The sequence below is a fragment of the Streptomyces sp. NPDC087906 genome (assembly GCF_055584925.1).
In genome coordinates this window covers 453,899-509,610 of record NZ_JBVJLC010000002.1, presented here as the reverse complement: position 1 = coordinate 509,610, position 55,712 = coordinate 453,899, and the positions used below count along the sequence as shown (strand labels likewise).

The 55,712-nt window shown below is 72.3% G+C and carries 52 protein-coding genes (2 of these 52 running past the window's edge); 37 read left to right on the top strand and 15 right to left on the bottom strand.

Going from position 1 to position 55,712, the window contains the following annotated elements; genetic code table 11:
* A protein-coding gene (locus ACZ63I_RS07590; protein ID WP_469336338.1) for an LAETG motif-containing sortase-dependent surface protein crosses the window boundary here: on the bottom strand, positions 1-532 show its 5' portion. Its footprint begins 95 nt before the window's first position; only the first 532 of its 627 coding nucleotides appear in the window; the start codon lies at positions 530-532; the stop codon falls past the left edge of the window.
* A 268-nt stretch (positions 533-800) separates the two neighbouring features.
* Positions 801-2,024 carry an FUSC family protein gene (locus ACZ63I_RS07585; protein WP_469337037.1) on the bottom strand — a complete coding sequence of 408 codons (1,224 nt, stop codon included), beginning with the start codon at positions 2,022-2,024 and terminating at the stop codon, positions 801-803.
* A 165-nt stretch (positions 2,025-2,189) separates the two neighbouring features.
* Here ACZ63I_RS07585 and ACZ63I_RS07580 point away from each other — a divergent pair, with 165 nt between their 5' ends.
* Positions 2,190-2,978: a uracil-DNA glycosylase gene (locus tag ACZ63I_RS07580; protein WP_469336337.1), complete on the top strand. Its 789-nt coding sequence runs from the start codon at positions 2,190-2,192 to the stop codon at positions 2,976-2,978.
* Here the strand turns inward: ACZ63I_RS07580 and ACZ63I_RS07575 are convergent.
* Positions 2,941-3,783, bottom strand: coding sequence for an SDR family NAD(P)-dependent oxidoreductase (locus ACZ63I_RS07575; RefSeq protein ID WP_469336335.1), 843 nt, complete (start codon positions 3,781-3,783; stop codon positions 2,941-2,943). The genes ACZ63I_RS07580 and ACZ63I_RS07575 overlap by 38 nt on opposite strands.
* A gap of 201 nt (positions 3,784-3,984) precedes the next feature.
* Between ACZ63I_RS07575 and ACZ63I_RS07570 the strand changes: the two genes are divergently transcribed.
* The 9 genes from ACZ63I_RS07570 (at position 3,985) to ACZ63I_RS07530 (ending at position 10,119) form a co-directional block, all read left to right on the top strand.
* The gene (locus ACZ63I_RS07570; protein WP_469336334.1) at positions 3,985-4,536 is read left to right on the top strand and encodes a ferritin-like domain-containing protein; all 552 of its coding nucleotides are present in this window, start codon (positions 3,985-3,987) and stop codon (positions 4,534-4,536) included.
* Between the two features lie 355 nt (positions 4,537-4,891).
* Entirely contained in the window at positions 4,892-5,767 is an 876-nt protein-coding gene (locus tag ACZ63I_RS07565; protein WP_469337035.1) for a cation diffusion facilitator family transporter, read from the top strand.
* Between the two features lie 100 nt (positions 5,768-5,867).
* Positions 5,868-6,047: a hypothetical protein gene (locus tag ACZ63I_RS07560; RefSeq protein ID WP_469336332.1), complete on the top strand. Its 180-nt coding sequence runs from the start codon at positions 5,868-5,870 to the stop codon at positions 6,045-6,047.
* Positions 6,044-6,544, top strand: coding sequence for an MrpF/PhaF family protein (locus tag ACZ63I_RS07555; RefSeq protein WP_469336331.1), 501 nt, complete (start codon positions 6,044-6,046; stop codon positions 6,542-6,544). Before ACZ63I_RS07560 ends, ACZ63I_RS07555 begins: the two co-directional genes overlap by 4 nt.
* Positions 6,541-6,813 carry a Na(+)/H(+) antiporter subunit B gene (locus ACZ63I_RS07550; protein WP_469336329.1) on the top strand — a complete coding sequence of 91 codons (273 nt, stop codon included), beginning with the start codon at positions 6,541-6,543 and terminating at the stop codon, positions 6,811-6,813. The genes ACZ63I_RS07555 and ACZ63I_RS07550 overlap by 4 nt, the downstream gene beginning before the upstream one ends.
* Complete coding sequence (locus tag ACZ63I_RS07545; protein WP_469336327.1) at positions 6,810-7,547, top strand: MnhB domain-containing protein; 738 nt, start codon at positions 6,810-6,812, stop codon at positions 7,545-7,547. The genes ACZ63I_RS07550 and ACZ63I_RS07545 overlap by 4 nt, the downstream gene beginning before the upstream one ends.
* 25 nt (positions 7,548-7,572) lie before the next feature.
* A complete protein-coding gene (locus tag ACZ63I_RS07540; protein ID WP_469336326.1) occupies positions 7,573-7,920 on the top strand; it encodes a sodium:proton antiporter in 348 nt (115 codons plus the stop codon).
* Complete coding sequence (locus tag ACZ63I_RS07535; protein ID WP_469336324.1) at positions 7,917-9,680, top strand: complex I subunit 5 family protein; 1,764 nt, start codon at positions 7,917-7,919, stop codon at positions 9,678-9,680. The genes ACZ63I_RS07540 and ACZ63I_RS07535 overlap by 4 nt, the downstream gene beginning before the upstream one ends.
* Positions 9,681-9,939: 259 nt before the next feature.
* A complete protein-coding gene (locus ACZ63I_RS07530) occupies positions 9,940-10,119 on the top strand; it encodes a hypothetical protein (RefSeq protein WP_469336322.1) in 180 nt (59 codons plus the stop codon).
* Between the two features lie 43 nt (positions 10,120-10,162).
* Here the strand turns inward: ACZ63I_RS07530 and ACZ63I_RS07525 are convergent, their stop codons facing one another.
* Both ACZ63I_RS07525 and ACZ63I_RS07520 read right to left on the bottom strand, forming a co-directional pair.
* On the bottom strand, positions 10,163-10,684 hold the full coding sequence (locus ACZ63I_RS07525; protein ID WP_469336321.1) for a GNAT family N-acetyltransferase: 522 nt from the start codon (positions 10,682-10,684) through the stop codon (positions 10,163-10,165).
* Between the two features lie 62 nt (positions 10,685-10,746).
* Positions 10,747-11,616 (bottom strand): aldo/keto reductase, encoded by an 870-nt coding sequence (locus ACZ63I_RS07520; protein WP_469336319.1) that lies wholly within the window; start codon positions 11,614-11,616, stop codon positions 10,747-10,749.
* 220 nt (positions 11,617-11,836) lie between these two features.
* Here ACZ63I_RS07520 and manD point away from each other — a divergent pair, with 220 nt between their 5' ends.
* The 11 genes from manD (at position 11,837) to ACZ63I_RS07465 (ending at position 24,660) form a co-directional block, all read left to right on the top strand.
* Positions 11,837-13,075, top strand: a complete 1,239-nt coding sequence (gene manD / locus ACZ63I_RS07515; protein ID WP_469336317.1) for a D-mannonate dehydratase ManD — start codon at positions 11,837-11,839, stop codon at positions 13,073-13,075.
* 302 nt (positions 13,076-13,377) lie between these two features.
* Positions 13,378-14,010: a TetR/AcrR family transcriptional regulator gene (locus ACZ63I_RS07510; protein ID WP_469336315.1), complete on the top strand. Its 633-nt coding sequence runs from the start codon at positions 13,378-13,380 to the stop codon at positions 14,008-14,010.
* A gap of 3 nt (positions 14,011-14,013) precedes the next feature.
* Positions 14,014-14,265, top strand: coding sequence for a hypothetical protein (locus tag ACZ63I_RS07505; protein WP_469336314.1), 252 nt, complete (start codon positions 14,014-14,016; stop codon positions 14,263-14,265).
* 47 nt (positions 14,266-14,312) lie between these two features.
* The gene (locus tag ACZ63I_RS07500) at positions 14,313-15,518 is read left to right on the top strand and encodes a methyltransferase (protein WP_469336312.1); all 1,206 of its coding nucleotides are present in this window, start codon (positions 14,313-14,315) and stop codon (positions 15,516-15,518) included.
* A 113-nt stretch (positions 15,519-15,631) separates the two neighbouring features.
* The gene (locus ACZ63I_RS07495) at positions 15,632-16,027 is read left to right on the top strand and encodes a TOBE domain-containing protein (protein ID WP_469336311.1); all 396 of its coding nucleotides are present in this window, start codon (positions 15,632-15,634) and stop codon (positions 16,025-16,027) included.
* A gap of 122 nt (positions 16,028-16,149) precedes the next feature.
* Positions 16,150-16,974 carry a molybdate ABC transporter substrate-binding protein gene (modA, locus tag ACZ63I_RS07490; protein ID WP_469336309.1) on the top strand — a complete coding sequence of 275 codons (825 nt, stop codon included), beginning with the start codon at positions 16,150-16,152 and terminating at the stop codon, positions 16,972-16,974.
* A gap of 177 nt (positions 16,975-17,151) precedes the next feature.
* Positions 17,152-19,086: an ABC transporter permease gene (locus ACZ63I_RS07485; RefSeq protein WP_469336307.1), complete on the top strand. Its 1,935-nt coding sequence runs from the start codon at positions 17,152-17,154 to the stop codon at positions 19,084-19,086.
* A 70-nt stretch (positions 19,087-19,156) separates the two neighbouring features.
* On the top strand, positions 19,157-20,098 hold the full coding sequence (locus ACZ63I_RS07480) for a LysR family transcriptional regulator (protein ID WP_469337033.1): 942 nt from the start codon (positions 19,157-19,159) through the stop codon (positions 20,096-20,098).
* Between the two features lie 101 nt (positions 20,099-20,199).
* Complete coding sequence (locus tag ACZ63I_RS07475; protein ID WP_469336305.1) at positions 20,200-21,363, top strand: NAD-dependent formate dehydrogenase; 1,164 nt, start codon at positions 20,200-20,202, stop codon at positions 21,361-21,363.
* Between the two features lie 198 nt (positions 21,364-21,561).
* Positions 21,562-23,517 carry a potassium channel family protein gene (locus tag ACZ63I_RS07470; RefSeq protein WP_469337031.1) on the top strand — a complete coding sequence of 652 codons (1,956 nt, stop codon included), beginning with the start codon at positions 21,562-21,564 and terminating at the stop codon, positions 23,515-23,517.
* A 102-nt stretch (positions 23,518-23,619) separates the two neighbouring features.
* Positions 23,620-24,660 (top strand): phosphatidylinositol-specific phospholipase C domain-containing protein, encoded by a 1,041-nt coding sequence (locus tag ACZ63I_RS07465; RefSeq protein ID WP_469336304.1) that lies wholly within the window; start codon positions 23,620-23,622, stop codon positions 24,658-24,660.
* 67 nt (positions 24,661-24,727) lie between these two features.
* Here the strand turns inward: ACZ63I_RS07465 and ACZ63I_RS07460 are convergent, their stop codons facing one another.
* The gene (locus ACZ63I_RS07460; RefSeq protein WP_469336302.1) at positions 24,728-26,263 is read right to left on the bottom strand and encodes an ATP-dependent DNA ligase; all 1,536 of its coding nucleotides are present in this window, start codon (positions 26,261-26,263) and stop codon (positions 24,728-24,730) included.
* A gap of 130 nt (positions 26,264-26,393) precedes the next feature.
* On the opposite strand from ACZ63I_RS07460, the gene ACZ63I_RS07455 reads away from it, so the two are divergent.
* The 3 genes from ACZ63I_RS07455 (at position 26,394) to ACZ63I_RS07445 (ending at position 31,232) form a co-directional block, all read left to right on the top strand.
* A complete protein-coding gene (locus tag ACZ63I_RS07455) occupies positions 26,394-27,332 on the top strand; it encodes an oxygenase MpaB family protein (RefSeq protein ID WP_469336300.1) in 939 nt (312 codons plus the stop codon).
* Positions 27,311-29,587, top strand: coding sequence for a serine/threonine-protein kinase (locus ACZ63I_RS07450; protein ID WP_469336298.1), 2,277 nt, complete (start codon positions 27,311-27,313; stop codon positions 29,585-29,587). Before ACZ63I_RS07455 ends, ACZ63I_RS07450 begins: the two co-directional genes overlap by 22 nt.
* Positions 29,588-29,666: 79 nt before the next feature.
* Complete coding sequence (locus ACZ63I_RS07445) at positions 29,667-31,232, top strand: phytoene desaturase family protein (RefSeq protein WP_469336296.1); 1,566 nt, start codon at positions 29,667-29,669, stop codon at positions 31,230-31,232.
* Between the two features lie 33 nt (positions 31,233-31,265).
* Here ACZ63I_RS07445 and ACZ63I_RS07440 read toward each other — a convergent pair whose 3' ends face one another.
* On the bottom strand, positions 31,266-33,095 hold the full coding sequence (locus ACZ63I_RS07440; protein WP_469336295.1) for a serine hydrolase domain-containing protein: 1,830 nt from the start codon (positions 33,093-33,095) through the stop codon (positions 31,266-31,268).
* Between the two features lie 120 nt (positions 33,096-33,215).
* Between ACZ63I_RS07440 and ACZ63I_RS07435 the strand changes: the two genes are divergently transcribed.
* Positions 33,216-34,514, top strand: coding sequence for an MFS transporter (locus ACZ63I_RS07435; RefSeq protein ID WP_469336293.1), 1,299 nt, complete (start codon positions 33,216-33,218; stop codon positions 34,512-34,514).
* An 8-nt stretch (positions 34,515-34,522) separates the two neighbouring features.
* Here ACZ63I_RS07435 and ACZ63I_RS07430 read toward each other — a convergent pair whose 3' ends face one another.
* Positions 34,523-35,377 carry a patatin-like phospholipase family protein gene (locus ACZ63I_RS07430; protein ID WP_469336291.1) on the bottom strand — a complete coding sequence of 285 codons (855 nt, stop codon included), beginning with the start codon at positions 35,375-35,377 and terminating at the stop codon, positions 34,523-34,525.
* A 23-nt stretch (positions 35,378-35,400) separates the two neighbouring features.
* Positions 35,401-35,910: a MarR family winged helix-turn-helix transcriptional regulator gene (locus ACZ63I_RS07425; protein ID WP_469336289.1), complete on the bottom strand. Its 510-nt coding sequence runs from the start codon at positions 35,908-35,910 to the stop codon at positions 35,401-35,403.
* Between the two features lie 149 nt (positions 35,911-36,059).
* Between ACZ63I_RS07425 and ACZ63I_RS07420 the strand changes: the two genes are divergently transcribed.
* Together ACZ63I_RS07420 and ACZ63I_RS07415 are read left to right on the top strand one after the other, a co-directional pair.
* Positions 36,060-36,485 carry a Rid family hydrolase gene (locus tag ACZ63I_RS07420; protein ID WP_469336287.1) on the top strand — a complete coding sequence of 142 codons (426 nt, stop codon included), beginning with the start codon at positions 36,060-36,062 and terminating at the stop codon, positions 36,483-36,485.
* Between the two features lie 84 nt (positions 36,486-36,569).
* The gene (locus ACZ63I_RS07415) at positions 36,570-37,676 is read left to right on the top strand and encodes a calcium:cation antiporter (protein ID WP_469336285.1); all 1,107 of its coding nucleotides are present in this window, start codon (positions 36,570-36,572) and stop codon (positions 37,674-37,676) included.
* A gap of 40 nt (positions 37,677-37,716) precedes the next feature.
* Here ACZ63I_RS07415 and paaK read toward each other — a convergent pair whose 3' ends face one another.
* The gene (gene paaK / locus ACZ63I_RS07410; RefSeq protein WP_469336283.1) at positions 37,717-39,003 is read right to left on the bottom strand and encodes a phenylacetate--CoA ligase PaaK; all 1,287 of its coding nucleotides are present in this window, start codon (positions 39,001-39,003) and stop codon (positions 37,717-37,719) included.
* 177 nt (positions 39,004-39,180) lie between these two features.
* On the opposite strand from paaK, the gene ACZ63I_RS07405 reads away from it, so the two are divergent.
* From ACZ63I_RS07405 to ACZ63I_RS07390, 4 genes are all read left to right on the top strand, one after another.
* Positions 39,181-39,426, top strand: coding sequence for a DUF397 domain-containing protein (locus ACZ63I_RS07405; protein WP_041998481.1), 246 nt, complete (start codon positions 39,181-39,183; stop codon positions 39,424-39,426).
* Between the two features lie 320 nt (positions 39,427-39,746).
* Positions 39,747-40,391 carry a CGNR zinc finger domain-containing protein gene (locus ACZ63I_RS07400; protein ID WP_469336282.1) on the top strand — a complete coding sequence of 215 codons (645 nt, stop codon included), beginning with the start codon at positions 39,747-39,749 and terminating at the stop codon, positions 40,389-40,391.
* Positions 40,392-40,462: 71 nt separating this feature from the next.
* Positions 40,463-40,963, top strand: coding sequence for a hypothetical protein (locus ACZ63I_RS07395; protein ID WP_469336280.1), 501 nt, complete (start codon positions 40,463-40,465; stop codon positions 40,961-40,963).
* 89 nt (positions 40,964-41,052) lie between these two features.
* On the top strand, positions 41,053-42,165 hold the full coding sequence (locus tag ACZ63I_RS07390; RefSeq protein ID WP_469336278.1) for a baeRF3 domain-containing protein: 1,113 nt from the start codon (positions 41,053-41,055) through the stop codon (positions 42,163-42,165).
* A gap of 65 nt (positions 42,166-42,230) precedes the next feature.
* Here the strand turns inward: ACZ63I_RS07390 and ACZ63I_RS07385 are convergent, their stop codons facing one another.
* Together ACZ63I_RS07385 and ACZ63I_RS07380 are read right to left on the bottom strand one after the other, a co-directional pair.
* Positions 42,231-44,153 (bottom strand): N-acetylmuramoyl-L-alanine amidase, encoded by a 1,923-nt coding sequence (locus ACZ63I_RS07385; RefSeq protein ID WP_469336276.1) that lies wholly within the window; start codon positions 44,151-44,153, stop codon positions 42,231-42,233.
* Positions 44,154-44,510: 357 nt separating this feature from the next.
* Positions 44,511-45,620: an aminoglycoside phosphotransferase family protein gene (locus tag ACZ63I_RS07380; RefSeq protein ID WP_469336274.1), complete on the bottom strand. Its 1,110-nt coding sequence runs from the start codon at positions 45,618-45,620 to the stop codon at positions 44,511-44,513.
* A 233-nt stretch (positions 45,621-45,853) separates the two neighbouring features.
* Between ACZ63I_RS07380 and ACZ63I_RS07375 the strand changes: the two genes are divergently transcribed.
* The gene (locus ACZ63I_RS07375) at positions 45,854-47,347 is read left to right on the top strand and encodes a DNA-binding protein NsdB (protein ID WP_469336272.1); all 1,494 of its coding nucleotides are present in this window, start codon (positions 45,854-45,856) and stop codon (positions 47,345-47,347) included.
* A 96-nt stretch (positions 47,348-47,443) separates the two neighbouring features.
* Here the strand turns inward: ACZ63I_RS07375 and ACZ63I_RS07370 are convergent, their stop codons facing one another.
* Complete coding sequence (locus tag ACZ63I_RS07370; RefSeq protein WP_469336271.1) at positions 47,444-48,883, bottom strand: PP2C family protein-serine/threonine phosphatase; 1,440 nt, start codon at positions 48,881-48,883, stop codon at positions 47,444-47,446.
* A gap of 164 nt (positions 48,884-49,047) precedes the next feature.
* A complete protein-coding gene (locus ACZ63I_RS07365; RefSeq protein WP_469336269.1) occupies positions 49,048-49,560 on the bottom strand; it encodes an SRPBCC family protein in 513 nt (170 codons plus the stop codon).
* A gap of 164 nt (positions 49,561-49,724) precedes the next feature.
* Between ACZ63I_RS07365 and ACZ63I_RS07360 the strand changes: the two genes are divergently transcribed.
* The gene (locus ACZ63I_RS07360) at positions 49,725-50,993 is read left to right on the top strand and encodes a family 16 glycosylhydrolase (RefSeq protein WP_469336267.1); all 1,269 of its coding nucleotides are present in this window, start codon (positions 49,725-49,727) and stop codon (positions 50,991-50,993) included.
* 111 nt (positions 50,994-51,104) lie between these two features.
* Here ACZ63I_RS07360 and ACZ63I_RS07355 read toward each other — a convergent pair whose 3' ends face one another.
* On the bottom strand, positions 51,105-51,524 hold the full coding sequence (locus ACZ63I_RS07355; protein WP_469336265.1) for a hypothetical protein: 420 nt from the start codon (positions 51,522-51,524) through the stop codon (positions 51,105-51,107).
* Positions 51,525-51,635: 111 nt separating this feature from the next.
* Between ACZ63I_RS07355 and ACZ63I_RS07350 the strand changes: the two genes are divergently transcribed.
* From ACZ63I_RS07350 to ACZ63I_RS07335, 4 genes are all read left to right on the top strand, one after another.
* Entirely contained in the window at positions 51,636-52,655 is a 1,020-nt protein-coding gene (locus tag ACZ63I_RS07350; protein WP_469336263.1) for a LacI family DNA-binding transcriptional regulator, read from the top strand.
* A 245-nt stretch (positions 52,656-52,900) separates the two neighbouring features.
* The gene (locus tag ACZ63I_RS07345; RefSeq protein WP_469336261.1) at positions 52,901-54,262 is read left to right on the top strand and encodes an extracellular solute-binding protein; all 1,362 of its coding nucleotides are present in this window, start codon (positions 52,901-52,903) and stop codon (positions 54,260-54,262) included.
* A 12-nt stretch (positions 54,263-54,274) separates the two neighbouring features.
* Positions 54,275-55,249, top strand: coding sequence for a carbohydrate ABC transporter permease (locus ACZ63I_RS07340; protein WP_469336259.1), 975 nt, complete (start codon positions 54,275-54,277; stop codon positions 55,247-55,249).
* An 8-nt stretch (positions 55,250-55,257) separates the two neighbouring features.
* Positions 55,258-55,712, top strand: partial view of a carbohydrate ABC transporter permease gene (locus ACZ63I_RS07335; RefSeq protein WP_469336258.1) — the 5' portion only. Its footprint extends 433 nt past the window's final position; 455 of the gene's 888 nt are visible here — the first part of the coding sequence; it begins with the start codon at positions 55,258-55,260; the stop codon falls past the right edge of the window.

Sequence of the window (55,712 nt, the reverse complement as noted above, 5' to 3'; positions counted from 1 at the left end):
AGCTGGAGGAACCCGTCTCAGCGAGGTCGTCACCGGCCGGGCTGGGCTGCGAGGAGGGCAGCACGGCGGCGGGGGAGGTGCTCGACTCGCTGGGCGCGGGAGACTCGACGGCGGGCGACGAGGTCTCAGGCGCCGGGGTCGACTCGGACGGGGCCGGCGACGAGGACTCCTGGCCGGGGCACGCCGGGGCGGTCTTGTCTTCCTCGATGGCGCCCTGGCCGTCGGCCGACTTCACCGAGAGGTGCAGCTTGAGTTCGCCCTGGTGGCTCTCCAGGTTGAACGTCTTCTGGAACTCCCGCTCGAAGGAGGAGTCCAGCAGCGGCTTGCTGTCCGTCACGTCCGTGACGGTGACGGTGTTGCCCGCCTTGTTGTCGTAGTTCTTCAACGTGACGGTGACCGACGAGCAGTCCACCGTCCACGCCGGGGTGTGCGCGGCGGCCGGGACGGCCGACAGGCCGACCCCCAGCATCCCTGCCGCGGCGACCGTTATGAGGGCGCCGGGGCGCCTCCACGATCCTCTGAATACAGTCACAGAATTCCTCCGCGATAAACGGCGCCGCCCACATTGACGGCGCGGGCGCACAGTATCGCCCTCGCCTCTGGCGTCCTCACTCACCCCTCCCAACTCACGCTTCCCACGTGCGCGATGGCCCGAAAACAGTGGCCGAACGCCCGGAATTCGTCGTACGGGAGCGGCAGGATAGGTAAGTTTGCGCACCTCAGCCGGTATTCATCACAGGTAACAGAATATTCGGCAAAGTTTTCGTCAACACGCCTTCGGCGAACCGGTGTTGGTCCGGTTAGCGGCGTTTTGTTCGCCGGCCCCCGCGCGGCAGCGCACCCACGGTCCACTGCCGGAACGCCGCCAGCCGGGGGTGCTTCTCGCGCTGTTCGCGCGACGCCCTGTCCAGCTCCTCCAGGAGCCGCTGCGAGCGGTTCTCCATGTCCAGCTCGTCCAGCATCCGGTCGATCTCGGTGAGGACCGCACCGTACAACTGCCACTGCCGGGGCCGTTCCTGAACCCGGAGCAGCAGCATGTGCGCCACCTCTTCCCTGCTCGCCGTCGCCGCCGCCAGATCCGCGGCCAGCCGGCCCTCCGCCATCTCCGCGCTCGCGCTGACATCGCTGGTGACCAGCACGGCGAAGCTCACCACCGCGTCCGCGAGATGGCCGAGCAGCTCCTCCAGCGCCGCACCGATCTCGTGCGGGAACAGCGGCTCCTCCCTGCGCGCCTTCGCCAGGTCGGTGAGCGTCCGCGCCAGCACTCGCAGGACCACCGTGCAGATCTCCAGCGTGTCGAGCCCCGTGCGCAGCACCACCCGGTGCAACAGGCCCTCCCTGACCCGCGGATTGAGCCGTACGCTCTCCTCTGCCTGCCGCAGCGAGGCGTCGACCTCGGCGATGTCGTTGTCCAGCCGGCGCGCCTCGTGCAGTCGCGCGGCGGCGAGATCGACCGGTTTGGGGGCGCCCAGGTCCTCGCTCACCCGCAGGATGAGCTGGCGCATCCGGCGGGCCAGCCCCTCGATGGACTCGCCGGCCGTGCTCACCCACACCGGCGGCACGAACAGCACGTTGAACAGCAGCCCCACCACAGCGCCGATCAGGGTGTCCAGCACCCGGTCCCAGGCGGTGTTCGCGACCTGGCTCACGCCGAGGACCAGCATGGCGCTGATCCCCACCTCGACCACGAACTCACCCGCGCGCACGAACCGTCCGACGACGAGCGCGGCCAGCAGCAGAATGGCCAGACTCCACCAGGTCAGCCCGACCAGCGCGCTGAAGCCGATGGCGATCAGCACGCCGGTCACCACGGAGTTCACCCGGCGGATACCGGTGGTCAGCGTGGAGTAGAGCGTCACCTGCACCACGAGCAGCGCCGTCAGCGGCGCCGTCAGCGGCGCTGCCTCGTTGCTCAGCCGCAGGGCCACCACGTACGAGATGGTCGCCGCCACGACGGAGCGCAGCGTCTGGGCGACGGTCGGGTCACGGCGCAGCCGGACCAGGTCCGCCGGCAGGGCGCTCATTGCTTCTCGGACGTCACGCACCTCGTCACCTTTCCCCCTCCTGGGCGCTCCGGACCGGAACCGCGCACGGAGAGACGCGAATACCCCGGCCGGTCGCGTCCATACGGAGCAGCGGCGCATAACGTCGGGGGCGTACGCACCGCCGTTCCGAATGCGAGGCTCGAAATGAACGCGGGGTTCCCCCTGGAAGAGGCGGCGCGCGCCGGCGATCTCACGGAACTCGACGAGAGGGTGACGCATTGTCGCGCCTGTTCACGTCTGGTTGCCTGGCGGGAACGGAAAGCGGCCGAGGGATTGCCCGCTTATGCCGGGCAGGAATACTGGGCGCGCCCGGTGCCCGGATTCGGTCCCCCGGACGCGGCGATGCTGCTGGTCGGTCTCGCCCCCGCCGCGCACGGCGGCAACCGCACCGGACGGATGTTCACCGGCGACCGGTCGGGCGATGTGCTCTTCGCCGCCCTCCACGAGGTGGGTCTGGCCAGCCGGCCCGACTCGCGGTCGGCCGACGACGGGATGCGGCTGCACGGCGTACGGATGACGGCGCCGGTGCACTGCGCGCCGCCGGAGAACAAGCCGACCCCCGAGGAGCGCGACACCTGCCGGCCCTGGCTCGTCCGCGATCTCACCCTGCTGCGGCCCACGGCGCGTTCGCTCGTGGTGCTCGGGGCGTTCGGCTGGCAGGCGGTCTTTCCGGCGCTGGCCGCCGCCGGCTGGTCGGTGCCCCGGCCGAGGCCGGTCTTCGGGCACGGCGCCCGGATCACGCTGGCGGCGGCCGACGGCGGGGCGGGGCTCGACGTGTTCGGCTGCTACCACGTCAGTCCGCGCAACATGTTCACCGGCAAACTCACCGCGGCGATGCTGCGTGACGTACTGACCGAAGCGGCGGAGGCGGCGGGCCTGCGTGCCCGCGGTCCCGTTACGCCGGACCGGGGAACGGGTCGCCCGCCCCGGTGAGCCGCAGGCTCGCCCGCCACAGCTCGGCGCGCGCCGCCGCGTCGTACGCCTGCGCCGCGGGCCGGGTCTCGCGGGTCCGGTCGAAGAAGCGGCCGGTCGTGCCCGCGAGCGCCGGGTCGGCAACGAGCCGCAGGGTGGCGGCCGTCCCCTCCTCCAGGGTGTCGACGCTGCGGCCGATCTCCGACAGCACCATCTTGGTCGGCATGTAGGTGGCCGGATGCAGGCTGTTGACGGTGACCTCGGCGGCGGGCAGCCGCCCGGCCAGCTCGAAGCCGGACATGATCTGGGCGAGCTTGCTCCGGCCGTAGGCCCGGCCGCCGTCGTAGCCGCGCTCCAGCATGAGGTCGTCGAAGTCGAGCGGACTCTGGCCGAGCGACGCCACATTGACGATGCGGGCGGGCGCCGACGCCCGCAGCAGCGGGAGCAGTTCGACGGTCAGCAGGAATCCGGCGAGATAGTTCACGGCGAAGCGCAGCTCGTAGCCGTCGGCGCTGGTCCTGCGGGTACGCCCGTCCGGCTCGCCCGACCCGATCCCCGCGTTGCTCACGAACACGTCGAGCCGGTCGGTGAGCCCGCGTACGTCGGCGGCCAGCCGGCGCACCTGGGCCAGGTCGGCGAGATCGGCGAGCACGGTGTCGGGACGTACGGCGCCGGCCGCGGCCAGTGCGTCGGCGGTCGCGTCGAGCCGGTCCTGGTCCCGGCCGTGCAGGATCAGCCGGGTGCCGTCACCGGCCAGCCGGCCGGCCAGGGAGCGGCCGAGGCCGTCGGTCGCGCCGGTGATGAGAACGGTTCGGGTGCCACTCACGGGGTTCCTTCCAGGGCGGTCCTGACGGGCGCCGCCAGGATGCCACGCGCGGGGCGCGCGGGCGCCGCGTGGCCGCGCGGCCACGCCTGCCGCGCGAACAGGGGGAACGGGGAGAACGCAGGAGTGGCGGGGAACGGACAGGGCAGTCGAAGGGGCACGAAAGGTATCCGGTTCCGCAGACAGACAAGGATGTGCACGGCCATGGCTGAGTTCCTCACCGACATCGAGACACTCCGGGCGCGGGCGCGCAAGGAGATCGAGAAGGGCCCGGTGACGGATGCCTACGGCGCCGATGTCGAGCGCGTCATCCAGGTGCTGAACGAGGCACTGGCCACGGAGATCGTCTGCACCCTGCGCTACAAGCGGCACTACTACACGGCGTCGGGCCTGTACTCAGAACCGGTGGCCGCCGAGTTCCTCGAACACGCGGCCGAGGAGCAGGAGCACGCCGACAAGCTGGCCAAGCGCATCGTGCAGCTCGGCGGCGAACCCGACTTCGACCCGGACACCCTCACCAGCCGCTCGCACGCGCAGTACGACGCGAGCGCCGGCCTGATCGACATGATCAAGGAGGATCTGGTCGCCGAACGGGTGGCCATCGCCTCGTACACCGAGATCACCCAGTGGCTCGGCGACGGCGACCCCACCACCCGCCGGGTCTTCGAAGACCTGCTCGCCCAGGAGGAGGAGCACGCCGACGACCTGCGCGGCCTGCTGGAACGCCTGCCGGCCGCGCAGAAGCCCACCGCCTGACCACCCCCGCAACACCCCGCGAGCACCCCGGTGCCGGCGCCCCCGCCGGCACCGGGGTGCTCCTTGTCGCAGCCGTCATCCGTTCCGCGCGGTCGCCACGCCGGGGCGGCCGCGCGTTTGGAAATGATTTCAGGTGGCACCCGAAACTGGGTCGAGCGGCCAGCCACCCCGGTTCACCGGCGATGACTTCACGTACTGATCAAGGTGAGACGAGTTGAATCAGAAAGAGTCCGACAGTCCGGCAGAGTCCGAGAGCCAGAAAGAGCCCGAGAGCCAGGGGAAGCCCGGCAGCCAGCCGGAGTCCGACGGCCAGGCGGAGTCCGGGAGTCAGGCGGAGTCCGACAGCAAGACCAAGGTGACCGTCCTGGTGGCGCTCGGCGCGAATCTGCTGATCGCGGTGGCCAAGGCGGTCGGCGGGCTGTTCACCGGGTCGCCCGCGCTGCTGTCCGAGGCCGCGCACTCCGTCGCCGACAGCCTCAACGAGGTCTTCCTGCTCGCCTCGCTGCGCCGCAGCCGGCGGCCCCCGGACGAGCAGCACCCCTTCGGCTACGGCAAGGAACGCTACTTCTGGGCGCTGCTCGCCGCCGTCGGGATCTTCGTCATGGGCGGCTGCTTCTCGTTCTTCCAGGGCTTCGAGGCGCTGGGCGAGAAGTCCCACGAGCACGCGTCGGACTACATCATCGGCCTCGTCGTGCTCGGTGTCGCGCTGCTCGCCGAAGGCACCTCGCTGATAAGGGCGATCGTGCAGGTGCGCGGCGAGAAGGAGGGCGCCGAGGACCCCGCCCTGCGGACCGTCCTCGCCGAGGACTCGACCGCCGTGCTCGGTGTGCTCTTCGCCATGGCGGGTCTGACGCTGCACTGGATCACCGGGAACATCGTCTGGGAGTCCTGCGCGTCCTTCGCCATCGGTGTGCTGCTCGTCTACATCGCCTACCGGCTCGGCGCCGAGGCCCGTACCCAGTTGATCGGCGAGGCCGTCGACCCGGAGATGAGCGGCCGGATCCGCTCGATGCTGTCCGCGCAGCCCGAGATCGACAACGTCGCCTCGCTGCTGACCATGAAGCTCGGCATGGACTCGACGCTCGTCGCCGCCCGGGTCGACCTGATGCCCGGCCTCGACAGCGAGGCCGTGGAGCTGGTCTGCGTACGGATCAAGAAGTCCGTGACCCACACCTGGCCCGAGGCGGACCAGGTCTACCTCGACATCACCGAGGCGCCGTCGGAGGATTGACGGGTCGTTGGACCGCTCCTGGCGCGTCGCAGGAGCGGGGGCCGTGCGGCGGTGCTTTCATGGGCCGGATTCCCGGGGCGTGGCGTGCGGAGGTGAGCGTATGACGCACAGGATCATCAGCCTCGCGGCCGAACTCGCCGCCTGGTGGGCGGCGCTGCTCGTGCTCTGGCTGACGCTGATCAGCGCCGTGACACCACTGGAGTGGGTGGTGGGCTCGGCGGTCGCCCTGCTGGGCGCCGTCGGGGCGTGCGGTGCGCGGCGGGCGGTGACCGTCCGGTGAAGGGCTGGCTGCTCGCTTCGGCCGTGCTGCTGGCCGGCGGCGTGGCACCGGCGCTCTGGGCGGTTGCCACCGGACCGATCAGACGCCGGGTGGTCGCACAGAACATGGCCACCCTGGCGGTCTGCCTCGTCCTCCTGCTGCTGGCGCAGGGCTACGCCAGGACGGCGTACGTCGACGCGGGGCTCGTCCTCGCGCTGCTCGGTCCGGCCGGCACCCTCATCTATGCCCGGCTGTTCGCCGAGGAGTTGCGGGCCGACCCGCCGCGCGGCCGGCTGGCCGACGCGGTGTCGGCCGGAGCCGCCGTCGCCGTCGTCGTACCGTTGTGCGTGGTCGCCGAGCCGGGCAGATCCATGGCCAAACTCGTCGTCATCGGGGCGCTGTTGGTGGCGGGCAACCTGATCTCCTCCCGGGCCCTGCGTGAACAGCCGCCGGGCGAGCGGTCGCCCGGCGAACAGCCCCCGGGCGCACCGGCGTCGGACGGCGGCGGTGTGTCGTGAACGACGCGCTGATCGTCATCTCGCTGCTGCTGGTGGCCGCCGCGGCCACCACGGCCGTCGTCGTACGCGACCCGGCCCGGCAGGCGCTGGTGCTGTCCCTGCTCGGCCTCACGCTGGCCGTGCTGTTCATCGTGCTCCAGGCGCCGGACGTGGCGCTCTCCCAACTCGCCGTCGGCTCGGCGCTCACCCCGCTGTTGCTGCTGCTGTCCGTCCGCAAGATCCGGCGCCGTGCCCGGCCGCCGGTGAGCGAGCGACGGAAACCCGAGTGACCCGCAGGCAGCGGCTGTGGCTGCTGGCCGTCGGCCTCGCCGGCGTCGCCGTGCTGCTCGGCACGGCCTACACCGGCCTGCCGGACTTCGGCGCCGCCTCCCACCCGTACGGCGACCGTGCCCTGCACGCCTCGCTCGCCCGGCGCACCGCCAACGTCATCTCCTCCATCAACTTCGACCAGCGCGGCTACGACACACTCGGTGAGGAGAGCATCCTCTTCGCGGCCGTGCTCGGCACGGTCGTCCTGCTGCGCCAGACCCGCGACGAACGCCAGGTCGACCCCGCACCCGCCGTGGTCCTGCCCGCGGTGCGCAGATACGCGCTGTACCTGCTGCCCGTGAGCCTGGTGGTGGGCCTCTACGTCGTCGCCCACGGCCAACTGAGCCCCGGCGGCGGCTTCCAGGGCGGGGTGGTCACGGCGACGGCGCTGCATCTGCTCTACATCGCCGTCGACTACCGCGCGTTGGAGCGGATCAGGCCGATGGGCCTGTACGAGATCGGTGACGCGGCCGGCGAGAGCGCCTATCTGGTGCTGGGCGCCGCCGGGCTGCTCGGCGGCACGTCGTTCCTCGCCAACTTCCTGCCGCTCGGCACGTTCAACACCCTGTCGTCCGGCGGGACCGTGCCCCTGCTGAACGCCGCCATCGGCATGGAGGTCGCCTGCGCCGTGGTCGTCCTCCTCGCCCGCTTCCTCGACCAGGCCGTCGAGATCGAGGAGCGGGAAGAGAAGTGACCGGGCGAGAAGTGAGGAGGGGTTGATGTCCGTACTGCCGTACCTGGTCGCCGCGTGGATCTTCCTCGTCGGCTGCTACGGGCTCGCCACCAGCCGCAATCTGATCCACGCCGTGGGCTGTCTCGCCGTCTGCCAGTCCTCCACCTACGTCCTGCTGATGGCCGTCGGCTACCGCGACGGCGGCACAGCGCCCGTCTTCTCCGACATCGCACCGGGCTCCCGGCCGGTCGTCGACCCCGTCGTCCAGGCGCTGACCCTCACGGACGTGGTGGTCGGCGCCACCGTCACCGCCCTGCTGCTCGCCCTGGTCATCCAGGTCAACAAGCGGCACGGCACGGTCGATCCGGACGAACTGTCCGAGCTGCGCGGATGAACGAACTGCTGCCGCTCGTCGTCGCACTGCCCCTGCTCGGCGCCGCACTGCTCGTCGCCACCGGACGCGTCGTCCCGCGCCGGGTCGCGGAGACCACGGCCTGCGCGGTGGCGTCCGCCACCGCTGGGCTGACGCTGTGGCTGCTGGCGGCTGCCTCCTCGGCCCCGCTGACCGACTGGGTGGGCGGCTGGCAGCCGCACCGCGGGCAGAGCGTCGGCATCGTGCTGCGGGGCGACCTGATGGCCCTGGGCATCGCCGCCCTCGTCTCGCTGCTCGTCGTCGCCGTACTGGCCTACTCCTGGCGGTACTTCGACGAACCACCGGGCCGGCAGTCCGGCTCGTTCCCCGCGCTCGTGCTGCTCTTCCAGGCGGGCATGTGCGGATTCGCCCTCACCGGCGACCTGTTCAACGCCTTCGTCTTCTTCGAGCTGATGGGCGTCGTCGCCTACGCGCTGACCGGCTACCGGGTGGAGGAGGCCAAGGCGGTGCAGGGCGCGCTGACCTTCGGTGTCATCAACTCCCTCGGCGCCTACGTCAGTCTGACGGGCATCGTGCTGCTCTACGCGCGCACCGGCGAACTGGGCATGCAGGCGATCGGCCGGCGGCTCGACCAGCAGGGCGGCCCCGACGCGCTCGTCCTGACCGCGTTCGTACTCGTCCTGACCGGACTGCTGGTCAAGGCGGCGGCCGTGCCGTTCCACTTCTGGCTCCCCGACGCGCACGCCGTCGCCCCCACCCCCGTGTGCATGCTGCTCTCCGGTGTGATGGTCGAACTCGGTGTGTACGGCGCCGGCCGGGTGTACTGGACCGTCTTCCACGGCCCCGGCGGCGTCCCGGCCGCCGACGCCCAGCGGGCGCTGGTGGTGCTCGGCGCGATGTCGGCGGTCGTCGGGGCGCTCATGTGCTGGCAACAGCGCCATGTGAAGCGGCTGCTGGCCTTCTCCACCGTCGCCCACACGGGCCTCTTCCTCGTCGGGCTCGGGCTGCTCACCCCGGACTCCACCGAGGGCGTCGCCCTCTACGCGCTGGGCCACGCCGGTGTGAAGGCCGCGCTGTTCGCCTGCGCCGGCATCCTGCTCGACCGCTACGGCAGCGTCGACGAACACGACCTGTACGGGCGGGCGCGCCGACTGACCCCGGTCGCCGTGATGTTCGTGGCCGGCGGGCTGGCGCTCGCCGGGCTGCCGCCGTTCGGTACGGGGCTGGGCAAGGCGGTCACCGAGGAGTCGGCGAACGGCTGGGTGACCGCGCTCTTCGTGCTCGTGTCGGCGGTCACCGGGGGAGCGGTGCTGCGGGTCGCCGCCCGGGTCTTCTTCGCCCGCGGGCCGCGCCCGGTGGCCGGCCGGACGTACGAGACCAAGGGCGAGGAGGAGGAACCCGAGTCCCACGGCAGCCCCGGCCGGGTGCCGGACACGATGCTGGCCGTCCCCGCCGCGCTGCTGGCGGGCGGCCTCGTGGTGGGTCTCGTCCCCGGCATCGGCACGGCGGTCGCGCACGCCGTCGACCAGGCGCTGCCCGGCACCGCGGCCGGCGCACCGCACTGGACGGCGCCGGGTGTGCTGCTGGGCCTGCTGTCCGCCGCCCTCGCCGTCGCGCTGGCGGGCTACGCCGTACGGGCACGGCCGCGCCGGCGCCGCGCGCTCCCTGACTGGTCAGGACCCGTGCGGCGGCTGCACTCGGGGCACATCGGCGACTACGTGGCCTGGCTGCTCGCGGGCATGACGCTGCTCGGCGCACTCACCCTGCCCGGCTTCCTCTGACCGCCCACGGAGACCCGCTGCGGCTCTCCCCGTCCCGGATGCACGTATCACGGCTGTACTCGCGTACGCTGGCTGAGTCCCGTACCGGATTGCTCACCGACCAGTGAGCGGGCGCGCAGCGCTCCGGACCACCGCCGTCATGCACGACGGGAAACGATGGGGCACCCAGCTTGCCAGCGTGTCGATCGGCATTCGGGCCGTCCGGCCGCTCCACTTCGAACGGTTGTGCATGCCTTCCTCACCGTCCCGCCAGGATCCGATGCAGGTACCGGCCGCCGCTGACGCCCCCGTGCGCCCGCAGCACCACGGCATCTTCCTCGAACCGGCCTACACCGTCGAACTGCCCCCGCTGAACGAGGGCGACGACGACAGCGAGGGCGAGGCCCTCTTCGAACGGATCTCGGCGCGCCGCCACACGCCCGGCCAGCGCAGGGGGTAACAAGCGCGGAGTAACCGGCGCGGAGCAACCAGCGCCGAGCGATTCAGCGCAGGGGGTCGTCGGCCCGGTCGTCGACCGGGTAGTCGATCCGGTAGTACCTCAGCTCCCGGTCCTCGCCCACGAGCCGCATACCGGCCGCCGCCATGACGCGCTGGGACGCGACGTTGCCGACGTTCGCGTCCCCTCGTACGGCGGCGACACCGCTCGACCGGGCGAACCGCAGCAGCTCGCGCAGGGCCTCGGACGCATAGCCCTGGCCCTGCGCCGCCGCCACCAGGCCGTACCCGACGGTGACACTCAGCTCCTCGTCAGGTACGCCGTGGAAGCCGATACCGCCGATCGTCCGCCCGTCGGCGCGGCGCCGGATCTCGTACGCGCCGAACCGCCCGGGATCCCCGGTGTCCGCGTGGGCGGCCAGGAACCGTACGGCTCCTGACACATCGCCCGCCTCCGGATACCCGGGCTCCCAGCGGTCGTCCGGCGCCGGCTTGCGCGCCGCCACCCGCCGGGCCTCCGGCACGTCGAGCAGATGCAGTACGAGCCGTTCCGTCACCAGGTCCGCCATGGTCGGAGCGTACACAGAGCGGACGCCGCCAACACCCGTACGGCCGGGGGCTCGTGCGCCGGTCAGCCGGCGGCGTGGGCCAGGGCCTCGTACTCCTCGTCGGTCAGCTCGACGGCCGCCCCCGCGACGTTCTCCTCCAGGTGCGCGACGGACGAGGTGCCGGGGATCGGCAGCACGGCGGGCGAGCGGCGCAGCAGCCAGGCCAGCGCGAGCTGCGAGGGGGCGACACCGCGGTCGGCGGCGATCCGGCTCAGCGGGCTGTCCGCACCCGCGAGGGCGCCGGTGGCCAGCGGGAACCAGGGAATGAACGCCAGGCCGTTGGCCTGCGCGTGTTCCAGTACGTCCTCGGAGTGGCGGTCGGCGAGGTTGAAGAGGTTCTGCACCGAGACGATCCGGGCCGTCCTGCCGGCCTCGACCAGCTCGTCGACGGTGACCTCGCTCAGGCCGATGTGCCGGATCTTGCCCTCGCTCTGCAGCGCGGCCAGCTCGCCCACCTGGTCGGCGAGCGGCACCTTGGGGTCGATCCGGTGGAGCTGGAGCAGGTCGATGCGCTCAAGTCCCAAGTGCCGCAGGCTCAGTTCGACCTGCTGCCGCAGATACTCGGGGCGGCCGACGGGGACCCAGGCGTTCGGTCCCGTCCGCGTGTGGCCCGCCTTCGTGGCGATCACCAGATCGTCGGCGTACGGGTGGAGCGCCTTCTTGAGCAGCAGGTCGGCGACGAACGGCCCGTAGGCGTCGGCGGTGTCGATGAAGTTGACGCCCAGCTCGACGGCGCGGCGCAGTACCCGTACCGCGCCCTCGGGGTCCTTCGACTCGCCCCAGACGCCGGGACCGGGGAGCTGCATCGTGCCGTAGCCGAGGCGGTTGACGGTCAGGTCGCCGCCGATGACGAAGGTGCCCGCGGCGCTCGCGGGTGTCGGTGTGTCGGACATGGGGTCGCTGCTCCTGTGTGTCGGCTCGATGTGATGGCCGCACACTGCAACACCACGCGGCGCTCCAGATGTTCCCGGCCCCGCCGGCCGGTCCTGTCGCCGGAGCCGCTGGTCGGAGCCGTTGGTCGGAGCCACCGGTCGGGGCCGCGCGCGGGCGCTCCGGTGCGGCGCGTCATCCTGTCCGGGTACGAACTTCACACCGACAGGAGCCGCGCCCGTCATGAAGATCATCGCAGCCGACGTCATCGTCAGCAGCCCCGGCCGCAATTTCGTCACCCTGCGCATCACGACCGAGGACGGTGTCACCGGGCTCGGTGACGGCACCCTCAACGGCAGGGAGCTGGCCGTCGAGGCGTATCTCAGGGCACATGTCGCACCGCTGCTCGTCGGCCGTGACGCGGGCAGGATCGAGGACACCTGGCAGTACCTGTACCGGGGCGCCTACTGGCGCCGCGGCCCGGTGACCATGGCCGCTGTCGCCGCCGTCGACATGGCGCTGTGGGACATCAAGGCGAAGGCGGCCGGGATGCCGCTCTACCAGCTCATCGGCGGTGCCTCGCGCACCGGCGCCCTCGCCTACGGGCACGCTTCGGGGCGGGACGTCCCGGAGATCCTGGACTCCGTACGGGCCCATCTCGCCCAGGGCTACCGGGCGATCCGGATCCAGTCCGGCATCCCCGGGCTCGACTCGGTGTACGGGGTGGCGTCCCCGGCGGAACCGGGGCAGCGCTACGACTACGAGCCGGCCCGCAGGGCGCAGGACGCGCACCCCCGGCCGCCCGAGGAGCAGTGGGACACCCGGGCGTACCTGCGCCACATGCCGCGCGTCTTCGAGGCGGTGCGCGAGGAGTTCGGCCCCGAACTGCCGCTGCTCCACGACGGCCACCACCGGATGACCCCCATCCAGGCGGCCCGGCTCGGCAAGGACCTCGAACCGTACGACCTGTTCTGGCTGGAGGACTGCACACCGGCCGAGGACCCGACGGCGCTGCGGCTGGTGCGGCAGCACACCACCACCCCGCTCGCGATCGGCGAGGTCTTCAACTCCCTCCACGACTATGGTCCGTTGCTCAGTGAGCGGCTGATCGACTACGTGCGCTCCGCGGTCACCCACGTCGGCGGTGTCACGGCGATGCGCAAACTGCTGGATCTGGCGGCGGTGCACGGCGTCAAGTCCGGCATCCACGGACCCACCGACATCTCGCCCGTCGGCATGGCGGCGGCCCTCCATCTCGACCTGGCCGTGCACAACTTCGGCATCCAGGAGTACATGCCGCACACGGAGCGGACCCTGGAGGTCTTCCGGACCTCGTTCACCTTCGAGGACGGTCTGCTGCACCCGTCCGACACACCCGGCCTCGGGGTGGAACTCGACGACGAGGCGGCGGCGCGCTTCCCGTACGAGCCGGCCTACCTGCCGGTGAACCGGCTGACCGACGGCACGGTCCACGACTGGTGACCCGCCGGGCGGGGACCGGCCCGGATCATCGGGCCCGCGGGGCTCAGTCGAAGTCGACCGACCTGCCGGTCTCCGCCCACCCCGCGGCCTCTCGTGCTCGTCACCACCCTCGGGCTGACCACCGCCCACGAGACCGGCACCGACGCCAGTTCTCACAATCGCCCCTAACCGGTGCGCCCCGCGTGGCATCCTCGGATAAGCGCTCTTACCGAAGGCGCCGGACGGCAACTCCGCGCGTCTACAAGGCGATACGGGCGCGCCACGGGTGCGGTACGGCGGCGGTACGGGGAGGTCGGGCGGACGTGCGGGAACCGGCGGGCGGGGCACCGGAGCGGCGGGCGCGGCGCCGCGAGCGGCTGCTGACGACCGCGACGGAGCTGTTCACCACCCGGGGCTACGCCGCCACCTCCATCGAACGGCTCTGCTCCACCACCCGGGTCTCCATCCGCGCCTTCTACGAGGAGTTCGAGAGCCGCGAGGCGCTGCTGATCGCCCTGCACGACTCGGTGGCCCAGGCCGGTCTGACGGCCGCGCTCGGCGCGCTCGCCGATCCGGCGGTCGAGGCGGCCGGTACCCACGACAGGATCGCCGCCCTCGCCCGCGCCTACGTCGCCGCCGTCACGGCCGACCCCGCCGCCACCAGGATCGCGTTCGTCGAGGTCATCGGGGTCGGCAGAGCGGTCGAGGAGCACCGGCTGCTGTGGCGCAGCCTCTGGACCGACTTCCTGACCGGCGAGGCCGAGCGGGCGGTCGTGCGCGGCGAGGCCGTCGCGCGCGACTACACCCTCGCCATGGTCGCCCTGATCGGAGCGATCAACGAACTCGTCGCCCACTGGGCCCGCAACCACACCTCGCTGTCCAGGGAACTGCTCGCCGACGAACTGATCCACCAGGCGCTCGCCACACTCGGCGCGGGCCCGCGGAGGGGGGAGTGACCGATGGCCGGACTCTGGCACGAGGTGCTGCGCACGATGTCCCAGCCGGGGGCCGCCCGCGACGACGACCTGCTCGCGCGGGCCGCCGCCGACATCGCCCTGCGCGACCACCCGCACCCGCCCGCCGACGCCGCTGTGGTGCTGGAGATCGCCCGCACCGAATTCGCCGCCGTCCTCACCCTCCGGCAGGCGCAGACCGCGCTGGACCTCGCCCGCGGAGCGCGCGCCGACACGACGCGCGAGCCCGGCTCCTGATCACCCCGGCACCGGGGGGTTGATCACGGGGGCTAGCCTGGCGCTCAATGAACCGTTTGACGACCTCATGGGGCGAGTTCGGCCTCACCCGATTCCCCGACCAGCCCCGCGAGACCCTGCGCGCGTGGGACTCGGCCGACGAGTACCTGCTCGAACACCTCGCGGGGGAGGGCGACACCGACACGGTGCCGACCGACCTGTCGGGCACCGTGGTCGTCGTGGGCGACCGGTGGGGTGCGCTGACCACCGCGCTCGCCGCGCACCGCCTCGACCAGCTCAGCGCGGGGCCGCTCGTCCAGATCACCGACTCGTACCTCACCCAGCAGTCGACCCGGGCCAATCTGCGGCGCGGCGGCGCCGCAGCCGACGCCGTACGGCTGCTGTCGGCGCGCGACACCCCGCCTGAGCGGATCGACGTCCTGCTGATCCGGGTCCCCAAGAGCCTCGCGTTCCTGGAGGACCAGCTCCACCGCCTCGCGCCCGCCGTCCACCAGGACACCGTCGTCGTCGCCACCGGACGGGTCACCGAGATCCACACCTCCACCCTCAAGCTCTTCGAGCAGATCCTCGGCCCGACCAGGACGTCGCTCGCCGTGCGCAAGGCGCGCCTGGTCTTCTGCGCACCCGCGGCCGACCGGCCGCGCACCCCGTCCCCCTGGCCGCACCGGTACGTGCTGCCCGAGGGGCTCGGCGCGGTGTCCGGCCGCACCGTCGTCAACCACGCGGGCATCTTCTGCGCCGAACGACTCGACATCGGCACGCGGTTCTTCCTGCGCAACCTGCCCCGGCGGCCGGGACCCGAGCATGTCGTCGACCTCGGCTGCGGCAACGGCGTGGTCGGTACGGCGGTGGCCCTGGCCAACCCCGAGGCCAGGGTGACCTTCATCGACGAGTCGTTCTCGGCCGTCGCGTCGGCCGAGGCGACCTTCCGCGAGAACACGCCGGCCGACGCCTCGGGCGCCCCGGCGGCGCCCGCCGCCTTCGTGCTCGGCGACGGCATGGCGGGCGTACCGGCCGGCACGGTCGATCTCGTACTCAACAACCCGCCGTTCCACAGCCATCAGGCGACCACCGACGCGGCGGCCTGGCGGATGTTCACCGGCTCCAAGGCGGCCCTGCGGCCCGGCGGCGAGCTGTGGGTCGTCGGCAACAGGCACCTCGGCTACCACGCCAAGCTCCGGCGGCTCTTCGGCAACTGCGAGGTCGTCACCAGCGACCCCAAATTCGTCATCCTGCGGACCGTCAAAAACTGATCGGCGCGCCGCCGTCCGGATCCCTGGACGTTCCTCCAGCCGATGTCGCATATGCGGCGGAGCATCCTACAAAGAATTGTAGATGCCAGCGAAATCGGCATATCTTGTCGCACATGCAGTCCTACACAATCGGTCAGGCGGCCCGGCTCCTCGGGGTGAGCCCCGACACCGCGCGCCGCTGGGCCGACGCCGGCCGGGTCGAGACGCACCGCGACGAGGGCGGCCGGCGGCTCATCGACGGCCGGGATCTCGCCGCGTTCTCCGTCGAGGTCGCCCAGCAGAGCGCCGGCGAGGAGGAAGCCTCGTACACCTCCGCGCGCAACGCGTTCCCCGGCATCGTCACCGCCGTCAAACTCGGTGATGTCGCCGCCCAGGTGGAGATCCAGGCGGGGCCGCACCGGCTGGTCTCCCTGCTCACCAGGGAAGCCGTGGAGGAACTCGGCCTGGAGGTAGGAATGCAGGCAACCGCGCGTGTGAAGTCCACCAGCGTGCACATCGACCGCACCTGAGCGGGGTCTTCGTGCAGACCCCCGGTACCACCACCCGTGGCGTCGCCGTCCCCGGCGCTCCTGGTCCTGTCCGCCCGAGCGCCCGTCCCCGGCGCGCGCCCCGTCAAGGAGTACCCACCCTCATGTCCACTTTCCTCACCCGCCGCCGCGCCGCCACCGCGATCGTCACCGCGGCGCTCCTGCTGCCGCTCGCCGCGTGCGGCGACAGCGACGACAACGCGAAGGGCGACGCCGGTTCCTCCGCATCGCCCTCCGCCGCGCCGTCCTCCGCCGCGCCGAAGGACGTCAGCCTGACCGTGCTGGCCGCCGCCTCGCTCACCGACGTGTTCAAGACGGCAGGCGCCGCCTACGAGAAGGAACACCCGGGCACCACGGTGAAGTTCTCCTTCGCCGGCTCGCAGGACCTCGCGGCCCAGGTCAAGCAGGGCGCGCCCGCCGACGCGCTCGTCACCGCCGACACCAAGACCATGGACGGCGTCAAGGCGGACACCGGTACCCCCACGGTCATCGCCAAGAACCGGCTGGTGATCGCCACGGCCAAGGGCAACCCCGACAAGATCGACAACCTGAAGGACCTGGCCGACCCCAAGCTGAAGGTGGTGCTCGCCGCGCCCGCCGTGCCGGTCGGCAACTACAGCAAGCAGGTGCTGGACGCCCAGCACATCGACGTGAAGCCGGTCTCCCAGGAGGCCGACGTCCGCGCCGTGCTGAGCAAGGTCGAACTCGGCGAGGCCGACGCGGGCATCGTCTACAAGACGGACGCCGCCATCGCGACCGGCAAGGTCGACGCCGTCAGCATCCCCGACGCGCAGAACGCCGTCGCCCAGTACCCGGCGGCCACCCTCAAGACGGCCAAGGACAGCGCGGCGGCCACCGCCTTCGTCGCCTGGCTCAGCAGCCCCGAGGCCCAGAAGATCCTCCAGGCGGCCGGGTTCCAGAAGCCGTAGCACCACCCCACCGCGCACCCGGGCTGTCCGGATCGGGGGACCGGACAGCCACGGGGACCGGACAGCCGCAGGGCGCGGACCGCGCCCTTCCCGGTCCGGCCCGATCCAGCCCGACATCTTCGGCCCCGATCCGGCCCGAAGCGGCCCGATCCGCACGAGAGGCCCTGGGGGCCGCCGATGAGACGCACCCGCACCGGCAGGACCGGCGCACCCGTGGCGCTGGCGCTGCCCGCGCTGCTCGCCGTCGCCTTCCTGCTGATGCCGCTGATCGGCATCCTCGCCCGCACCGAGTGGAGCGAACTCGGCGCGCATCTCAGCAGCCCGGACACCGTCGAGGCGCTGAAGCTCTCGCTGCTGGTCTCGTTCTGCGCCCTGGGCCTCGCCCTGCTGCTCGGCGTACCGCTGGCCTGGCTGCTGGCGCGGGTCGAGTTCCCCGGCAAGACCCTGGTCCGCTCGCTGGTACTGCTGCCGATGGTGCTGCCGCCCACCGTCGGCGGGGTCGCGCTGCTGCTCGGCTTCGGCCGCAGAGGGCTGCTCGGGCCCTGGCTGGAGGACACCTTCGGCATCGTGCTGCCGTTCAGCACGGCGGGCGCCGTGGTCGCCGCGACCTTCGTCGCGATGCCCTTCCTCATCATCAGCCTGGAAGGCACCCTGGCCGGTCTGCGGCCCGCCTACGAGGAGACGGCGGCCTCCCTGGGCGCTTCGCCGGTACGGGTCTTCCTGACCGTCACCCTCCCCATGGTCGCGCCGGGGCTGGCGGCGGGCGCCGCACTGACCTGGGCCCGTGCGCTCGGCGAGTTCGGCGCCACCATCACCTTCGCCGGCAATCTCCCCGGCACCACGCAGACCCTGCCGCTCCAGGTCTATCTGCTGCTCCAGTCGTCGCCCGAGGCGGCGACCTCCGTCTCGCTGCTGCTGCTCGCCATCGCCATGGCCGTCCTCATCGCGCTGCGCGGCCGCTGGACCGGCGGCGGCGCCGAGCGGGTACGGGGCGCCGCCCGGCCGCCGGACGACCCGGCGGCGCCCCTCGCCGACCCTCCCGTACGGAAGGAGACCGCCCCGCCCGCCGCCACCGGGCGCTGGCGGCTGCACGCCGAGGTCACGGGCTTCAACCAGCTCACCCTCGACGCCGACCCCGGCACCACCATCGCCGTCGTCGGACCCAACGGCGCGGGCAAGACCACCCTGCTGCGCGCGCTGCTCGGCCTCACCCCGCGCGCCCACGCCGACATCCGGCTCGGGGACCGCGACGTCACCTCCCTGCCGCCGCACCGGCGCGGCGTCGCCTGGGTCCCGCAGAACGGCGCGCTCTTCCCGCATCTGAGCGCGCTCGCCAACACCGCGTACGGCCTGCGGGCCCACGGCGTACGCCGCTCCGAGGCCCGCCGCACCGCGCAGGGCTGGCTGGACAGGCTCGGCGTCGGACAGCTCGCGGGCCGCAAGCCGCACCAGCTCTCCGGCGGCCAGGCACAGCGGGTCGCGCTGGCCCGCGCACTCGCCGCCCGGCCGCGGCTGCTGCTGCTCGACGAGCCGCTGGCAGCGCTCGACCAGACCACCCGCGCCCAGGTACGGCACACCCTGCGCGGCCATCTCGCGGACTTCGGCGGGGTCTGCCTCATCGTCACGCACGACCCGGTCGAGGCGCTCTCGCTGGCCGACCGGGTGCTCGTCCTGGACGAGGGGCGCGCCCTCCAGGACGCGCCGCCCACCGAGGTCACCCGCAGCCCGCGCTCCCCCTGGGTGGCCCGGATGCTCGGCCGCAACGCCTGGCCCGGCACGTACCGCCAGGACGGACTCGACCTGGCGGCCGGCGGCCGGCTGGTCGTCGCCGAACCGCTGCCCGCCGGCACGGCCGCGCTGGCGATCATCGCCCCGGAAGCCGTCGCCGTGCACCGGGAGCGCCCCACGGGCAGCCCGCGCAACGTATGGCCGGGTACGGTCCGGGAGATCACGGCCTCCGGCAGCCGGCTGCGGATCCTGATCACCTCGGGCGACGCACCCGACCTGGTCGCCGAGATCACCCCGGCCGCGGCCGCCGAACTGGGCCTGGCCGACGGCGTGTCCGTCTGGACGAGCGTCAAAGCCACCGAGGTCACCCTCGTCGCACTGTAGACAGATCGCCCGGCAGCCACATAGATGGGTGAACGAGCCGAGCGGCCGGTCGGCCGGTGAGGAGCGAGCGATGTTGCTGCGCCAGTTGGAGTACCTCGTCGCGCTCGCCAGGGAGCGGCACTTCGCGCGCGCCGCCGCCGCCTGCTTCGTCTCCCAGCCGTCCCTGTCGGCGGCGATCCGCAAACTCGAACACGAACTGGACGTGCCCATCGTGCGCAGGGGCCGCCGCTTCGAGGGGCTGACCCCCGAGGGCGAGCGGGTCCTGCTGTGGGCGCACCGGATCCTCGCCGAGCGCGACGCGCTGCGCCACGAACTGTCCGCGATGCGCGGCGGTTTGGCCGGCACCCTACGGCTCGGCGCGATACCCACGGCGCTCACCGTGGCCTCCCTGCTCACCACCCCGTTCTGCGAACGGCACCCGCAGGCGCGGGTGGTGATCGACTCGCTGTCGTCCCGCGACATCACCCACCGGCTCGCCGAGTTCGAACTCGACATCGCCCTCACCTACCTGGACGACGAAACCCTCGGCCAGGTGCGCAGGACCCCGCTGTACGAGGAGCGGTATCTGCTGCTCACGCCGCTGGACGGACCGCTGTCGGGGCAGCAGGTCGCGCGCTGGTCGCAGATCGCCAGCCTGCCGCTGTGCCTGCTGTCGCGGGAGATGCGCAACCGGCGCATCATGGACGAGTACTTCGCGGCCGACGGCGGATCCACCGTGGCACCCGCGATCGAGACCGACTCGGTGGCGGGCCTCTACGCCCATCTGGCCGCCGGGCGGTGGTCGAGTGTCATCTCACACGCCTGGCTGCACATGTTCGGCGTACCCGAAGGGATGCGGGTCATCCCGCTGGCCACCCCGGCGCACGGCCCGCGGGTGGGTCTGGTCATCGCCGACCGCAGCCCCGAACCCGTCCTGGCCCGAGGGCTGTTGGAGATCGCCAGGGAAGCCGGCGTACGGGAGGCGCTGGACCGGCTGCTCGACACCTATCTGCGCCCGGCGCTGCCCGGATAGCCGCAGCCTATCCGGGCATAGAAACTTTCGCTTTGCCATCCTCCCTGGTCAGGAGCAGTGTGGAAACAACTTTCCGCAGCAACGGATGAGGAGCCGCAGTCATGGCAAAGGTGCTGTGCGTGCTGTACGACGACCCGGTCGACGGATACCCGACCTCCTACGCCCGCGACGACATCCCCAAGATCGAGAGTTACGCGGGCGGCCAGAGCGCCCCGACACCGCAGGCCATCGACTTCACGCCGGGCCAGCTCCTCGGCAGCGTCTCCGGTGAACTGGGCCTGCGGACCTTTCTGGAGTCCCGCGGCCACACGCTCGTCGTCACGTCGGACAAGGACCGCGAGGGATCCGTCTTCGACCAGGAACTCGTCGACGCGGACGTGGTCATCTCCCAGCCGTTCTGGCCGGCCTATCTGACGGCCGAGCGCATCGCGACGGCGAAGAACCTCAAGCTCGCCGTCACCGCCGGGATCGGCTCCGACCATGTCGACCTGGACGCCGCCATCGGGGCGGGCGTCACCGTCGCCGAGGTCACGTACTGCAACAGCATCAGCGTCGCCGAGCACGTCGTGATGATGACCCTGTCGCTGGTCCGCAACTACCTCCCCTCGCACCAGTGGGTCCTCGACGGCGGCTGGAACATCGCCGACTGCGTCGCCCGCAGCTACGACCTGGAGGGCATGCACGTCGGGACCGTCGCGGCCGGCCGGATCGGGCTCGCCGTGCTGCGCAGGCTCGCGCCGTTCGACGTCAAGCTGCACTACACCGACCGGCACCGGCTGCCCGAGGAGACCGAGCGCGAACTCGGCCTGATCTGGCACGAGAGCACGCAGGACATGGTCCCGCACTGCGACGTGGTCACCATCAACGCACCGCTCCACCCGGAGACCGAGGGGCTGTTCGGCGACGAGCTGATCGCCTCGATGAAGCGCGGCGCCTACCTCATCAACACCGCCCGCGCGAAGATCGCCGACCGGGACGCCGTCGACCGCGCGCTGCGCAGCGGACAGCTCGCGGGGTACGCGGGCGACGTCTGGTACCCGCAGCCCGCCCCTGCCGACCACCCCTGGCGGACCATGCCGCACCACGGCATGACCCCGCACATCTCCGGCTCCTCGCTCTCGGCCCAGACCCGCTACGCGGCGGGCACCCGGGAGATCCTGGAGAACTTCTTCGACGGCACCCCGATCCGCGAGGAGTACCTGATCGTCGACAACGGCGGTCTCGCGGGTACGGGAGCGCACTCCTACTCGGTGTCGAAGAGCTGAGGCCGCAGAGCTGAGGCCGAAGGCCGACGCTGAAGAACTGACGCTCACTCGTCAGACCGGCGCCCCCCCGGCGCGACATCAGCCGCCCCGGCCGCACCCGCGGCCGGGGCGGCTGTCGGCGCGTCAACCGCCGTGTCGCACACTGGTGGTGTGTCCTCACTTCCGCACCAGGTCCAACTCGGCAGCCCTGTCGGCCACATGGTGGTGTGCGGCGACGACACGCTGGCCCACCGGCTGGCCGTCGAACTGCGTGACGTCTACGGCGAACAGGTCGTCCTGGTCGTACCGCCGCAGCGGGCAACCGGCGGCGAGCGGGCCCCGATCGGCAACCGGGGCAGGGCGTCCGCCTTCATCGGCCGGATGTCGGCGGCCGTCGGCCGTACGGGAGCCTCGCCCAACCCCTACGACAGCCTCGCCGGTGTGGTGGCGCCGCCGCGTGTCGTGGAGGCGGCCGACCTGGACGACACGGTCCTCAGGGACGCGGGGGTGGAGAGCGCGGACGCGCTCGCCGTCGTCCACGAGGACGACGAGACGAACATCAGGACCGCGCTCGCCGCCCGCCGGCTCAACCCCCGGCTGCGGCTGGTCATCCGGCTCTACAACCGCAAGCTCGGCCAGCACCTCGAAGCGCTGCTCGACCAGTCGGCCGCCGTCGCCTCGTCCGACGGTGACGCCGCGGCGCCCGACGCCTCCACCACCGTCCTCTCCGACGCCGACACGGCGGCCCCCGCGCTGGCCGCGACCGCCATCACCGGCACCAACAAGGTGATCAGGGCGGGCGGTCTGATGCTGCGCGCCGTCGACCGGCACCCGGGCCCGGGACAGCTCGCCGAGCCGGGGCTGTGCACCCTCGCCCTGCTCTCGGCGACGGCCGACGACCCGATCGGCGCCGAGACACCGGGCGGCAGCGGGCGCGGCGGGCCCCAGATGCTGCCCGACGACGCGAGCGCGGCAGCGGCGGTGGGGCGCGGCACGGTCGTCCTGGAGACCGTCTCGCAGACCGGCAACGACCCGGAAGGCGGCGCGGGCGGCCGGCTCGGCGGGTGGCTGACCGGCCTGTTCGGCGGTCGGGGCGCCCCGCTGGCCTCGCTGTTCTCCCGCCGGCTGCGCTGGTCCTTCGTGGGCATCGTCGCCGTCGTGCTCGCGCTGGCGGTCGCGCTCTCGCTGGTCACCGGAATGCGTCCGCTCAGCGCGCTGTACCTCACGCTGCTCGACCTGTTCGCCATCGACGACCCCGCGGTCGGCGACGCCACGGCCCGGCAGGTCCTGCAACTGCTCACCGGACTCGCGGGACTTCTGCTGCTGCCCGTCGTGACGGCGGCCGTCCTCGAAGCGCTCGGCACGTTCCGCAGCGCCTCCGCCCTGCGCAGGCCGCCGCGCGGGCTCTCCGGCCATGTCGTCCTGCTCGGCCTCGGCAAGATCGGCAGCCGCGTGCTGACGCAGTTGCGCGACCTCGGCATCCCCGTCGTGTGCGTCGAGGAGGACCCTGAGGCGCGCGGGGTGGCCCTCGCCCGCAGACTCCACGTACCGACCGTGCTCGGCGACGTGACCCAGGAAGGCGTGCTGGAGGCGGCCAAGATCTACCGCGCGCAGGCGTTGCTCGCCCTCACCAGCCGGGACACCACCAACCTCGAAGCCGCCCTGTACGCGCGCTCCGTCGCGCCCCGGCTGCCCGTTGTCCTGCGGCTGTACGACGACGACTTCGCGACCGCCGTCTACCGCACCCTGCGCGCCGCGCACCCCGAGGCGGTGACCCGCAGCCGCAGCGTCTCCTACCTGGCGGCGCCCGCCTTCGCCGTCGCCATGATGGGACGCCAGGTGCTCGGCGCCATTCCGGTGGAGCGCAAGGTGCTGCTGGTCGCGTCCGTCGACGTGGCCGGCCATCCGCGGCTCGAAGGACGCACCATCGGCGAGGTGTTCACGCCGGGCGCCTGGCGGATCATCGCCCTCGACACCGGCGACGGCGCGGGACGCACCCCGGACGGCGCCGCGCCGCCCGGCCAGGACGGGCAGCCCCGGCAGACGGGTCTGAGCTGGGACCTGCCGGCCGGCCGGGTGCTGCGGCCGGGGGAGCGGGTGGTGATAGCGGCGACCCGCAGGGGCCTCGCCGAACTGCTCGGCCGGCGCAGGACCGCCTCCCGGTCGCCCAGGTGATCCGGCCGGATAAGACCCCGGCCTCCCGTACGTCATCCAACTCCCCTAATCTCCTCCTCGGTTGACATGCCCCACACATGCGCACCTGGAGGAACAACGGACATGGCAAAGCTCCTTCGCACCACCGTCGCCGCAGGCGCCGTCGCGGTACTCGCCCTCGTCACCTCGCCGGCCCAGGCCGTTGACACCAACCAGCTCCCGTACTCCGCCACGACCGGCGTCGGCGTGCACAACTCGTACGACAAGGCCGCGTTCCCCTACTTCGCCGACGCGCTCGACTCCGGTGCGGGCATGCTCGAACTCGACGTGTGGACCAATGTGTTCGGCGCGTCCTGGCGGGTCTCGCACGAGAACCCGACCGGAAACAACAACAACTGCGCCAACGCCACCACCCCGGCGCAGTTGCGCACCAACAGCCAGAACCGCGACCTGGGCGGCTGCCTGGCCGACATCAGAACCTGGCACGACGCCCACCCCGGCCACCGTCCCGTCGTCCTCAAGATCGAGATGAAGGACGGCTTCCTGGGCACCGCGAGCCGCGGCCCCGTCCAGTTCGACACGCTGCTCAACGCCAAGCTCGGCGACGCGCTCTTCCGCCCGGCGGATCTGACGGGCAGTCACGCGAACCTGGACGAGGCGGTCCAGGCGGGCAACTGGCCCACCAGGTCCCAGCTCGCCGGCAAGTTCATCGTCGAACTCATCCCCGGCACGGTCGAGGAGAGCAACCCGTTCGACTCGTTCTGGACCGACAAGGAGTACGCCACCCACCTGCGCGACCTGAAGGCGGCCGGCACCCTCGCCCAGGCCACCGCCTTCCCCGCCGTGCACTCCGTCACCGCGGCCGGCGACCCGCGCACCCGGTACCCGGACACCACACTGCGGCCCTGGTTCGTCTTCTTCGACGGTGACGCCGCCGCCTTCGTCAACAACGGCATCGACCTCGCCTGGTACGACCAGCGCCACTACTTCGTGCTGATGACGGACGCCCAGAACGTCGCCCCCGCCATCGACGGCACCAACCCCACCGAGCAGCAGGCCCGCGACCGGCTCGCGCTGCTCGCCGCCGACCACGCCAGCCTGATCTCCGCCGACTGGCGTTCGCTGCCCGCCGTGCTCTCCTCCGTCGTCCCGCGCGGCCAGTAGACCGGAGCGGGCCGGGAAGCACACGACGGCCCGGGGCCGGGCACACCGCCCGCCCCGGGTCCTCCCGTCACACCGTCGGAGCGTGCGCCGCCAGCACCGCCTCCACGGTGTCCGCGTCCTCCGGACGCTTGTCCTCGCGGTACCGCACCACCCGGGCGAAGCGCAGCGTCACCCCCGCCGGATAGCGCGACGAGCGCTGCAGCCCGTCGTACGCGATCTCGACGACCAGCTCCGGCCGCACGGTCACGGTGAACCCGTCGTCGCGCACCGCCAGTTCCCCGAGCCGCTCCGTCTGCCACTGGAGCATCACGTCCGTCAGCCCCTTGAACGTCTTGCCGAGCATCGCGAACGTACCGTCGTCGCGCCGCGCGCCCAGATGCAGGTTCGAGAGCTTGCCCGTACGCCTGCCGTGCCCCCACTCGGCCGCCAGCACCACCAGGTCGAGCGTGTGCACCGGCTTCACCTTCAGCCAGCCCGTACCGCGCCTGCCCGCGCTGTACGGCGCGGCGAGGCTCTTGACCACCACCCCTTCATGCCCGCGCGCCAGCGTGTCCCGGGAGAACGCCTCACCCGCGGCGGCGTCCTCGCCCTCCGCCACGACGACGCGCCGCACCCGCATCGGCTCGGGCACCAGCGCGGCCAGCGCCTCCTGCCGCTCCGCGCAGGACAGCCCCAGCAGATCGGCGCCCCCGGCGGCCAGGATGTCGAAGAAGACCGGTGAGACCGGCAGCGCCTCGGCCGCCGACCGCACATCGGTACGCGACCCCACCCGCCCCGCGACCTCCTGGAACGGCCGCGGTCTGCCGTCGGCGCCGAGCGCGATGACCTCGCCGTCCAGCACGAACCGGTCCCCGTCCAGCGCCAGCGCCACCGCCGTCACCTCCGGCAGCCGGTCGGTGATGTCGTCGAGGGTGCGGGTGAAGATCCGCACCGTGTCCCCCTCGCGGTGCACCTGCACCCGGATACCGTCCAGCTTCTCCTCCACCGCGCACGCCCCGAGCCTGCCCACCGCCTCGGCCACGCTGCCCGCGCTCTGCGCCAGCATCGGCAGCACGGGACGGCCCACGGTCAGCCGGAACTCCGCCAGTACCTCGGGCCCCTCGGCGAGCAGCCGCTCGGCCACCGGCTGGAGCGAGCCCGCCAGCATCACCGCACGCCGTACCGCGTCGCCGTCGGCCTCCGACGCCACCGCAAGCGCCTCCACGGCGAGCGCGCCCAGCGCCCCCTGCCGCACCTCGCCCGAGATCAGCCCGACGAGGAAGCGCTGCTCCTCGGCGGTGGCGGCGGCCAGCAGCTCCTGGACGAGCCGCCTGCGCTCGCCCTGCGCCCCCGCGCCTTCCACGGCGGCGAGCGTGCTGAAGACCGTGTCCACCTCGTGCACGGTCAGGGTGGCCTCTTCGGCGGCGGGCGGCGGGTCCTTCAGGGCGTTCCAGCCCACCCCGATCCGCCCCTGCGGCAGCCGGCCCGCCAGATACGGGATGACGACGGGCACGTCCTCGGGACCGGCCGCCCGGAACAGGCCGGCCAGCAGGGAGATCTTGCGGGTGCGCCCCGATGTCTCGGCGACCTCACGGGACACACGGGCCAGTGGTGCCAGCAGCATGCAGCCATCCTGCAACGTCGGACGCCGCTCCGCCCGCCCGACGGCGGACCGGCCGGCCCGCCGCCCGGTGCGCGTACCCCACCGGCCACGCCGTAACCTGACCGGACCGTTGCCGTCCGGGGAGGTGGAGATGAACGCGCCCGCGCCGCCGCCCGACCCCGGCCTCTTCGGCCCCGGCTCCGTCACCTGGCAGCTCCACAGCGACCCGATGATGTGGATCGCCGGGGTGCGCGCCCTCTACCTCCAAGCGCTGCACCCGCGCGCCCTCGGCGGCATCACGCAGAACAGCGACTTCCGCGCCGACGCCTGGGGCCGGCTGCTCCGTACGGCCCAGTTCGTCGCCACCATCACCTACGGCACGGCCGAGTCCGCCGAGCGGGCCGGCGCCCGGGTCCGCCGGATCCACCGGCTGCTCAAGGCCACCGACCCGGCCACCGGCGAGAGCTACGGGATCGACGACCCCGAACTGCTGCTCTGGGTGCACTGCGCCGAGGCCGACTCCTACCTCCACGTGCTGCGCCGCTCGGGGCTGCCGATCGACGACGCCACCGCCGACCGGTACGTGGCCGAGCACCGCACCGGCGCCCGGCTCGTCGGCCTCGACCCGGCGCGGGTCCCCGGCACCACCGCCGAACTCGACGCGTACTTCGCCGCCGTCCTGCCGGAGCTGGCCTGCGGCCCCGACGCCCGCGAGGTGGACGACTTCCTGCGCCGCCCGCCCGTCCCCCTCCCGCTGCGGCCGCTGCGCGCGCTGCTGTGGCGTCAGGTCGCCGCGCTCGCCTACGCGTCGCTGCCGCCGTACGCCCACGACCTGTACGGCAGGCCGGCGCCCGCTGCGGGTAAGGTCACCCACCGGCTGACCGTCGCGGGAAGGCTGCTGCGCCTGCTGCCCTCCCGGCTGCGCTGGCAGTTGCCGCCGAAGCACATTCTCGGGGCAATGGCCAGACTCGGCCCTGACGCGCGGCCCGACCCGTACACACCTGGCCGGGGGGCCGCCATACTGGACGGGCCGGGGAGGGCGCAGCGAGACGGGGGCGACAGCACGCGATGGCGGACGACACCAGGCTGATCCAGGGCCGGTACCGACTGCTCGAACTCATCGGGCGCGGCGGGATGGGCGAGGTGTGGCTGGCCCGCGACGAATCGCTCGGCCGGCGCGTCGCTGTGAAGTGCCTCAAACCGCTCGGACCCGAGCAGGACCACTCCTTCACCCGGATCATGCGGGAGCGCTTCCGCCGGGAGGCCAGGGTCGCCGCCGGGCTCCAGCACCGCGGCGTCACGGTCGTCCACGACTTCGGCGAGTACGAAGGCGTCCTGTACCTCGTCATGGAACTGCTCGAAGGCCGCGACCTCGGCCAGATGCTCGCCGACAACGACCAGCGGCCGCTGCCGGTCGCCGACGTCGTCGACATCGCCGAGCAGGTCGCCGACGCCCTCGCCTACACCCACCGGCAGGGCATCGTGCACCGCGACCTGAAGCCCGCCAACATCATGCGGCTGCCCGACGGCGCGGTGAAGATATGCGACTTCGGCATAGCGCGCCTCGGCCATGACGTCGGCTTCAGCGCCAAACTCACCGGCACGGGCGTGGCCATGGGCACCCCGCACTACATGTCGCCCGAGCAGATCGGCGGCGGCAGCGTCGACCACCGCAGCGACCTCTACTCACTCGGCTGCGTCCTGTACGAACTCGCCACCGGCGCACCGCCGTTCGACCTCGGCGACGCCTGGTCCGTGCTGGTCGGCCACCGGGACACCGACCCCGAGCCGCCCCGCAACCACCGCCCCGACCTGCCCGCGTACTTCGACCGGATCGTCCTCGACCTGCTGGCCAAGGAGCCCGACGAGCGGCCGGCCGACGCGGGCGAGCTGCGCCGCCGCATCGGGGCGGCGCGCTCCACCGCCGGCCACGCCACCGCCGTCACCGACGACGGGCCGCCCCCCGCGGCCCGGCCGCCGCGCGACACACCGGTGCCCGTCGGCGCCAGGTCGCCGCAGGACCACCGGCTGCCCGCCTGGACCCGGGGCATGACGACAGGACACAAGGCGACCGGCACCACGCTGCTGCGCACCACCCCGCCCGACCAGCTCGTGCCCGACCCCACCGCGGCCCTGACCGGCGAGTGGACCAGCGCGCCCACCGGGGGAGACCTGTCGTCGGCGCAGCGCCCCACCCCGCCGCCGGAGCAGCTCGCCGCGCTCGCCGCCCGGCACGACGCCGGGCTGCGGCTCGGCCGGCTCGGCCGCTGGGAGGAGGCGGGCGAGACGCACCGCGCCGTCGCGGCCGAGCGCGCCCAGATCCTCGGCCCCGACCACCCCGACACGCTGGACAGCAGGTACGAGATCGGCTTCACCCTCAGCAAGACGGGCCGGGCCGCCGACGCGCTGCACGAGTTCGGCCAGGTCGCCGAGGGCCGCGCGCGCAGCCTCGGCCCCGACCACCCGGAGACCCTGGCCGCCCGCCAGGAGACCGCGTACGTACTCGGCCGGCTCAGCCGGCACTTCGAGGCGCACGAGGTGTACGCGGCGGTGCTCGCCTCCCGTGAGCGCACGATGGGCCCCGACCACCCGGACACCCTGCGCTGCCGGCACAACCTCGCCTTCAACCTCAGCAGGCTCGGCCGGATCGAGGACTCCTACCGGATGGCTCTGGAGGTCGCGGCAGCCCGCGCCCGGGTGCTGGGCGCCGACCATCCCGAGACGCTCGTCACCCGCTACGAGGTCGCGTACGCGCTGGGCAGGCTCGGCCGCTGGGCCGAGGCGCTGACCGGCTACCGCGAGGTCGCCGCGGCCCGCGCGCCGGCGCTCGGCCCCGACCACCGGGACACCCTCGCCACCCGCTACGAGATCGGCATCTGCCTGGGCAGGCTCGGCCGCAGCGAGGAGGCCCTGGAGCTGTACCGCGGCCTCGCCGCCGACCGGACCAGGATCCAGGGCCCCGCCGACCCGGAGACGCTGCGCGCCCGACACGGCCTCGGCGTCAACCTCGGCCGGCTGGCCCGCTGGGAGGAGGCGCTGGCCGAGTCGCGCGACGTGGCGGCGATCCGGGCCAGGGTGCTGGGCCAGGACCATCCCGACACGCTCGTCAGCCTGCGCGAGGTGGCCGTCGGCCTCGGCTGGCTCGGCCGCTGGACGGACGCGCTGACCGCCTACCGGCAGGTCGCCGACGGCAGGGCCAGGGTGCTGGGCGCCGACCACCCCGACACGCTGTCCAGCCGCAACGACGAGGCGCACTGCCTGGAGCAACTGGGCCGCACCGCGGAGGCGGTGGAGCTGTACCGGCAGGTGGCGGCGTTGCGGCGGCGCCACGACGACAGTTCCTGACGGAGCGTGTACCGGATCGTTACCGCAGGTGGACGCTCCGCGCTCTGGCCGACCGATCAATGGCGTGTTACCAAGAGCCATGCCCGCACATGCCACGTACGACGCAGTGATCGTGGGCGGCGGCCACAACGGACTGGTCGCCGCCGCCTATCTCGCCCGCGCAGGGCGCTCCGTGCTCGTCCTGGAGCGCCTCGGCACCACCGGCGGGGCGGCGGTCTCCACCCGCCCGTTCGCCGGGGTCGACGCACGGCTCTCCCGCTACTCCTACCTGGTGTCGCTGCTGCCCGACAAGATCGTGCAGGAGCTGGGCCTGCGCTTCGCCGTCCGCAAGCGGACCGTGTCCTCGTACACCCCGCAGGGCGACACGGGGCTGCTCGTCGGCGAGGGCCGCACCCGCGCCTCGTTCGCCGCGCTGACCGGCGACGACGCCGAGTACGTCGCCTGGCGCAAGTTCTACGGCACGACGACGCGCGTCGCCGAGCGGGTCTTCCCCACGCTGACCGAGCCGCTGCTGACCCGGGACGAGCTGCGGCTGCGGATCGACGACGAGGCGGCCTGGCGGATGCTCTTCGAGGAGCCCATCGGCATCGCGATCGAGAAGCGGTTCAGCAGCGACCTGGTCCGCGGTGTGGCGCTCACCGACGCCCTGATCGGGACGTTCGCCGACGCCCACGACCCGTCACTGGTGCAGAACCGCTGCTTCCTCTACCACGTGATCGGCGGCGGCACCGGCGACTGGGACGTGCCGGTCGGCGGGATGGGCGCGTTCACCGACGCGCTGGCCGCCGCCGCCAGGGCCGCGGGCGCCGAGATCGCCACCGGGCACGAGGCGACCAGGATCGAGACGGACGGCAGCCGCGCCGAGGTCTCGTACCGCACCGAGGGCGACGGCGGGGACGGTACGGTCGCGGCGGCACAGGTGCTGGTCAACGCGTCGCCCCAGGCGCTGGCCGGGCTGCTCGGCGACGCGGCGCCCCCGGCGCCCGAGGGCGCCCAGCTCAAGGTCAACATGTTGCTGCACCGGCTGCCGAAGCTGCGCGACACGTCCGTCGACCCGCGCGACGCGTTCGCCGGCACCTTCCATGTGGCCGAGGGCTACGAGCAGTTGGCCACCGCCTACCGGGAGGCGGCGGCGGGCGCGCTGCCGTCGGCGCCGCCGTCCGAGATCTACTGCCACTCGCTCACCGACCCGTCGATCCTCGGCCCCGAGCTGGCCGGGCGCGGCTATCAGACGCTGACCCTGTTCGGACTGCACACCCCCGCACGGCTGTTCGCGGGAGCCGGTGGGGGCGCGGCCGACGCGGCGACGAACGACGCCGTACGGGAGCGCCTGCTCGCCGCGACGCTGGCCCAGTTGGACGAGCGGCTGGCCGAGCCGATCGCCGACTGCCTGGCGCTGGACGAGGAGGGCCGCCCCTGCGTCGAGGCGAAGACCCCGCTCGACCTCGAACGCGAACTGCGGCTGCCCGGCGGCCATATCTTCCACCGCGACCTGTCGTTCCCGTACGCGAGCGAGGAGACCGGACGCTGGGGTGTGGAGACCGCGCACCCCAATGTGCTGCTGTGCGGCGCGGGCGCCGTGCGCGGCGGCGGGGTCAGCGGCGTACCGGGCCACAACGCGGCGATGGCGGCGCTGGGCAGGTGACGGGCCGTACGCCGCCGCCCTGCTGACGCACCGTCAGTCGGCTGACGGCGCCCAGCCCTTCGCCTCGATCCGGGACGCGTCCTCCTTGCGCCGCTCGTCGAAGAGGACGCGTCCGCCGTCGTCCACGCGCAGCGCGTCCACGTAGCCGCCGCGTCCCACGTACAGCGGATCGGTCGCGTACCGCCAGCGCAGCACGACGCGCCGGCCGCGCCACGGTGCGAGGTCGGCGCCCAGATGGTGCCAGACCCGGCCCGACCAGCCGGTGGCCGAGCCCGCCGGATGGCTCTGCGGCTCCTGTCCCGCGCACACCGTGGTGAACGGGACGGGCTCCCACACCGTCCCCGCGTCGGCCGACGCCTCCAGGAACAGCGTGTCGGACCCGGGCTCGGTGTCCCACCACAGCTCGCAGCGCAGCCGCGGGTGCGCGGAAGCGGGGGTCAGCGCTGGCAGGGTGAGCGTGGCGGTGGTGGCGCTCGCCATGCCGGAGAACCAGGCGGTACGGCCGTCCTGCGGCCGGACGGCGACGGCCCGCGCCAGCCGGTTGCCCGCGGCGACACGCGGCGCGCTGCCGGAGCGCCAATTGCGCACCGGGTGCACGGAGTTGCCGAGGACGATCAGGAACGAGTCGGTCGTCGGGTCGAGCACGATGCTGGTGCCGGTGAAGCCGGTGTGCCCCGCCGTCGCGGGCGTCGCCATCGCGCCCATGTACCAGTGCTGGTACAGCTCGAAGCCCAGGCCGTGCGCGTCACCGGGGAAGTCCGTGTTGAAATCGGTGAACAGGGAGCGCACCGACTCCTCCGACAGGACGCGGACCTTCCCGTACGCGCCGCCGTTGAGGAGCGTACGGGCGAGGACCGCGAGGTCCCAGGCGCAGGAGAAGACCCCGGCATGACCGGCGACACCGCCGAACGCGTACGCGTTCTCGTCGTGCACCTCGCCCCAGACGAGCCCCCGGTCGAGCGCCGACCACGGCGCCCTTGCGTCCTCCGTCGCCGCGATCTTCGGCTTCCAGGAGGCGGGCGGGTTGTAGCGGGTGCGGCGCATCCCGAGCGGCGCGGTGATCTCGTCGCGCACGAGCGCGTCGAGGGTGCGTCCGGTGATCCGCTCCAGCACCAACTGGAGGGAGATCATGTTGAGGTCCGAGTAGAGGTAGACCGTGCCCGGCGGGTTCACCGGCGGCTCGTTCCACAGGAGTTGGAGCATCGCCTCGCGCGTCGGCTGGTCGTAGAACGGCAGGTCGGCCTGGAGCCCCGAGACATGCGTGAGCAGATGGCGGATCGTGATGTCCTGCTTGCCCGCCGCCGCGTACTCGGGAAGGTAGGCGGCGACCTTCTCCTCGATCGCCAGCGAACCGCGCTCGACCAGTTGGACGGCGAGCAGCGAGGTGAACAGCTTGGAGAGGGAGGCGAGATCGTAGAGCGTGTCCTCGGCCGCCGCGATCTGCTGGTCGGCGGGGAACTCCACGCCCGTGTCGGTCGTGTCGTCGTACGCCGCGTAGCGCACGGCCTTGCCGATCGGCCGGTGCAGCGCCACCGTACCGCCGCGGCCCGCGAGCAGGACGGCGCCCGCGTAGTACGGGTGCTTGGGGGAGGGGCCGAGATACGCGGCGGCGTCGGTGACCAGCGCCGCCAGCTCCCCGGCGATCAGCCCGGCGCGCTCGGCGGAGCCGTGCCGCAGCGTCGTCGCCGGTCGCCCGTGCCCCGGGCCGTTCGCGGCGCCGGGCCCGGCGCCCGCGCCCAGCTCCGCTCCGGCGGCGGTCTCGGCGAACGGGAGCGTCGCGAGCGCGAAGGCACCGCCGAGGGCGAGCACGCCACCGCCCAGTCTGCGCCGGCTGATGCCTCTGCTCGCAGCGTCCTCCGTCATGGGGCACCCTCCCTGAAAGTATCTTTCGCGATCACGATCGACAGCGAAACTTTCTTGCAGGGCCGGGATGATGTCAACCCTCCCTCGCCGCAAGGGCGTCGACCCCTAGGGTGGCTGCCCGTGGCAACTGACATCCCGGCGGCGTCGCTCTGGCGTGATCGTCCCTTCGTGCTCCTGGTCTCGGCCCGCACCATCTCGGTGCTCGGCAACGGCTTCGCCCGGGTGGCGCTCGCGTTCGCCGTCCTCGCGCTGCCGGGAGCCGGCCCCGGGGAGCTGTCGCTCGTCCTCGCCTGCCAGGCGCTGCCGCAGTTGGTGTTCATCCTGATCGGCGGCGTGATCGCCGACCGGATGTCACGCGTCCTGCTGATGGTGCTCTCCGACGCCGTCGGGGTCGCCGCGTACGGCGGACTGGCCGCGATGGTGCTCACCGGGTACGCGCCGCTGTGGGCCATGTGCGCCCTCGCCGTGCTGGCCGGCACGGCGACCGCGATGTTCCTGCCCGCGATGGCCGGGGTCGTCCCGCTCGTCGTCGACCGGGCGCGGCTCCAGCAGGCGAACGCGCTGCTGCGGGTCGGGACGAACAGCTCCATGCTGCTCGGCCTCGCGCTGTCGGGCGTGACGGTCGCCTTCGTCGGCGCGGGCTGGGCCCTGGCGCTGAACGCCGCGTCCTTCGTGATCAGCGCGCTGCTGGTGAACGGGCTGAAGCTCGCCGCCCGGCCGCCGCGCGCCGCGACCACCACCTGGGCGGACCTGCGGGAGGGCTGGCACGAGTTCGCCTCCCGGCAGTGGCTGTGGGTCGTGGTCGCGCAGTACGCCGTCGTCGTCGCCGCGATGAACGCGAACGTCGGTGTGCTGGGCCCGCTGACCGCCGAGCACAGCCTGGGCGGAGCCCGCGCCTGGTCCGTGATCGTCGCCGCCCAGGCGCTCGGCATGATCGCGGGCGCCGGGGTGGCCGGCCGGATCCGGGTGCGCAGGCCCATCCTCGTGGCCGTGCTGGTCACCTTCCCCGCCGCCGTGCCCATCTTCCTGCTGAGCGCGGCGGCGCCGGTCTGGGTGATCGCCGCGGCCATGTTCTGCTCGGGCGTCGCCAACGACGTCTTCGGGGTGCTGTGGGCCACGACCATGCAGCACGAGGTGCGCGAGGAGGCGCTGTCCAGGGTCAGCGCCTACGACCTGTTCGGGTCACTCGCCTTCGCGCCGCTCGGGCTGCTGGTCGCGGGCCCGATCGCCGCCGCTGTCGGGACCGGCACGGCGCTCGCGGGCTGCGGGGCCCTGGTCGTCCTCGCGACGGCGGCGGCCCTGCTGTCGCCCCAGGTCCGCACGGTACGAACGCCGCAGCCCACCGAAGCCGCCCCGGCGCCGACGGCCACCGTCCCGTCCCCCGCGACGGCGGCTCCGACCACCGAGGCGCAGCCCTAAGTCGTGCGTCAGCCCCGCCAGAACGCGGCGACCTGCGCGGCGACGCTTCGTCCCAGGTCGCGGCCGGCGAGCGCGGACGGCTTGCGCACGCCCGGATCGAGCGGGTTGGTGCCGAAAGCGGCGACCGCCGCGGTGTCCGCGTACACCACATGCACGCGCGACGGCGCGAGCGACGTGAGGTCGGCGGGATCGATCGAGTATCCGGCAGCCGTGCGCTCAGGCTGCGGGACGAGTACGAGGACAGGGTCGAAACCGGCCGCGAGGTCGGCGTTCGCCATCGTGCGCACCCCGCCGTCGATGTAGTGGCGGCCGGCGAGCGGCACGACGGGCCAGATCCCCGGCACGGCCGAACTCGCCTCGACCGCGTCGACGAGCGAAACGGACGACGCGCGGTCGAACACGACCGGCACCCCGGTGTCGGCGTCCACCGCGGTGATGCGGAGATCGCGGTCGCTCCACACCGCGCCGGGAAGCCGAGCCTCGATCGCGCCGCGGCGAACGGCGCGGTCGACCGTCGCGGTGTTCTTGGCGATCGTGCCGATCCGGCTGCGCGCGTCGTCCGGTGACGTCGCCTCGCTCTGTGCCGCGGCCATGTTCGCCATGAACGCCTCGAAGTCGGCTTCGACGTAGATCTCACCGGATTCCTCGTCGAGCTGCCGAGCGAACAGCTCTTCGAGAGGCGCACCCGTGGAGATATGGGCGGCGACGGTCGACCCGGCCGACGTGCCGATCAGCGTCGTCGGCGCCCCGATGATGCGGGCTGCCGCCCCGGGTTCGACATCCTGGATGCCGAGGAGCACTCCCGTCTCCCAGGCGATCCCCGCGAGACCCCCGCCGGCCAGAACCAGTGCGCCGTTCGTCATGGCGGGAGCCTACGGGACGGCTGTCAGCCGAAGTCGTCGGGCACGATGCGGAGTTTCTCCGCGATCCGGACGAGCGCCTTCTGGTCGGCCGTGCTGAGCGAGTCGAGGACGGTGCGGCGCACGGCGCGCAGATGGGTGGGTGCTGACTCGCGTACGAGGTCGAAGCCGGCGTCGGTGAGTTCGGCGAGGGTGTAGCGGCCGTCGGCCGGATCGGGTCTCCGGGCGACCCAGCCGCGCTGCTCGCAGCGTTTGACGACGTTGGACAGCCGGGACAGCGACCCGCTGGCGAGGAAGGCAAGCTCTCCCATCCGCAGTGAGCGCTGCGGGGCCTCGGAGAGGTGGCTGAGTACCAGGTACTCGAACAGGGTGAGGCCGTGTTCCTGCCGCAGCGGTGACTCCAGCTTGCCGGGCAGCAGCAGGACCAGGGAGATCAGCCCCGTCCAGGCCGCCTTCTCCTGCGCGTCGAGCCAGCGCGGCTCCGCGGTGTCCGCGTGCTCGCTTGCGCCGTTCATGGTCCCGCCTGTGCCGTTCATGGGCCCTCCCGTACTGCTCATGGCTCTTCCAACCCCTCGGGCGAAGCCCGCCATCACTTTGCGCTTGAAGTCATTGCTCGCTAGTCTTACTTTACGCGTGAAGTCATCCAGGAGGAAGCGCGCCTCTGGGTACAGGAAGAGGAACCATCATGAGCACCGTCACCTTCGGCGTCACCGCGGGCTACGGCGAGAAGCTGCGCGCGGCCCTCGGTTACAGCGGGGCTGTCCGCGTCGGCGACCGGGTCGAGACCTCCGGGCAGGCCGGGGTCGACGACGACCTGGTCGTCCCTGACGAGCTGGAGGACGAGATCGTCCAGGCGTTCGACAACGTGGAGCGCACGCTCGCCACGGTCGGCGCGAGCTGGCAGGACGTCATCCACGTCAACTCGTACCACAAGGTCGCACCGGGCGACGACGCCATCGGCGACGACCACAACAGGGTGATGGCCGAGCAGTTCCGCCGCCGCCTCGCCGGCCGCGCGCCGATCTGGACCGAGACCGGCGTCACGGTCCTCGGCCTCGCCGCCATGCGCGTGGAGATCCGCGTCACGGCCGTCGTCGGCTCCGGGAACTGAACCACCCCGGAGCCGCCCGAGCCCCCCGGTAGCGCCCGGTCGCTCGCCGCGCGTGCCGTCACCACCTCTGGCAGCGTGTGCCGCATGACGACGAGCACCTTGATCCGGTCGCTGACCTCCCGGTGGACCGTATGGGTGCCGCTGGTCGCCGTGGTCGCGCTGATCTTCAGTTGGGGGCGGCACCTGCCCGGCGGCGCCGTCGCCGTCGTCGCCCTCTGCCTCGCCGGGGCGGTGCTCGCGGCCGTGCACCACGCCGAGGTGGTCGCCCACCGGGTGGGGGAGCCGTTCGGGTCGCTGGTGCTGGCCGTCGCCGTCACCGTCATCGAAGTGGCGCTGATCGTCACCCTGATGGTCGACGGCGGCGGCAAGACGGCGACCCTCGCCCGGGACACCGTCTTCGCCGCCGTCATGATCACCTGCAACGGCATCCTCGGGCTCTGCCTGCTGATCGGCGCGCTGCGCACCCGCGTCGCCGTCTTCAACGCCGAGGGCTCGGGCGCCGCGCTCGCCACCGTCGCCACGCTGGCCACCCTCACCCTGGTCTTCCCGACCTTCACCACCAGCAAGCCGGGACCCCAGTTCTCACCCGCGCAACTGGGCTTCGCCGCTGTCGCCTCGCTCGTCATCTACGGGCTGTTCGTCGCCGTGCAGACCGTGCGCCACCGGGACTATTTCCTGCCCCTCACCCAGGAGGGCGAACTGCGCGAGGAGGACGCGCACGCGCCGCTGCCCACCCGGCGCGCCACAGGACTCAGCCTTCTGCTGCTGCTCGTCGCGCTGATCGCCGTCGTGGGGAACGCCAAGGCCGTGTCACCCACCATCGAGTCGGGCGTCTCGTCCGCCGGACTGCCGCAGGCCGTCGTCGGCGTCGTCATCGCCCTGCTGGTGCTGCTGCCCGAGACGCTGGCCGCCGTACGCAACGCCCGCCGCGAACGCGTCCAGACGAGCATCAACCTCGCCCTCGGCTCGGCCATCGCCAGCATCGGCCTGACGATCCCGTGCATCGCCCTCGCCACGATCTGGCTCGACGGACCGCTGGTGCTCGGGCTGAACGCCACCCATATGGTGCTGCTCGCCCTGACCGTCGTCGTGGGCGCCATGACCATCTCGCCCGGCCGGGCGACCCTCCTCCAGGGCGGCGTCCATCTGGGGATCTTCGCCGCCTTCGTCTTCCTCGCCATCAGCCCCTGAGGCGCGGACCAGATCCGCAAGCGCGCGCTGCGGGAGCGCCTCACCGCTCCCGCAGATCCACGATCCGCTTGAACTTGCCGACCGAGCGCTCCAGCGTCTCGGGATCGACGATCTCCACCCCGACCGAGACACCCACGTCGTCCTTGACGGCCGCCGCGATCGACAGCGCGGCGGCGGCTCGCTGCTCCCCGCTCGTCCCCGCGCGGGCCTCGGCCCGTACGGTCAGCGCGTCCAGCCGGCCCTCGCGGGTCAGCCGCAACTGGAAGTGCGGGGCCACCCCCGGGGTGCGCAGCACGATCTCCTCGATCTGGGTGGGGAAGAGATTGACCCCGCGCAGAATCACCAGATCGTCGCTGCGCCCCGTCACCTTCTCCATCCGGCGGAAGACGCGCGCGGTGCCCGGCAGCAGCCGGGTGAGGTCCCGGGTGCGGTAGCGGATCACCGGCATCGCCTCTTTGGTGAGCGAGGTGAAGACCAGCTCGCCCTCCTCGCCCTCGGGCAGCACCTCGCCGGTGAACGGGTCGACGATCTCCGGATAGAAGTGGTCCTCCCAGATGTGCAGCCCGTCCTTGGTCTCCACGCACTCCTGCGAGACGCCGGGACCCATCACCTCCGACAGGCCGTAGATGTCGACGGCGTCGATCGCGAACCGCTCCTCGATCTCCTGGCGCATCGCCTCCGTCCACGGCTCGGCGCCGAAGATGCCGACCTGGAGCGAGGTGCCGCGCGGATCGACGCCCTGGCGCTCGAACTCGTCGAGCAGCGTCAGCATGTACGACGGCGTGACCATGATGATCTCGGGGCGGAAGTCCTGGATCAGCCGCACCTGCCGCGCTGTCATGCCGCCGGACGCGGGGATGACCGTGCAGCCGAGCCGCTCAGCGCCGTAGTGCGCGCCGAGGCCGCCGGTGAACAGCCCGTAGCCGTACGCCACATGGACCTTGTGTCCGGGCCTGCCGCCGGCCGCGCGGATCGAGCGGGCCACCACGTCGGCCCAGGTGTCCAGATCCCGCTGGGTGTATCCGACGACGGTGGGCCGGCCCGTCGTGCCGCTGGACGCGTGGATCCGCCGTACCTCGGACTGGTCGACGGCGAACATCCCGAACGGGTAGTTGTCCCGCAGGTCGGCCTTGGTCGTGAAGGGGAAGAGCGCCAGGTCGGCGAGTGAGCGGCAGTCCTCGGGACGCAGCCCCGCCTTGTCGAACGCCTGCCGGTAGAAGCCGACGTTCTCGTAGGCGTGCCGCAGGGTCGCGCGCAGCCGCTCAAGCTGGAGGGCGGCCAGCTCCTCCCGGCCGAGCTGTTCGGCGGCGTCCAGCAGAGGCGTCATGGCGTACTCCCGGTCGGTCCGGCAATCTTCCGGCAATGTCTCGACCGATCATTCGGTCGGACAAGCTCCAGGATCAGTTATTCAGCACCGCCGGGGGAGCGTCAAGAGCCGCGACCTGTCCGGGACCGGCCCCGATCGCTAGGCTGGACCCGGACGACGCAGCGGGAGGAGCACGACGTGGGCGACAGCACCACTACGACCCACCAGCCGCTTTCGGGCTGGAACAAGCCGGACCTCGATCTGAGCAACGCGGACTGGCGATCGAGCAGTCAGGGGGCGGGCGATGTCCAGATCGCGTTCGTCGAAGGCTTCATCGCCATGCGCAACAGCGGCCGGCCGGAGAGCCCTTCGCTGATCTTCAGCCCGGCCGAGTGGCGGGCCTTCGTGATCAACGCGCGCGACGGGGAGTTCGACCTCACCTGACGGCGCCCGCCAGGCGCACCCCGGCGCACCCCGGCGCTCAGCCGCAGCAGCTCCCGCATCCGGTCCCCTCCCGCCGCGACGGCAGGTGATCCGGGTGCGGTGGCGCTGCCCGCCGCCCGGCCGGGCCCGCTTGCTGCCCGCCTGCCCGCCTGCCGCCGAGCTGGGCACGCTCGGCCTGCCCAGCAGCGCCTCTCGGGCAACTCGCCGCCAAAGAGCGGCAGTTCGCGCAGCATCTCCCGCATCCCGGGCATACGTCTTCCTCGGTAGGACTTTCCGCATTCGGCGAAACCAACGCTTCGAACGGAAGGGGCCATCAGGTCATGGCTGCCCGTGCGCTGACGCTCGATCTCGCCCTCACCCTCCGGCACGACGGACACGGCGGGGTCGCCGACGACCTCTCGGAACCCGCAGGGCTGACCCGCTGGGTCCACGACCACGCCGACGAGCTGGCCGGCGCTCTCGACGTACCGGCCTTCACGGCCGACGACCGCGCGCTCGCCGCCGTACGGGAGCTGCGGGCCGCCGTCCGCGCGCTCTTCGCGCGAGCGGTCAGCCCCGAGGCGCCGAGCCCCGCCGACGCGCGCCGGCTGCTGGCGCCGGCCGAGGCGCTGCGCCGGCTCAACGCGGCGGCGGCCACCGTCCCCGCCGTACCGCGCCTCGACTGGCCGCAGGGCGCCCCGCCGTCGGCCGCCACCCGCCCCGCCGCACCGGTGCCGGGACGGGTCGCGCTGGCCGCCACCCTCGCCCGGTCCGCCGTCGCCTTCCTGGCGGGACCCGACAGGGAGCGGCTGCGCGCCTGCCACGCGCCGCGCTGTGCCCGGTACTTCATCAAGGAGCACCCGCGCCAGGAGTGGTGCGAACCGTCCTGCGGCAACCGGGCCAGGGTCGCCAGGCACCACGAGCGGCACCGCGCGTCCGGTACGCCGGGGGCGGCGCCCGCGACCGCCCGGACGGCCGCCGAATAACGCCCGTCCGGGCCCAAATGGGGGCAGTCACCCGGCTCCTGCGTAGCGGAACGAACACGTACCATAGTGGGATGTCCTTTCTCCGCCGCCGCAGCGCCGCCACACCCGCGGGCCCGGACTTCGACGTCCTGGCCATGGACCCGGGTGACTGGCCCGGCAACCTCGGCGCCGGGCTGCTGCCCGCGCCCGACGGGAGCTGCCAGGGCGTCTTCCTGCGCTACGACCTGTTCGGCGGCCGGGGCCCCGCGATGATCATCGGGAATCTGCCGGCGGGCTCCCAGGCCAGGGACATCGAGGAGGGCCAGGTCCCCTTCGAGGTGGCACAGCTCCTGCTCGCCCTGGAGAACGAGGAGCCGGTCGAGGTGGTCGGCGCCGAGGACATGCCGGTCATGCAGGGCGACAACCTGCTCATCGTGCGCCGCCTCAAGCTCTCGGAAAGCCGTATCTCCTGCGTGCAGTTCGACCGCAGCGACCAGGTGCTCGTCACCATCGCGAGCTGGGACCGGCCCATCACCGACGATCTGTACGCCCTGCTGAAGCCCCTGCCGGCCGAGCTGTTCCAGCAGGGCTGAGGGACCCGTCCGGGTTGTCCACCCGCTGTCCCCCTGCGGAACCGGTCACCATCGCGCAAGATGGATGCACGACCGAGTGAAGGGTCAGTATGGACAGCAACAGTCTGACGCCCGACATCCTGCGCGAACTGCGCACCCCGCGCCCCTACCCGGCCGTGTCCCTGACGATGCCCACCCACCGGCGGGAGCCGGGGCACGAGCAGGACGCGGTACGGCTGCGTAATCTCCTCGCCGAAGCCGGCCAGCGGCTGGAGGCGGACCCCCAGGTGTCGAAGGCCGCCAGGCTCGCGGTCAGGCAGCAGCTCACCCGGGCGGTGGCCGAGGTGGATCTGCGCAGCGCCCTCGACGGCCTGCTGATCCTCGCGGACGCCGACGAGTACCGGGTCTGGTACCTGCCGCGCGACGTGCCCGAGCGGGTCGTCCTCAGCGACACCTACGTCACAGGGAATCTGGTGGCCGCCACCGCGCAGTCGCGCCCGTACTGGGTGCTGGGCGTCGCGGCCGACCGCGCGACGCTGTGGAGCGGCTCCGGCACCTCCCTGCACGAGCACCCGCACGACGGCTTCCCGATGTCGCCCGAGCCCGAGAGCTGGGACCCCGAGCGGCAGGAGCGGATCGGCGACACCCCCAGCACCTTCCAGGACGAGGAGACCCGGCGCTTCCTGCGCGCGGTCGACCAGACCATGGGCGCCGTCCTCGCCCGCAGGCCGCGGCCGCTGCATCTCGTCGGGCTCGCGCCCGCGCTCGCCCTGCTGGAGCAGGCGGGCGGCGCCGCCACCCACAACGCGGTCGGGCGGCTCGTCAAGGGCGGACTCACCGACGGTCCCGCCCCTGTCCTGCTGAAGGAGCTCCAGCCCGTCGTCGAGGAGTACGCCAGGCGCGAGAAGGAGGAGGTGCTGAGCCGCCTCGACGCGGCCAAGGGCCGCCGCACCTTCGCCGCCGGGCTCGACGAGGTATGGGCGGCGGTACGGGAGAAGCGGGCCGAGCTGGTCGCCGTCGAGGAGCACCACCAGCTCACCGTCCGGGTCACCGAAGGGCATCTGGTCCCCGTCGACCCGTCCCTGGTCAACAGCCCCGACGTGCGCGAGGACATCGTGGACGAGCTGGTGGAGACGGCCCTGGACGGCGGCGCCGAAGTGGTGTTCCTGCCGGACGACGAACTTGCCGGGTACGACAGGACCGCCGCGGTCCTGCGCTACTGACGAAACCGGGCGCCGCCCCCTCGTGGTGAGGAGGCGGCGCCCGGTTCCGTACCCGCTGCGCCAGGTCAGCCGGCCGGCACCAGCCGGACGTCCGCCGCCTTCACATACGCGACGCGGTGGCCGAACTGGATCTCGTAGTACTGCTCCGTGCCCCGCACCACCCGGTGCACCGACGTGTCGAAGGTCGGCGAGTAGAAGTACTCGCCCGGCACCTTCCCGCCGGTCACATACTTCTGCCCGGCGAGGAACGTGTACGGGAAGGCCGCCTGCTCCTGCACCGGAACGCCCGCCGGGTACGCGGCCGCCTCCGGGTACGCCCTGCCGTACACCGGCACCTGAGCGAGCCCCGGCCTCGGGGTCACCAGGCGCGCCTTCGCGGGCACCGCCACCGGCTGCCGGGCCGGGTCGTGGAACCACGCCTTCTGGCCGAGGTACCAGATCGCCGTCCAGTCGCCCGAGCGCCCGGCGACCGCGTACTGCTGGCCGGTCGACGCCCGCGCGCCGACGTCGTTGACGTCGATGGTGGAGTCCTCGCCGCCGGGCCGCAGCCCGGCGTCCTTCACCAGCGGCGCGCTCTCCTGCGGCGCCGTGTGCAGCCGTACCGCCGTCGAACCGTGCGGCGCGCAGGTCTCACCTGCCGTCACACAGCCGGTGTACGCGGGCTTGTTGGCCGCGAAGTCCGGCCGGATCGTCACCGCCGCCGCCTTGCCGCGCGCCGTCGCCGTGAACGGCTTGCCGAGCAGGGTGAAGAAGTGCGACCAGTCCCAGTACGGGCCCGGGTCGGTGTGCATCCCGGCGATCGTCGCCGCCGTCGTGCCGGGGACGTTGTCATGGCCCAGGATGTGCTGCCGGTCCAGCGGGATGTCGTACTTGCGCGACAGGTACCCCACCAGGCGGGCCGAGGCGCGGTACATCTCCTCCGTGAACCAGGCGTCCGGGGTGACCAGGAATCCTTCCTGCTCCACCCCGACCGACTTGGCGTTGACGTACCAGTTGCCCGCGTGCCAGGCCACGTCTTTGGTCGCCACATGCTGGGCGATGTGCCCGTCCGACGAGCGGACCGAGTAGTGCCAGGACACATACGTCGGGTCCTGGACGAGCTGGAGCGTGGTGGCCCAGTCCGCCTCCGTGTCGTGCAGCACGATCGAGTCGATCGTCTGGGACTTCGGCCGGTCCGCGAGGTCGTGGTTGCCGTAGTCGCCCTCGCCGAACTCCTCGTACGGCGCGGGGATCCACTCGCAGGCGACCGTGCGGGGGCACTCCACAGGACCGGCCGCCGCCTTGCGCAGCCCGAGCCGGGACACCTGCGCCGTGTCGGGGGCGATCTTCGGGGCGGCGGCCAGCGCCATCCGCTGCCCGCTGTCGGTGGTGCGCCGCTCGCCGTCGCGGATCACGGCGTACACGTCGTTCGCGTAACCGGCCGCCGTCGCCGAGTCGTCGGCGCCGGAGAACCGGGCCACCGCCCCGTACCAGTCGGCCGGGTCACCGCCCAGCGGCTTGCCCAGCTCCCGCTGCGCCGCGGCGAGCAGCGCGGCGCCGCCCTTGATGTTGGCCGCGGGGCTCTCCCGCAGCTCCTCGGCCGGCTGGCCGCTGAGCTTCGCCGCCCGGTCCAGGGTGCGCAGCCGGGCGGGCAGTTGCGACGGCTTCGGCAGGGCGGACGCGGCGGGCGTGGCGTGCTTCGCCGCCCTGGACGTGTCACCGCGCGCGTCCTCGGTGCTCGGCTGCGGCTGCTGTCGCGGCGCTGCGGCGAGCGCCGTGGCGGCGTCGGTCAGATGCATCGGGCCGTAGCCGCCGCTGACGCTGGGCGCCCCGCCGTGCGTGTCCCACCGCGACTGCAGGTACGAGACGGCGAGCAGCACGCTGCCCGGCACCCGGTACTGCGCCGCTGCGGCGGCGAAGTCGCGCTGGAGCGCGTCGGACGCGGGCCGTTCAGCGGTGGCGGAGGGCGCGGCCGAGACCAGTGGCAGCAGCAGGGCGGCCGCTGCCACCACACCCCCGGCCCTGAGCAGGTGTCTGTGGGCCGGTCGCGGAAGTGGGGGGAAGGAACCGGGCAATGCAGCCTCCAGTGACGGGTGAAGCGCGAACCGCAGGGCCGTACTCGCCTACAGAGGTATCGGCTCACGAACGATCCGTCAATCAGCCGCCCCGGCGGCGACTTCGCACGTCAGCGCGCGTGTCGCCGGGTTTCGCCGCGGCAGGGTCCGGGCCTGCGGCGCGTCAGTGGATTAGCCCAATGGCAGCTCGCGCGCCCAGCTCCGAAGGCCGCGCGCCCCGTGTGTCGGCACGGGGCGGACACCCTCCCCTGACGCGCCGGGCCAGGCGCGTCCGGCGGCTCGGCGGACGGCTCAGCGGGTGCCGACGGCGGCCCGTACGGCACGCCGGGCCAGCGCGCAGTCGTCGTGCAGCCGGCGCAGCAGCAGCCGCTGCTCCTCGCCCGTCGAAGCGCCGCTCGGCTGGGCGGTGCCCGTGCGCTCCTGCGCACCGCCGCCGGGCGCCGGGGTCTCCCGCATGGCGCGCTGCACGGCCGTCTCGTACATCCGGATCTCCCGGGTCAGTACGAGCATCAGATTCACCAGGAACGCGTCCCTGGCCGCTGGGCCCTTGGCCTGGGCGAGCTGGCTGATCTGCCGGCGCGCCACCGGCGCGTCCCCGAGCACCGCCCACAGGGTCGCCAGGTCGTAGCCGGGCAGATACCAGCCGGCGTGCTCCCAGTCGACCAGCACGGGACCCGCGGGGGAGAGCAGGATGTTCGACAGCAGCGCGTCGCCGTGGCAGAACTGGCCCATGCTCTGCTTGCCGCCCGAGAGGCCGTGCAGCAGCTTCTGCAGATCGCCCAGGTCCCGGTCGGTGAACAGGCCCAGCTCGTGGTAGCGCGAGATACGTGACGCGTAGTCGAGCGGCGCGTCGAACAGGCCGGCGGGGGGCCGCCAGGTGTTGAGCCTGGCGAGCGCGCCGAGCACCGTACGGATGTCGGCGCGCGGCGGCGCCTCCACCGGATGCCGGGTCAGCGCGGCGGCCCGGCCCGCCATCCGCTCCACCACCAGCGTGCAGTTCTCCGGGTCGGCGGCGACCAGCCGCGGCACCCGTACCGGCGGACGGTGCCGGACGAAGGCCCGGTATGCCGCTATCTCGTGGCGGAACCGCTCCACCCAGACGGGCGAGTGGTCCAGCAGGCACTTGGCGACGGCTGTGGTGCGCCCGGTGGCGCCGACGAGCAGGACGGAGCGGCCGCTGCGGCGCAGCACCTGCACCGGATTGAACTCCGGGCAGATCCGGTGCACCGACGCGATCGCCATCCGCAACTGCGCGCCCTGAGGGCCGGACAAGTCGATTCTCCCGCTGACCTGTTGGGCGGCCGTCCCCGCCCAGCGCCGCCCCCGGCCTACGTGCGTGGGGTCCAGATACGGTCCGCCGGGCCGGGGCGGGGCGGACACGGAGGACGATGCTGTGTACATGGGCGATACAGATCCCTTCGTGTGCCGACGAATTGCGTGCGCCGTCCCGGCACGGCGGCCGGTCCGCACCCTGGGGAGTACGTCCGGCTGCCGGGCCGGGGTGGCGCGTTCCTACCTGACACCGGGCCGCGGGTGGCACACCATCTGGCGCACCCTGGCGAACCCTGGCGAATAGTCGCCACCCACGTGACAGGGGGTTACTGTCAACTCAGCCGAGAACCTGGGGGCTTGACGTGAGCGGAGATTCCAACACCCGTCTGTCGGATCTGTTCGGCCTGGCCGGCTGGTCCAAGGGCGAACTCGCGAGACTGGTGAACCGGCAGGCGGCGGCCATGGGCCACCCGCAACTGGCCACTGACACCTCGCGGGTGCGGCGCTGGATCGACATGGGGGAGACCCCGCGAGAACCGGTGCCGAGGGTGCTGGCGGCTCTGTTCACCGAGCGGCTCGGTCGTGTCGTGACCATCGAGGACCTCGGGTTCGTACGCAAAGGACGCGCGGGGAAGCGGCAGGACGCCGGGAGCGAGAACAATCCCGACGCCCTGCCGTGGGCGCCTGAACGGACGGCAGCGGTCCTCACCGAATTCACGGGAATGGACCTCATGCTCAACCGACGCGGCTTGGTGGGCGCGGGCGCAGCGCTCACCGCAGGCTCCGCACTCAGCAGCGCCATGCACGACTGGCTGCACTCCGACCCCGTGCTCGCCGCCGACGCCCCCAGGCTCGGCGATCCGCTGCACGCCGATCCGGCGGCCCTCGGCCGCTACGAGGCGGCCCCCATCGGGTCGCAGGAGATCGACGCGCTGGAGCGCTCCGTCGAGGTGTTCCGCAAATGGGACGCCGCGCGGGGCGGCGGGCTGCAGCGCAAGGCAGTGGTCGGCCAGCTCAACGAGGTGGGCGGCATGCTCGCCTACCGCCACCCCGACTCCCTCCAGCGGCGCCTGTGGGGCGTCGCCGCCAATCTCGCCGTACTCGCCGGATGGATGTCCCACGACGTCGGCCTCGAACCCACCGCACAGAAGTACTTCGTCATCGCCACCCACGCGGCGCGCGAGGGCGGCGACCGGCCGCGGGCCGGCGAGGCTCTGTCCAGGGCGGCCCGCCAGATGGTCCATCTGGGCCGCCCCGACGACGCGCTCGACCTCATGAAGCTCGCCAAGTCGGGCTCGGGCGACGAGACCCTGCCCCGTACCCGCGCGATGCTGCGCACCATCGAGGCGTGGGCGCAGGCGTCCATGGGGCGCGGCCAGGCCATGCGCCGCACCCTGGGCGAGGCGGAGGACCTCTTCGTCTCGGACCGGGGGGACGTGCCGCCGCCGAGCTGGATGCAGATGTTCGACGAGGCGGATCTGCACGGCATGGAGGCGCTGGCCTTCCGGACCCTCGCCGATCACGACCCGTCGGCCGCCGAACTCGCCCAGCAGCACGCGAAACAGGCGCTGGAGCTGCGGGCCAACGACCGGCGGCGCTCGCAGATCCTCGACTACATCTCGCTGGCCTCGGCGTGCTTCATCGCCGACGACCCCGAGCAGGCCGACACGTACGCCCGGCTCGCGCTGGTGTCGATCGGGGAGACCTCGTCGCACCGCACCTGGGACCGGCTGCGCGAGATGTACCGGCTGACCGGCCAGTACGCGGGGTACGGCAAGATCGAGGACCTGCGCGAGGAGATCGAACTCTCCCTGCCGAAGAGCCCGTCGAGGAAGGCGAGGACCGCCGGCATCTGAGCGGAGGAGAACGCGGCCCGGAGAGCCGGTCCTCGGCCGGCCGATCCTGCGTCAGCCGGGTCCTCGGCCAGCCGGTCTCGGTCAGCCGATCCCGGATCAGCCGATCCTGGCGACCAGCACGCACGCGGCACTGTCACGCCCGCTCCCGCCGAACTCCCCGACGACCGCACGCGCGGCCGCCTGCGAGGTCCGCGCGTCGGCCAGTCGAGGGGCCAGCGCAAGCAACCGGTCCTGTCCGGTGCCCGCGCCGTCGCCGCCGGCCGGTCCTTCGGTGTGCAGTACCAGCGTGTCACCGGGCCGCAGTTGGACGCCGGCCTGCTCGTAGCCGGCCCCCGAGGTCGCGCCGAGCAGGACGCCGTCCGGCTGGGTCAGCGCGCGCCCCGTCCCATCGCGGAACAGCAGCGGGGCGGGGCTCGCTGCCTGCGCCCAGACGAGCGTGCGGGTCGCCGGGCGGTAGCGGGCGCACAGCGCGCTGCCCAGCGTCGGCTGCTCCGCCGTGTCGAGGAGCTGGTTGAGATGGCCCAGCAGCGCGCCCGGTTCGATCCCCGCCACGGCCAGTCCGCGCAGCGCGCCCAGCAGCATCGCCATCGTGGAGGCGGCGCCCACTCCGTGGCCCGTCAGCTCGCCGACGGTCAACAGCGTGTCGCCGCCCGGCAGTTCGAGCGCGTCGTACCAGTCGCCGCCGAGCGGCGCCGCATGGGCGGCGGGCAGCCGGTGCGCGGTCAGGTCAAGGGCGCCCCTGCCGTCGCGGGTCAGCCGTAACGACGTCGTACGCGAGGGCAGTACGGCGTCCTGCAACTCGGTCACCAGCCGCCGCTCGGTCTGCGCGATGTGCTGGACGCGCCGCACCGAGTCGCGCGACTCGCTCACCGCACGCTCGCTGCGCCGCAGTTCGCTGACGTCCCGCAGGACCGCCCACATGGAGGCGGTGGCGCCCGCGCCGTCGAGGACGGGCTCGCCCGTCATGTGCAGCGTACGGATCTGTCCGTCGGGCCGTACGACACGGAACTCGCCGTCGATGGGGCTGCCGTCGACGAGGCAGCCCGTCACCATCGACGTGAGCAGAGACCGGTCCTCGGGGAACACCAGCGACGGCAGTTCGTCCAGCGACATCGGACCGCACTCCTGCGGGCGGCCGAAGATCCGGTACAGCTCCTCGGACCAGGTGGCCTCGTCGCTGAGCAGGTCCCACTCGGCGCTGCCGACCCGGCTGGGCGGCGCGCCGTCCTGCGGGGCGCCGCCCAGCGGGGCACTCTCCCCTGGGGCGCCCTCCTGCGGCGCGCGCTCCGGCGACTCGTCCGGCCTGCCGGCCTTCAACTGGTTCAAGTGGGCGCCGAGGTCGTCCAGTTGGTGCACGGCGAGATCGCAGAGCGCGCGCTGCCAGCGCCAGACCGCGTCGTCCTCGGCCGCCGCGGCGTTCCTGCGGACCGCGTCCACGGAGCCGCGAAGGAGGCGGGTGCGGTCGATGAGCGCGTCCATCTCGCCCCGCTCGGGAGGCTGCGGGGCGGGGCGGTCCGCGAACAGAGGGGACGGCATCTGGTTCTCCGGTAGAGGCGCGGTACTGCGGGGTCCGGACGGTGGACCATAACGACTGTCGCACAGGCGCTGACACCCCGTAAGCCGTTTGGCGACACTCGGCGCGACGGTGCATCTGGCATATGCCGGAGGCGGCGGTACGGCCCGTTCCGCCCGCCCGGCGCTCAGCCGGCGGCGGTCGGCTCCTCCATCACTCGCTTGAGATTGCGCAGGGTCGTACGGATGTTCCTCGCCTGGAAGGCGGCGAAGGTGTGGCCGCTGGTCGCGATCCGGTCGAAGACGTTGGCCACGGCGTCCGGCCAGGAGCGCCGGTCGTCCGTCCAGGTCTCGATGACGCGGGTGCCGCCGGCGACCGGCTCGAAGCGGTACTCCCAGCTCGCGATGGGGCCGCGCAGCCGCGGTGTGCGCAGACCGATGGCATGCACACGGAACGCGAACCGCTCGCCGGGGTCGGCTGCGGTGACCGTGCAGCGGGTGGTCCAGCGGGCGGGGCCGCGCTTGTTGCGGCCGACGAAGACCATGCCGACCCGCGCGGTGCGCTCGCCGTCCTGTACCGTCGCGCCCAGGTTCTCCGGACTCCAACGGCCCATCTCCGCAGGGCTGCTGAGCTGTTCGTAGAGGGTGTGCGGCGGGGCGGCGATGACAATGCTGTCCGAAACGGTGAAGGTGCGCGGCATGCGGGGCTCCGATCGTGTCTACCCGATGGTAACTATCACGGTCGGCGCCTCTTTGGTCCATACCAACTCCTTGACTGCGCCTCCCCGCCTCCCTTAAATCAAGTACTGAAAGAACCCTGAAATGTCATGCGCATGACCCCCCACTCGAAGTGATGTGATGACCTGTGCGAACTCCCTGGCGGCGCCGGGCGGCGCTGTACGCCGCTGCGCTGATCTGCTGTTCCGGCGCGGTGGCCGCGATGCCGGCCGCCGCTTCGGCCGCCCCCGCACCCGAGCCCCGCCCGGCGGCAGCGGCCGCCACCTTCACCGACGACTTCGACGGTCCCGCCGGAGCCGCGGCCGACGGCTCCAAGTGGCAGACGGAGACCGGCGACAACGTCGACAACCACGAGCGCCAGTACTACACCTCCGGCAACACCAACGCCGCGCTCGACGGCCAGGGCCACCTGGTCATCACGGCGCGCAAGGAGAACCCGGGCAACTACCAGTGCTGGTACGGCCGGTGCGAGTACACCTCGGCCCGGCTGAACACCTCGGGCAAGTTCTCGGCGGCCTACGGGCACGTCGAGACGCGGATGCAGATCCCGCGCGGCCAGGGCATGTGGCCGGCGTTCTGGATGCTCGGCAACGACATCGGCAGCGTCGGCTGGCCCAACAGCGGCGAGATCGACATCATGGAGAACGTCGGCTTCGAGCCGAACACCGTGCACGGCACCATCCACGGCCCCGGTTACTCGGGTGCCGCGGGCATCGGTGCGGGCTACTCGCTGCCCGGTGGCCAGGCGTTCGCCGACGGCTTCCACACGTTCGCCGTCGACTGGGCGCCCGACTCCATCACCTGGTCGGTGGACGGCAACGTCTACCAGCGCCGCACACCGGCCGATGTGAGCGGCAAGACCTGGGCGTTCAACAAGCCGTTCTTCCTCATCATGAACCTCGCGGTCGGCGGCTACTGGCCCGGCGACCCCGACGGCAACACCGCGTTCCCGCAGCGGCTCGTCATCGACTACGTGCATGTCACCACCGGCAACGGAGGCACCGGCGGTACCGGCGGCTCCATCACCGGACTCGGCGGCAAGTGCGTCGACGTGGCGGCGGCGAGTTCGGCCAACGGCACACCCGTCCAGTTGTACGACTGCAACGGCACCGCCGCGCAGAAGTGGACGGTCGGCTCGGACGGCACGATCCGGGCCCTCGGCAAGTGCCTCGACGTCAAGGACGGCAGCACGGCCGACGGGGCGCAGCTCCACCTGTGGGACTGCAACGGCGCCGCCAGCCAGCGCTGGGCCGTCCCCCAGGCGCGCGACATCGTGAACATCCAGGCCAACAAGTGCATGGACGTCACGGGGAACAACTCGGCCAACTTGACCCGGCTGCAGATCTGGACCTGCTCCGGCGCGAGCAACCAGAAGTGGACCGTCAACGCGGCCTGACAAGCCCTGACACCGTCTTCGGCAACCGATGAGAGCAACCGACGAGAACCACGCCCCGGGCCCCGGCCCGGGGCGTGGCTCACGGCGTGCCCCGGGGTGTTGTGCTCCGGCTCAGCGGGCCGCCTCCACCTCCAGGAACCGCCGTCTGCGGGGGCCGCGGTAGAGCAGCGCCTCCCAGCCCATCCGGCCGAGCGCGGCGGCGCACGCGGTCAGCGCGCGCTCCTCCTCCTGGGCGGCGCCACTGCCGGCCGGGCCCAGCCACTCCACCCGTACCGCTTCCGGCCGTTCGCCGTCCGTGACCCGGAAGCCGGTCGTGAGCGGCGCGTCCGAGCCGTCCGTCTCGCACCGCGCGAGCCCCGCCGCCTCCAGCGTGAGCGCCACGGCGCGGACCATGCGCGTCAGCTCCCACTCCGCGGGGACGGCGGCGGGATCGCCGGGGCCCTCGTTGGTCAGCCGCCGGATCTGCAGCAGCCCCTCGAAAGCCACCCGGACCTCGGCTGCCCGCGTCCCGGTCTCCTCGTCGCCCGTCATGACCGCGACTCTGCCAGCAACCGCTGACATCCGATGTTCCGCGCCAGCCCATGTTGGCTATTTGCGTAAGTGTCCTTCATTTCTTGCGTGGTGAGTTGGTACGTTGGTGGCGTGAAGAAAAGACTCTCTCAGGTGGCCGAGTTCGCCGGCGTCAGCGAGACCACGGCGCGGCGGGTGCTCAACGGGGCCACGGACGTGTCACCGGCGACCCGGGACGCGGTGCTGACCGCCATGGACGTCTGCGGTTTCGAACGGCCCCGCCAGTTGCAGCAGGAGCGGGCGGCCCTGGTCGGGCTCGTCGTGCCCGACCTGCAGAATCCGATCTTTCCCGCCTTCGCGGAGGCGCTGGCGGGACTCCTCAACAAGCGCGGCTTCATCCCGGTGCTCTGCACGCGCACCGCGGACGGCGTCTCCGAGGCCCACTACATCGACATGATCCTCAAACAGAACGTCGGCGGGATCATCTTCATCGGCGCCAGCTACGCCGACGCGGGACCGGAGCAGGGCAGGGCGCTGCGCGAGCGCCAGATACCGATCGTCCTGCTCAACGCGGCCGACGAGAACGCGGGCGTGGCGCAGGTGTCCATCGACGACGCGGCGTCGGCGCAGCAGGTGCTGGCCCATCTGTCGGCGCTCGGCCACCGGCGGATCGGCATGATCCTGGGGCCGGTCGGCCATGTGCCGTCGGCCCACAAACTCGCCGGCTACCAGGCGTTCTGCGCCCGGCAGGGCGACAGCGAGGGGGAGTGGCGCAAGCGGGTCGCGCACGGGCTGTTCTCGATGGAGGGCGGCGCGACGGCGCTGCCGCGGCTCCTGGAGGGCGGGGTTACCGCGGTGGTCTGCGCAAGCGACGCACTGGCGCTCGGCGCCATTCGGGCGGCGCGGCGGCAGGGGCTGCGGGTCCCCGAGGACCTGTCGGTCGTCGGTTTCGACGACTCTCCGTACATGGTCGCGACCGACCCGCCGCTCACGACGGCCCGCCAGCCGGTGCAGGCGATGGCGGCCGCCGCCATCGCCTCACTGGTCTCGCAGATGAAGGGCCACGCGACGGAGGGGGAGTCGATGATGTTCGACACGGAGCTGATTGTGCGCAGTTCAACGGCCCCGCCGTCGCGTTCCCGGAGCCGGTGACCGCCCGGCGCCGCACCCGTTCGCCCTACCCGCAGCCACCGAGGGGCCCGGCCGTCCGCCGGGCCCCTCGGTGCTGTCCGCCCTAGTGACGGTGTGTTACAGGCGGCCGAGTCGCAGATTAAGTTCTTGCGCAGACTCATTGACTTCTTGCGTCCTCCGCTTTTACTGTCAGCGCCGTTGAGATGACGCAGAGGCCGTGCCCCTGCAAGTCACGCAAACCCGTTGCAGGAAGGCATGGGATCTCCATGGACGGCATCACAAGACGCCAAGCCCTCGGTCTGGCCGCGGCCACCGCCCTCACCCTGGGACTCGCCGGCTGCGGCGGCTCGTCCGGGTCCGGCGGGAGCGGGGTGGGCAAGGACGGCGTCGTGACGATCACGGTCAACGGCATGCCCGCCAAGACCCAGCCCGCCGACCGCAAGGACTACGAAGAGCTGGTCAAGCAGTTCGAGGCGAGCCACCCGAAGATCAAGATCGTCGCCCACGAGGGCCAGATGGACCCCAGCACCTTCGCGGCGAAGCTGGCGGGCGGCCAGTTGGAGGACGTGTTCTACGTCTACTTCACCGACCCGGCGGGACTGATCCAGCGCCACCAGGCCGCCGACATCACCCCGTACCTCAAGGGCGTGCCGTACCTGGACGACATCCGCCCCGAACTCCAGGACGTCTTCAAGAGCGACGGCAAGGTCTACGGCCTGCCCACCGGCAACTACTCACTCGGTCTGCTCTACAACCGGGAGCTGTTCAAGAAGGCCGGACTCGACCCGGACGCCCCGCCGACCACCTGGGAAGAGGTGCGCGCCGCCGCCAAGAAGATCAGCGCGCTCGGCGACGACACCGTCGGCTACGCCGACTACAGCAAGAACAACCAGGGCGGCTGGCACCTGACGTCGTGGATCTACTCGATGGGCGGCGACGTCGCCACCCAGCAGGGCGGTCGCTGGAAGGCCGCGTTCAACAGCGAGGCGGGTCGCAAGGCGCTCCAGGCGCTGCACGACATGCGCTGGACCGACAACAGCATGGGCACCCGCCAGCTCCTGGAGATCGGCGACGTCCAGAAGCTGATGGGCGCGGGCAAGCTCGGGATGTACATGGCGGGCCCGGACAACATCCCCACCATCGTCAAGCAGTTCGAGCGCAAGTACGACGAGTTCGGCCTCGCCGCACTGCCCGGCACCGCGACCCTCGGCGGCGGCGACGGCTTCATGTTCAACCCCAAGGCGTCCCCGGAGAAGATCAAGGCCGGGCTCCAGTGGGTCCAGTGGAAGTACCTCAACCCCGACCGCGAGGAGGCGAACAGCAAGAAGTTCGCCGCCCTCGGAGTGCCGATCGGACTGCCCCAGCCCAACCTCTTCGACGGCGCGGCGCAGACCAAGAACGACGCGATCCACGCCAAGTACGCCAATGTGCCGCAGGCCAACTACAAGCCCTTCGTCGACCGCAGCCCGCAGGTCGCCGTCAAGGTCGAGCCGCCCAACGCGCAGCAGATATACACCGTCCTCGACGGGGTGATGCAGGCCGTACTCACCAAGAAGGACGCGGACTTCGACCAGCTCCTCGGCGACGCCCAGAAGAAGGTCGACACCATCCTCGCCACGGCCAAGTGAGCTGACCTGAGGATGGCAACGGACGCACCCCCCTCCACCACGCAGCGCACCCCCGTGCGCGGACCCGCCGGAAGCCGCGCGAAGAACAGCGGAGGACCGGCGCACCGCCCGGCCGGCCGGCGCGCACGCCGGATCCGCGAGAACGCGGTCGCCTATCTCTTCCTCGCCGCCGGGATCCTGTGCTTCGCGCTCTTCTCCTGGTACCCGATCGTGCGCGGTGTCCTGCTGAGCTTCCAGCAGGTCAACTTCGCCGAACCGGCCAGGTGGGTGGGGCTCGACAACTTCCAACGGCTCTTCGACGACCCGCTGTTCACGACGGCCTGGCGCAACACCGGCTACTTCACGCTGCTGGCGCTGGTGTTCGGCTTCGCGGCGCCCTTCGCGACCGCCCTCGTCCTCAACGAGTTCCGGCACGCCAGGTCGTATCTGCGGATGACCGTCTACCTGCCGGTGATGCTGCCGCCGATCGTCACGATGCTGCTGTGGCGCTGGTTCTACGACCCGGGACCCGGCCTGTTCAACAACGTGCTGGGCGTCTTCCACCTGCCCGCACAGCAGTGGCTGGAGTCGGAGAACCTCGCGATGGTCTCCCTGGTCCTCGTCTCCACCTGGGCCAACATGGGGACCACCACCCTCATCTACCTCGCGGCGCTCGGCGGCATCCCCGGTGAGCTGTACGAGGCGGCCGAGCTGGACGGTGCGTCCATCGCCCGCAGACTGTGGCACGTCACCGTGCCGCAGATGCGCTTCATCCTGATGATCACGCTGCTGCTCCAGATCATCGGCACGATGCAGGTGTTCATCGAGCCGTTCGTCCTCACCGGCGGCGGCCCCGACGACGCCACGGTCACCGTCCTGCTGCTGCTCTACCGCTACGCGTTCGTCTACAACGACTTCGGCCTGGCCAGCGCCATGAGCACGCTGCTCTTCGTGGTGCTCGGCACCTTCGCAGGCATCTATCTGCGCCTCACCAGGACCAGGAGCTGAGCACCGCCATGGCCGCCGAAACGCCCGTACGCACCCTGATAGCCCCGACCGAGATGACCCGCCGCACCGGCAGGTTCCTCTACCGCTTCGTCCTCACGGCGACCCTGGCCGGATTCACCCTCGCCTTCGTCTTCCCGCTCTACTGGATGACGACCGGCGCGCTCAAGTCCTCCGCCGAACTCGCCGCCCCGCACCCCACGTTGCTGCCGCAGACCTGGCACCCGGACAGCTACTCCCACGCCTGGTCCAGCGTCGGACTCGGCCAGTACTTCCTCAACACACTGCTGCTCGCCGCAGGCGCCTGGCTCCTCCAGCTCGTCGTGGACGTCGCCGCCGCCTACGCGCTGTCCAAACTGCGGCCCGTGCTCGGCAACGTGGTCCTCGGCATGATGCTCGCCACCCTGATGCTGCCGGTCTCCGCGCTGCTCGTACCGACGTATCTGACCGTCGTCGACGTGCCGCT

What these genes read in the sequence shown, in the direction of transcription:
- ACZ63I_RS07430 (WP_469336291.1), bottom strand. Translation starts at nt 35,377, where the DNA reads ATGACGAACGGCGCACTGGTTCTGGCCGGCGGGGGTCTCGCGGGGATC.
- ACZ63I_RS07520 (WP_469336319.1), bottom strand. Translation starts at nt 11,616, where the DNA reads ATGTCCGACACACCGACACCCGCGAGCGCCGCGGGCACCTTCGTCATC.
- ACZ63I_RS07420 (WP_469336287.1), top strand. Translation starts at nt 36,060, where the DNA reads ATGAGCACCGTCACCTTCGGCGTCACCGCGGGCTACGGCGAGAAGCTG.
- ACZ63I_RS07495 (WP_469336311.1), top strand. Translation starts at nt 15,632, where the DNA reads ATGCAGTCCTACACAATCGGTCAGGCGGCCCGGCTCCTCGGGGTGAGC.
- ACZ63I_RS07340 (WP_469336259.1), top strand. Translation starts at nt 54,275, where the DNA reads ATGGCAACGGACGCACCCCCCTCCACCACGCAGCGCACCCCCGTGCGC.
- ACZ63I_RS07570 (WP_469336334.1), top strand. Translation starts at nt 3,985, where the DNA reads ATGGCTGAGTTCCTCACCGACATCGAGACACTCCGGGCGCGGGCGCGC.
- ACZ63I_RS07465 (WP_469336304.1), top strand. Translation starts at nt 23,620, where the DNA reads ATGGCAAAGCTCCTTCGCACCACCGTCGCCGCAGGCGCCGTCGCGGTA.
- ACZ63I_RS07460 (WP_469336302.1), bottom strand. Translation starts at nt 26,263, where the DNA reads ATGCTGCTGGCACCACTGGCCCGTGTGTCCCGTGAGGTCGCCGAGACA.
- ACZ63I_RS07500 (WP_469336312.1), top strand. Translation starts at nt 14,313, where the DNA reads ATGAACCGTTTGACGACCTCATGGGGCGAGTTCGGCCTCACCCGATTC.
- ACZ63I_RS07415 (WP_469336285.1), top strand. Translation starts at nt 36,570, where the DNA reads ATGACGACGAGCACCTTGATCCGGTCGCTGACCTCCCGGTGGACCGTA.
- ACZ63I_RS07390 (WP_469336278.1), top strand. Translation starts at nt 41,053, where the DNA reads ATGGACAGCAACAGTCTGACGCCCGACATCCTGCGCGAACTGCGCACC.
- ACZ63I_RS07505 (WP_469336314.1), top strand. Translation starts at nt 14,014, where the DNA reads ATGGCCGGACTCTGGCACGAGGTGCTGCGCACGATGTCCCAGCCGGGG.
- ACZ63I_RS07450 (WP_469336298.1), top strand. Translation starts at nt 27,311, where the DNA reads ATGGCGGACGACACCAGGCTGATCCAGGGCCGGTACCGACTGCTCGAA.
- ACZ63I_RS07535 (WP_469336324.1), top strand. Translation starts at nt 7,917, where the DNA reads ATGAACGAACTGCTGCCGCTCGTCGTCGCACTGCCCCTGCTCGGCGCC.
- ACZ63I_RS07395 (WP_469336280.1), top strand. Translation starts at nt 40,463, where the DNA reads ATGTCCTTTCTCCGCCGCCGCAGCGCCGCCACACCCGCGGGCCCGGAC.
- ACZ63I_RS07380 (WP_469336274.1), bottom strand. Translation starts at nt 45,620, where the DNA reads ATGTACACAGCATCGTCCTCCGTGTCCGCCCCGCCCCGGCCCGGCGGA.
- ACZ63I_RS07365 (WP_469336269.1), bottom strand. Translation starts at nt 49,560, where the DNA reads ATGCCGCGCACCTTCACCGTTTCGGACAGCATTGTCATCGCCGCCCCG.
- ACZ63I_RS07585 (WP_469337037.1), bottom strand. Translation starts at nt 2,024, where the DNA reads ATGAGCGCCCTGCCGGCGGACCTGGTCCGGCTGCGCCGTGACCCGACC.
- ACZ63I_RS07370 (WP_469336271.1), bottom strand. Translation starts at nt 48,883, where the DNA reads ATGCCGTCCCCTCTGTTCGCGGACCGCCCCGCCCCGCAGCCTCCCGAG.
- ACZ63I_RS07455 (WP_469336300.1), top strand. Translation starts at nt 26,394, where the DNA reads ATGAACGCGCCCGCGCCGCCGCCCGACCCCGGCCTCTTCGGCCCCGGC.
- ACZ63I_RS07530 (WP_469336322.1), top strand. Translation starts at nt 9,940, where the DNA reads ATGCAGGTACCGGCCGCCGCTGACGCCCCCGTGCGCCCGCAGCACCAC.
- ACZ63I_RS07470 (WP_469337031.1), top strand. Translation starts at nt 21,562, where the DNA reads ATGGTGGTGTGCGGCGACGACACGCTGGCCCACCGGCTGGCCGTCGAA.
- ACZ63I_RS07445 (WP_469336296.1), top strand. Translation starts at nt 29,667, where the DNA reads ATGCCCGCACATGCCACGTACGACGCAGTGATCGTGGGCGGCGGCCAC.
- ACZ63I_RS07540 (WP_469336326.1), top strand. Translation starts at nt 7,573, where the DNA reads ATGTCCGTACTGCCGTACCTGGTCGCCGCGTGGATCTTCCTCGTCGGC.
- ACZ63I_RS07355 (WP_469336265.1), bottom strand. Translation starts at nt 51,524, where the DNA reads ATGACGGGCGACGAGGAGACCGGGACGCGGGCAGCCGAGGTCCGGGTG.
- ACZ63I_RS07525 (WP_469336321.1), bottom strand. Translation starts at nt 10,684, where the DNA reads ATGGCGGACCTGGTGACGGAACGGCTCGTACTGCATCTGCTCGACGTG.
- ACZ63I_RS07475 (WP_469336305.1), top strand. Translation starts at nt 20,200, where the DNA reads ATGGCAAAGGTGCTGTGCGTGCTGTACGACGACCCGGTCGACGGATAC.
- ACZ63I_RS07485 (WP_469336307.1), top strand. Translation starts at nt 17,152, where the DNA reads ATGAGACGCACCCGCACCGGCAGGACCGGCGCACCCGTGGCGCTGGCG.
- ACZ63I_RS07425 (WP_469336289.1), bottom strand. Translation starts at nt 35,910, where the DNA reads ATGAACGGCACAGGCGGGACCATGAACGGCGCAAGCGAGCACGCGGAC.
- modA (WP_469336309.1), top strand. Translation starts at nt 16,150, where the DNA reads ATGTCCACTTTCCTCACCCGCCGCCGCGCCGCCACCGCGATCGTCACC.
- ACZ63I_RS07440 (WP_469336295.1), bottom strand. Translation starts at nt 33,095, where the DNA reads ATGACGGAGGACGCTGCGAGCAGAGGCATCAGCCGGCGCAGACTGGGC.
- ACZ63I_RS07560 (WP_469336332.1), top strand. Translation starts at nt 5,868, where the DNA reads ATGACGCACAGGATCATCAGCCTCGCGGCCGAACTCGCCGCCTGGTGG.
- paaK (WP_469336283.1), bottom strand. Translation starts at nt 39,003, where the DNA reads ATGACGCCTCTGCTGGACGCCGCCGAACAGCTCGGCCGGGAGGAGCTG.
- ACZ63I_RS07580 (WP_469336337.1), top strand. Translation starts at nt 2,190, where the DNA reads ATGAACGCGGGGTTCCCCCTGGAAGAGGCGGCGCGCGCCGGCGATCTC.
- ACZ63I_RS07400 (WP_469336282.1), top strand. Translation starts at nt 39,747, where the DNA reads ATGGCTGCCCGTGCGCTGACGCTCGATCTCGCCCTCACCCTCCGGCAC.
- ACZ63I_RS07480 (WP_469337033.1), top strand. Translation starts at nt 19,157, where the DNA reads ATGTTGCTGCGCCAGTTGGAGTACCTCGTCGCGCTCGCCAGGGAGCGG.
- manD (WP_469336317.1), top strand. Translation starts at nt 11,837, where the DNA reads ATGAAGATCATCGCAGCCGACGTCATCGTCAGCAGCCCCGGCCGCAAT.
- ACZ63I_RS07345 (WP_469336261.1), top strand. Translation starts at nt 52,901, where the DNA reads ATGGACGGCATCACAAGACGCCAAGCCCTCGGTCTGGCCGCGGCCACC.